The organism is Ancylobacter sp. (genome assembly GCF_965249975.1).
Taxonomy (GTDB): Bacteria; Pseudomonadota; Alphaproteobacteria; order Rhizobiales; family Xanthobacteraceae; genus Ancylobacter.
Genome location: NZ_CBDFNE010000018.1, coordinates 571,338 through 627,664, shown reverse-complemented (window position 1 = coordinate 627,664; position 56,327 = coordinate 571,338). Strand labels below are relative to the sequence as shown.

Here is a 56,327-nt window from a genome sequence, read left to right as displayed (position 1 = left end):
TGCAGAACATCGAATATCACGGGCAGAAGGTGCAGGTGGCGCTGGCCGCGCCTGGCGTATCGGAATTCTCGGTTCAGGTGCCGGAAACCGCCTTCTTCGCCGCCCCGCTCAGCATCGGCGATGCCGTGCCGCTCGGCTGGACGCCGCAGGACGTTCACATCCTTCAGCCCTCGCCTTCCGCCTGACACCAGACACATCGGCGGCTCACCCCGCCGCACAACGCTCGGGAGACTGCAATGAGAAAGAAGACCACTGATCGCACCGGAACCGCCGCCAAGGGCGTCAGCCGCCGCGGTCTGCTGAAGGGCGCGGCGGCGCTGGGTGGCCTCGCCGTCGGCGGGCAGGCGGTCACCGGCTTCCCCACCATCTGGGCGCAGAACCCGATCACGCTGCGCCAGTTCGGCACCGGCGTGTCGAACCTCAACGCCATCGCCGAGAAGTGCAAGGCGGATCTCGGCATCACCCTGCAGATGACGGCGCTCGATTCCGACGCGGTGTCGCAGCGCGTGGTGACGCAGGCCAACTCCTTCGACATTGCCGATATCGAATACTGGATCTGCAAGAAGGTGTTCGCCGCCGGCACGCTGCAGCCGATGGATGTGAACAAGATCAAATATTACGACCAGATCGTGCCGATCTTCACCACCGGCAAGCTCACCCCGGAATCGAAGATCGCGCAGGGCACGGCGCCCAACACGGTCGGCTTCGTCGAAGGACCGGATTCCAAGAAGTTCGCCGCCGCGCCGACCCAGTGGATGACGCTGATCCCGACCATCTACAACGCCGACACGCTGGGCATCCGTCCCGACCTTGTCGGCCGGCCGATCAAGAACTGGAAGGACATTCTCGACCCCGCCTTCAAGGGCAAGACCTCGATCATCAACATTCCGTCCATCGGCATCATGGACGCGGCGATGATCTGCGAGAGCGCCGGCATCATCAAATATGGCGACAAGGGCAACATGACCAAGGCGGAGATCGACACCACGATCGATTTCCTGATCAAGACCAAGAAAGCCGGGCAGTTCCGCGCCTTCTGGAAGACCTTCGACGAGAGCGTGAACCTCATGGCCTCCGGTGAGGTGGTGATCCAGTCCATGTGGTCGCCAGCGGTGGCGGCCGTGCGCTCCAAGGGCGTTGCCTGCGTCTACCAGCCGCTGGAAGAAGGCTATCGCGCCTGGGGCGGCGGCCTCGGCATCGCCAAGCACCTGAAGGGCGCGCAGCTCGACGCCGCCTATGAGTACATCAACTGGTATCTCTCCGGCTGGGTCGGCGCCTATCTCAACCGGCAGGGCTATTACTCCGCCGTGCTCTCCACCGCCGAGAAGAACATGACGCCGGACGAATGGGCGTTCTGGATGCTCGGCCAGCCGGCCAAGGCCGACATCCTCTCGCCGGAGGGCAAGGTGATGTACACCGCCGGCGCGGTGCGCGACGGCGGCTCCTTCCAGGAACGCATGGGCGCAGTGGCGTGCTGGAACTCGGTGATGGACGAGGACCGCTACATGGTTCGCCGCTGGAACGAGTTCATCGCCGCGTGAGGATGCGGCGCCGTCATGGCCGGGCTTGACCCGGCCATCCCAGCCTTTGTCGGGGCGGGCCTGCGTGCCTTAACGCTCGCTTCGCTCGCTCCTCAGCATGACGAAGGGAAGATGCCCGCCAGCTTCCCCTCGCAGACGTCATCCTGAGGTGCCGGGCGAAGCCCGCCTCGAGGATGTTCGCGAATGCCGACCTTGACCGGAAACCCCGCATGACCCTCTCCCGGATCGCGCCCTATCTGCAGGCCACGCCGCTGACGCTGATCCTCGCGGCGTTCCTGGTGTTGCCGATCGCCACCATCGTGATGGTGAGCTTCTGGGACTATGATTCGATCCAGATCTTCCCGGCTTTCGTCTTCACCAATTACGAGGAGACGATCACCTCGCCGGTGACCTGGAGCACTTATCTCAACACGCTGAAATACACCGTCATCGTCTGGGCGGTGACGCTCCTTGTCGGCTTCTGGGTCGCCTATTACCTCGCCTTCCACATCCGCTCGGCGACCATGCAGATGGTGCTGTTCCTCATCTGCACCATCCCGTTCCTGACCTCGAACATCATCCGCATGATCTCGTGGATTCCCTTCCTCGGCCGCAACGGGCTCCTCAACCAGTCGCTGATGTCGATGGGCGTGATCGACCAGCCGCTGGAATTCCTGCTGTTCTCGGATTTCGCCGTCGTGCTGGCCATGGTGCATCTCTACACGCTGTTCATGGTCACCCCGATCTTCAACACGCTGATGCGCATCGACCGGGCGCTGATCGAGGCGGCGCGGGATGCCGGGGCCAGCGCCTTCCAGATCCTCACCAATGTGATCATCCCGCTCGCCAAGCCCGGCATCGCCATCGGCTCGATCTTCGTGGTGACGCTGGTCATGGGCGATTTCATCACCGTGCGCTTCATGTCCGGCGGCCAGTCGGCCTCGGTGGGGCTGATGATGGCGAACCAGATCGCGCTGCTGCAATACCCGGCGGCGGCGGCGAATGCGGTGATCCTCTTGGTGCTTGTGCTGCTGCTGGTCGCCGCCATCCTGCGCATCGTCAACATCCGCAAGGAGCTGTGAGCGATGAACTCGGACAAGCGCGGCCCCGGCTTCTACGTGCTCACCGCTTTCTTCATCCTGTTCGTGCTGTTCCTGTACGGGCCGCTCTCCACCATCTTCATCCTCTCCTTTCAGGGGCCGAATGGCGGGCTCACCTTCCCGATGAACGGGGTGTCGCTGCGCTGGTTCGAGAATCTGTTGTTCGAGCAGCAGGCGGTGGGCGATTTCGGCGGCGCCTTCTCGCGCTCGCTCCTTCTCGGCCTGATGACCATGCTGACCACGGTGGTGGTCTCGCTGCTGGCCGGCCTCGCCTTCCGCCGCCGCTTCCTCGGCAGCGGGCCGCTGTTCTACCTCACCATCGCCAGCCTGATCGTGCCCTCGATCCTCATCTCGCTCGGCATTGGCCTTGCCTTCAACGTGTTCGGGCTGGAGCCGGCCTGGTACTCCTCCGGCTTCGGCGCGCATCTCACCTGGACGCTGCCCTTCGGCCTGCTGATCATGTTCGCGGTGTTCAACCGCTTCAACCCGGCCTATGAGGAAGCGGCGCGCGACCTTGGCGCCAGCCCGTGGCAGACCTTCGCCCATGTGGTGCTGCCGATCATCCTGCCGAGCCTCATCGGCGTCGGCCTGTTCGGCTTTACCCTCTCCTATGACGAATTCGCCCGCACGCTTATGACCTCCGGCAGCTTCAACACGCTGCCGCTGGAGATCTACGGCATGACCACCAATGTCACGACCCCGGTGCTCTATGCGCTGGGCACGGTGACGACGGTGTTCTCGCTGGCGGTGATCCTCCTTGCGCTGGTGACCATCGCCGTTCTGCGCAAGCGCCGCGCCCGCCGGCTGGCGGGGTGACGCCGGGTCTCACGCAATCTCGCGCGAGCGTGTGCGCAGGGCGGCGGACGCGGTTTCCAGATGATGCGCCGAGGCGGCGATGGCATCCATGCTGCGGGTGATCGTTCCCACGCTCTTTGCCGCTTCCTGCATGCTCAGCGACATATCCCGGGCCACCGCCGACTGTTCCTCCACCGCGCCGGCGATGCCGGTGGAGATCGCATCGATGTCACCGATGCGCCGGCCGATGGCGGCGAGCGCCTGCGCGGTCTGCCGCGTGCAGTCCTGAATGGCGGCGATCTGCGCCGTGATCTGGCCGGTGGCGTCCGCTGTCTGGCCAGCGAGTTCCTTCACTTCCGTCGCCACCACCGAGAAGCCGCGCCCGGCCTCGCCCGCCCGTGCGGCCTCGATGGTGGCGTTGAGGGCGAGCAGATTGGTCTGGCCGGCGATCTTGGTGATCAGATCGATGACGAGGCCGATGCGCTGGGCGGTATCGGTGAGGGCGGAGACGACCTCATGCGCGCGCGTGTTCTCCGCCACAGCGCCGCGTGAGTTGTCCAGCGCCACCGCGACCTGCCGGCTGATCTCGCTGATCGAGGCGGAGAGTTCTTCGGCGCCGGAGGCCACGGCATTGATGCCGACCGAGGTCTGTTCGGTCGCCTGCGAGGCGGTGGCGGCCTGATGGCTGGTGTCGCCGATCTCGCGTGTGATGCGCTCAATGTCCGCGCCGATCAGGCTCTGCAACGCTTCACGATGCTGCCGCCGCACCACGTCGGCGGTCGTGTCGGTGGCGAATTTCACCACCTTGGTCATGGTTCCGCTGGCATCGAACACCGGATTGTAGCTGGCCTGGATCCACACATCCCGCCCATCCTTGGCGATGCGGTGGAACTCGCCGGCCTGGAACGTTCCCCGCCTCAGCTCGGCCCAGAAGCTGCGATAAGCGGGCGTGTCGCGCTCCTGCGCCGGTACGAAGAGTGAGTGGTGCCGGCCACGGATCTCGTCGAGCGTGTAGCCGAGCGCGTTGAGGAAGTTCGCGTTGGCGTCCAGCACATGGCCGTCCGGCGTAAAATAGATGAGGGCCTGCGAGGTGTTGGCGGCGCGTATCAGGCTCTCATACTCAGCCTCGCGCGCCTTCTGCGCCGAGACATCGGAGGCGAACTTGATGACCTTGACCACTTTGCCGCGGACGACGATGGGGTTGTAGGTCGCCTGAATGAAGACAGAGCGGCCGTCTTTGGTCACGCGGTGGAATTCGGCCGATTTGAACACGCCACGGCGCAGATCGTCCCAGAACGCGGCATAGGCCTCGCTCGCGCGCTCGTCCGGACGAACGAACAGCGTGTGCGGCTTCCCCGCGATCTCCGCCAACTCATAGCCCATGAGCGTCAGAAAATTGGTATTGGCGGTGATAACCCGCCCATCCGGGGTGAATTCGACGACGGCGAGCGCGCGGTCGAGGGCTTCCAGGGTCGCAAGGGCATGGCGGTTCGACAGCAGGTGCATTCAGCGCTCTCCACATCCCCGCCCGCGTGCGGCGATACGTTTCGCTAAAAGGCGAGGCTTGCTTCAGGATTGCGCGCGGTGGCCCTCACGCGACTTTGCCTATCCCTCAATGGCCGATTTGCTAGGATGACGCTGCGGCTCCCAAGAGCCGTTCGCCGGGCCTATGGGTGCGCGGCGATGTGCTTTCGGGAGCCCCCAATGCGAAGCGTTCTCTTTCTCTCTGCCGCGCTCGTTCTCGGCATTGCCTCGGCGCAGGCGCAGGAAAACCCGCGCTCGACCACGATGAGCTGCGCGCAGGTGAACGCGCTGGTGCAGCAGCGCGGCCAGGTGGTGTTCGACACGGGCGGCGGCAATCTCAGCCGCGTCGTCTCCAATCCGAGCCTGTGCATGGCCTCCGACGATGGCGCGCCGAGCTGGATTCCCTCGCAGGACCAGAGCCAGTGTCTTGCCGGTTATCATTGCCAGGAGCGCGAGGGCCACGGCAACTGAGGCCGCGCGTCAGCGCGCGTGCCGGGTGAGCGCGCGCTGCGCCTCGCCCAGCGCGAGGTCGACGGTGACGGCGAACAGCGCCACCAGCACCGTGCCCTGCAGCACATAGGCGGGGTTGCCGCCTGACAGTCCGTCAATGATCGGCGAGCCCAGCGTCAGCGCGCCGACGGTCGAGCCGATGGTGGCGGTGCCGATGCCGATGGTCACCGAGGTGCGGATGCCGGCGAACAGGATCGGCGCGGCCAGCGGCAGCTCGATCCGCCACAGCCGCCCGGCGGGGGAGAAGCCGCTGCCATCGGCCGCCTCCAGCACCGGCGCCGGCACGCTGCGCAGCCCCGCCATCCCCGCCCCCATCACCGGCAGCACGCCATAGAGCACCAGCGCGAAGGCGGTGGGCAGCGCGCCATAGCCGAGGCTCGGCACGGCAAGTGCCAGCACGGCGACGGGCGGAAAGGTTTGGGCGAGCGCGCCCAGCCGGTCCAGCGTCCCCGCATAGGCCTGGCCCAGCGGCCGGGTGGCGAAAAGAGCGGCGGCGATGCCGAGTGTGATGGCGACAAGGCTCGCCGCGCCGGTCAGCAGCGCATGCGCGGCGACAAGCTCGGGGAAGCTGGCGCGGCGGTAGACGAGACGCGTGCCCGGCGGAAACAGAAAGCCGAGATGCGGCGCCAGCGCGTCCATGCCAAAGGTGAGGGCAAGGAACGCCGCCCCGACCCACAGCACCGGCCGGCGGGCGACCTGCGCCGCCACCCCCGTCGCGCGTCGAAGCTTCATGGCCGGACCAGATCGGCAAGGGCGAGCACGCCCATGCGCCCGTCCGCCGCGCGCCGCACCGGCAGCTGCGTGCGGCCTTCCGCCACCATGCGGGCCAATGCCTCCTCCAGCGTCGCCTCGGCGGCGACCGGCGCGCCGTCGAGGGGTGGCGGGGGGGCGGCGAAATCCGCGCGATCGGCGACGCGCAGCGCTTTCAACCGGTTCAGCCCCAGCAGCGGCCCGCCGAAGAAGCGCGCCACCTCCTCGCTTGCGGGGTGGGCCAGCACCTGCGCCGGCGTGCCGGTTTGCAGCAGGCGCCCCTGGTGCAGCACGGCGAGCGTGCCGCCGAGGCGGATCGCTTCTTCCACGTCATGGGTGACGAGCAGGATGGTGGTTCCGGTGCGCCGCTGGATGTCGCGCAGGCTGTCCTGGAGACCGCGCCGGGTCGGCGGGTCGACGGCGCCGAACGGCTCGTCCATCAGCAGCACCTCAGGATCGCCGGCCAGCGCCCGGGCGACGCCGACGCGCTGCTGCTGCCCACCGGACAGTTCGTCCGGGTAGCGTTGGGCATGGTGCTCGTGAGGCAGGCCGACGAGAGCGAGCAACTCGGCCACCCTGTCGCGGATCCGTGCTGCCGGCCAGCCGAGCAGCGTCGGCACGGTGGCGACGTTGCGCGCCACGGTCCAATGCGGGAAAAGTCCAACGGACTGAATGACATAGCCCATGCGCCGGCGCAGCGCGACCGGGGGGAGGGTGGCGATGTCGGTGCCGTCGACGAGGATGCGCCCGGCATCGGCCTCCAGCAGCCGGTTGGCGAGGCGCAGCAGGGTCGACTTGCCGGAACCGGACGTGCCGACCAGCGCGCAGAGCGTGCCGCGCGGCACGTTCAGCGTCACCTCGTCCAGGGCGGCCACCGCGCCGAAGTGCTTGGAAACGCTCTCGAATCGGATCATCGCTGCGGCCTCCGCACGAGGAAAAGTGCGAGGCCGCGCAAGGCGGTATCGGCGATCAGCGCGAGGGCGATGGCCGAGAGCGCGCCGAGCAGCACGAGGTCGGCCGCCGTCTGCCCCAGCCCCTGGAAGATGAAGGTGCCGAGCCCGCCGGCGCCGATCAGCGCCGCCAGCACGGCGAGGCCGATGAGCTGCACCAACGTCAGCCGCAGCGTCTGCAGCAGCGTCGGCAAAGCGAGCGGAATCAAGGTGTTACGCACGATCTGCCCCTGCGTCATGCCCATGCCGCGCGCCGCATTCACCACATCGGGCGGCACACTGGAAAGCGCGGCGTGGGTGCCGCGCGCGACTGGGAGCAGGCCATACAGCCCCAGCGCGAGGATGGCCGGGGTCGCCCCGATGCCGGAAATGCCGAGCTGGCGCAGGCCCGGCACGAGTTCGATGAGGAGGACGATGGGACCGATGAGGAGGGCGAAGAGTGCGAGTGAGGGAATGGTCTGGACGATGTTGAGCACGGCGAACACCGGCGCGGCCCGACCCGGCCGGCGATAGGCCATCAGCCCGATGGCCCCGCCGGCGAGGAGGGCGAGCGCCAGACCCGCCCCGGTGAGCTGGAGATGGCGCAGCACTTCGTCGAGATAAGCCTGCTGGCGCACCGCATATTCGCGCGCGAGCGAGAGCGGGGAGAGGGTGCCGCCGGCGAGCAGCGCGGCGAGGCCGGCCAGGGTGGCGAGGGGCGGCGCGGCTTTGCCGGCGCGGCCCGGCGCCCGCTCGGTGCTGTCGGCGAGCAGCAGCAGCCCCGCCGTGAACACAACCCAGAAGCCGGTGCCGAGCGACACGCGGGTGAGCGGCCCGGCGGCGACGGCCTGTTCCCCCGCCGCGCGCCCCGCCAGCGCCAGCGCCGTCAGCATCAGCGCGCCGGCACACAGGCCGAGCAGGGCCGGCTGGGCGGGGAGGGCGGGGCGCAGCGCCAGCGCGGCGATCCCTGCGAGCAGCGCCAGCACGGCAAGGCTCGGTCCGAGCCCGGCCGCCTGCCACAGCGGCAGCGGGGTTCCCGACAGCAGCCGGTTGGGCGCCACCACGACGAAGCCGCACGCGAGCAGCGCCACCAGCGCGACGGCGGCGAGCAGCAGGGGCAGGGCCTCGATCCCGGCCGCCGGGCGCGACAGGGACGCCGGCGCGCGGCCGGCGAGGCGTCTCACCCGAGCAGCCCCTGCGCCTTCAGATAGGCTTCGGCGACGGCACGGGCGTCGCGCCCTTCGAGCTGCACCTGCGCGTTCAGCTGCTGCAGCGTCGGCAGGTCGAGGCCGGCAAAGGCCGGCGCGAGCTTGGCGGCGATCTCCGGATGGGCGTCGAGCACGCCTTTGCGGATCACCGGCGCCGGCTGATAGACCGGCTGCACCTGCTTGGTGTCGGCCATCACCTTGAGATTGAGCGCGGCGATGGCGCCGTCCGTGCCATAGACCATGGCGGCATTGACCCCGGAGGTGCCTTCCGCCGCCGCCTTGATGGTGGCGGCGGTGTCGCCGCCCGAGAGCACCAGCAGCTGGTTGCCCGACAGCTTGAAGCCATAAGCCTGCTGGAAGGCGGGCAGCGCCGCCGCGCTTTCTGCGAATTCGGCCGAGGCGGCGAGCTTCACCTTGCCGTCCTTGGTCCAGCGGGCGAAATCCTCCAGCGTCGCCAGCTTCTCGCGCGTCGCAACATCGCCGCGCACGGCGATGCCCCAGGTGTTGTCCGCCGGCGCCGGGGCGAGCCAGATGAGGCCGTTGGCGGCGTCGAGATCGCGGGCCTTCTCATAGGCGGCGGTGGCGTTCTTCCACACCGGATCGTCCGCCATGGCGAAGAAGAAGCCGGCATTGCCGGTATATTCGGGATAGAGGTCGATCTCCCCCGCCAGCAGCGCGGTGCGCACGATCTTGGTGGGGCCGAGCTGAAGCCGCCGCGTCACCGGAATGCCGGCATGTTCGAGCACCAGCGCGATGATGTTGCCGAGCACCGCGCCTTCCGTGTCGATCTTGGACGCGACCACGACCGGCGCGGCGGCGCGGGCGGCGGTGCCCGGCAGGAGTGACGCCGCCGCGAGGGTGGCCAGAAGGCCGCGCCGGCTGATGGATGTGACCATGAAATCCCCCGCTGTGACTGGTGTCGAGATGCTGCCGACAAAAGCCGGCGCGGGCACGATAGTTCCACCCCTGCGGCGAGGGCGGCGCTGAAAAGCGCTCAGCTCTTCATCTTCTGCAGCGCCTGGGCGCAGCCGACCGACATTTCCTTGCTGTGCGCCTTCAGGCACTGCATCACCCGGCCGCCACCCGGCTGCACGGTGGGGCACAGCCGCTTGATGTCGGCCTGGCAGTATTTGGCGAGATCGTTCTGCTGCGCCTGCGCGGCGGTGCCGGCGGCAAGGGCGGTGAACAGCGACATTGTGAGAATGACGGCGCGCATGGGGTTCCCTTCCCTGGCTGATCGTCTTGCGCGATCCCCCTCACTGTAGAGCGGAAGCGCGCCGCATTGAATGGCGAAATTGGGCGGAGCGCCGGCCGCGCGGGCGGCGCGGCACCGCGGGAGGAAACACTTGGCCGGCTGAGGCGTTCTCCTCCACCCCGTGCGCAACGCCGCGCCCCCTCCCGCCCTTTCGGATCGGCTCCATGACCACCGCGCCCGACGCCCGCCTTCGCATCGGCTACCACGCCTCGCATGAGCAGTTTGCGCCCAGCGAGCTGCTGGGTTGCGTGCGCGCCGCCGAACAGGCCGGTTTCGAGGCCGCCATGTGCTCGGATCATTTCGCGCCGTGGAGCGCGCGCCAGCCGCATTCCGGCTTCGCCTGGAGCTGGCTCGGCGCGGCGTTGGCCACCACCTCGCTGTCCTTCGGCGTGGTGACGACGCCGATCGGCCGCCGCTACCACCCCGCGCTCACCGCCCAGGCGGCGGCGACGCTGGCGGAGATGTTCCCCGAGCGGTTCTGGATGGCGCTCGGCTCCGGCGAGGCGCTGAACGAGCGCGTGACCGGCCAGCGCTGGCCGGCCAAGGCGGAGCGCGACGCGCGGCTGCGCGAGTCGGTGGAGATCATGCGCGCTTTGTTCGCCGGCGAAACGGTGAGCCGGCGCGGCGGGCTGATCGATGTCGAGGAGGCCCGGCTCTACACGCGGCCGAAGCTGCCGCCGGCCTTCATCGCCGCCGCGCTGACGCCGGAAACCGCACGCCGCGCGGGAGCTTGGGCGGATGGGCTCGTGACCATCAACCAGCCCATGGAGCGGCTGCGCGTCCTCCTCGACGCTTTCCGCGAGGGCGGCGGCGAGGGCCGCCGGCTGGTGCTGCAGGTGCACGTCTCCTACGCGCCGACGCGGGAGGAGGCGCGCGCCAACGCCCATGACCAGTGGCGCTTCAACACGCTGTCTTCCGCTGTCGCGGCGGAACTGAAGCTGCCGGAACAGTTCGACGCCGCCACGCGGCTGGTGCGGCCGGAGGACCTCGACGAGAGCATCCTCATTTCCGACGATCCCGGCTGGCACGCGGCACGGCTGGCGGAATTCGCCGAACTCGGCTTCCACGACATCTACCTTCACAATGTCGGGCTAAACCAGTCGGCGTTCATCGAGACGTTTGGCGCCCGCGTGCTGCCGCAGGTGCGGCGCGGGGCCTGACCAAACCTGACCAAGCCCAAGGGAGGCGCGGATGGCGCAGACACGCTGGTGGCAGCGCGGGATTTTCTATCAGGTCTATCCCCGCTCGTTTCAGGACAGCAATGCCGACGGCATTGGCGACCTCGACGGCATCCGCGCCCGGCTCGACCATCTCGTGGCGCTGGGCGTGGACGCGGTGTGGATCTCGCCCATCTTCCCCTCGCCCATGGCCGATTTCGGCTATGACGTGGCCGATTATTGCGGCATCGACCCGATGTTCGGCGATCTCGACGCCTTCGACCGGCTGGTGGCGGAGGTGCATGGGCGCGGGCTGAAGATCGTGCTCGACTTCGTGCCCAACCACACGTCCGACCAGCATCCCTGGTTCGCCGAGAGCCGGGCCTCGCGCGACAGCCCGAAGCGCGACTGGTACATCTGGCGCGACCCCGCGCCCGATGGCGGACCACCCAATAATTGGATGAGCAATTTCGGCGGGCCGGCCTGGACGCTCGATCCCGCCAGCGGCCAGTATTACTACCACGCCTTCCTCACCCAGCAGCCGGACCTCAACTGGCGCAACCCGGCCGTGCGGGCGGCGATGCACGACGTGCTGCGCTTCTGGATGGCGCGCGGGGTCGATGGCTTCCGCGTCGACGTGATCTGGCACCTGATGAAGGACGCGGAATTCCGCGACAACCCGCCCAACCCCGAATACGCGCCCGGCGACGGCGACATCCGCCGCTTCCTTCAGACGCGCTCCACCGACCAGCCGGACGTGCACGCCATCATCGCCGAACTGCGCGCGGTGATCGACGAGTTCGAGGACCGGGTGCTGATTGGCGAAATCTACCTGCCGATCGACCGGCTGGTGGCCTATTACGGCGAAAATCTCGAAGGCGCGCATCTGCCGTTCAACTTCCAGCTCATCCATGCCAGCTGGACCGCCCCGCAGCTCGCCGCGCTGATCGCCGAATATGACGCGGCGGTGCCGGAGGGCGGCTGGCCGAACTGGGTGCTGGGCAATCACGACCAGCCGCGCATCGCCTCGCGCATCGGCGCGGCGCGCACACGGGTGGCGGCGATGCTGCTCTTGACCCTGCGCGGCACGCCGACGCTGTATTATGGCGACGAGATCGGCATGGAGAATGTGCCGATCCCGACCGATGAGGCGCAGGACCCGTGGGAGAAGAACGAGCCGGGCCTCGGCCTCGGCCGCGACCCCGAGCGCACGCCGATGCAGTGGGACGCCTCGCCCCATGCCGGCTTCACCAATGGCCGCCCCTGGTTGCCGCTGGCGGCCGACTTCGCCACCCGCAATGTCGCGGTGCAGATGCAGCAGCCCACCTCGCTGCTGAACCTCTACCGCGACCTCATCGCGCTGCGCCGCGCCCATCCGGTGCTGCATGCCGGCACTTACCGCAAGATCACCGCGCTGGGGGATGTGCTGGTGTTCCTGCGCGAGAGCGCGGCGGAATGCGTGCTGGTGGCGCTCAACCTCGCCGGCAATGCGCAGGAGGACATTCCGCTGCCGCCCGGCACGCAGGGGCGGGTGCTGCTCTCCACCGAGCCGGGCCGGGCGGAGCGGGTGGAGGGCCGCCTCTCCCTGCGGCCCTATGAGGGCGTCATCGTCGGGCTGGACGCGCGGGTCTAGGTCACATACCCATAAACGGGATTCCCTGCGGGCTGGTGTTCTGATTCACTTATCTCAGCCTTGGAGGTTGAGATGGCCCGCTTTGATCTGACGGATTTCGAGTGGTCGGTGATCGAGCCGCTTCTGCCGACGAAGGTGCGTGGGGTCGCGCGGGTAGATGACCGGCGCGTTCTGAATGGCATTTTCTGGCGCCTGCGCACTGGGGCGCCTTGGGCCGATATCCCGGCGCGCTATGGCCCGCATACGACGTGCGTCAACCGCTTCAACCGATGGCGCAAGGCGGGCCATTGGGCGCGCATTCTGCAAGCCGTCTCAGCCGCTTACGATGGCGATATCCAGATGATCGACGCCTCGTCGATCCGCGTTCACCAGCATGCCGCCAACGGCCAAAAAAAGATGGGCGATCCCGTTGCATGGGTCGCTCGCGTGGCGGCCTGACCACCAAGATCCACGCCCTTGTCGATGCTGAAGGCCGACCGATCCGCCTCAAGCTGACCGAAGGCCAGGCTCACGACGGGCGCTCGGCCGCCGACATGCTGGGCACGCTCGAGCCGGGAAACATCCTTCTCGCCGATAGGGCTTACGACAGCGACGCCTTGCGCAAAGAGATGAACCGGCGCGGAGCATGGGCCAATGTCCGCGCCATGCCCAACAGGGTCAAAACCTTCGCCTTCAGCGCCTGGGTCTACCGCCAACGCAACGCCGTCGAGCGGTTCTTCAACAAACTCAAACATTTCAGGGCCGTCGCCACCCGCTACGACAAGCGAGATGACAACTTTCTCGCGTCAGTCCAACTCGCTTCAATCCGCATATGGCTGCGAAGTTATGAGTCGGTCACCTAGAGCACGCGCCGATCAGCTGGCATCGCAAGCTGATCGGATAACGCGTTCTCTATCTTAGAGTTAGAGGGCGATTTACCGATCAGATTGTTTCAATCTGATCGGATCGCACTCTAGAGCTCCGTGCGCCGGTAGGCATAGTCGAGCCCGCCCATGCGGAACCAGCGATAGCCATAGGGCTCCAGCGTCAGTTCGTAGCGGCCCTTGGCGTCGCCCTGGGAGTGATCCTCGGACAGCAGGTTGACGAGCCGGTTCGGCTCGCCTTCCGGCGCCGCCAGGGTGAAGCGGACGCTGACCCCCTCGGGGTGGAAATTGTGCAGGAACACGGCGACGTTGTTGCGCCACTCATAGCGCAGGCACAGCACGGCGTCGTGGCCGACATCGACCACCTCGAACGCGCCCCAGCCGATTTCCTGCGTCTCCTGCCGGGTGCGGATCATCCGCTCCATCCAGTTGAGGAAGGAGTCCGGGTCGCGCCGCTGGTCGGCGACATTGACCTTTTCCCAGCCATAGGCCCCCTCGGAAATGACAGGCAGATAGGTCTTTTCCGCCGAGCTGAAGCCGCCCTGCTTCTCGTTCGACCATTGCATGGGCGTGCGGGCGCAGTAGCGTTCGGGAAGGCTGAGGTCGTCGCCCATGCCGATCTCGTCGCCATAGCGCAGCACCGGCGTGCCGGGCAGCGAGAGCATGAGGCTGTAGGCGAGCTCCATCATCCGGCGATCGCCCTTCAGCATCGGCGCCAGCCGGCGGCGGATGCCGCGGTCATAGAGCTGCATCGACTTGTCCGGCCCGAAGGCGGCGAACACCTCTTCGCGCTGCGCCTTGGTCAGCCGGCCGAGATCGAGCTCGTCATGGTTGCGCAGGAACAGGCCCCATTGCGCTGTCGCATAGTCTGGCCGCGTGGCGTTGAGCGCTTTGACCAGCGGCTTCATGTCGGCGCTGGCGAGCGCGTAGAACAGCGACTGGTTGACCTGGAAATTGAACATCATGTGCATGCGGTCGCCGTCCTCGCCGAAGTACTTCTTGTCGTCTTCGGGAAGGATGTTGGCCTCTGCGAGAATGATGGCGTCGCCGCGCCGCCACTGCAGGAATTCGCGGAAGGTGCGCAGCATGTTGAAATGCTCGACCGGCGTGCCGCCGACCTCCGCCCCCTTCTCCGCGATGACGAACGGCACCGCGTCCATGCGGAAGCCGGAGACGCCGAGCTGCAGCCAGAAGCCCATGATGCGCAGGATTTCCGCTTGCACGTCGGGATTGGCGGTGTTGAGGTCGGGCTGGAAATCGTAGAAGCGGTGGAAATAATATTCCTTAGCCACCTTGTCATAGGTCCAGGTGGTCTTCTGCACGCCGGGAAAGACCATGCCCTCATTGGCGTTTTTCGGCTTCTTCTTCGACCACACATACCAGTCGCGATAGGGCGAGTTCGGGTCCGAGCGGGCGGATTTGAACCAGGGGTGCTGGTTGGAGGTGTGGTTGACCACGAGGTCGATCAGCACCCGCATGCCGCGCTGCTTGGCGGCGTGGGTGAACTCGACGAAATCGCCCAGCGTGCCGTAGCGGGGATCGATGCCGTAATAATCGGCGACATCATAGCCATCGTCGCCGCCGGGCGAGACCTGGAACGGCATCAGCCAGATGGCGGTGACGCCGAGGCCGTGAAGATAATCCAGCCGCCGCATCAGGCCGCGGAAATCGCCGACGCCATCGCCGTTCGAATCCATGAAGCCTTCGACGGAGAGACAATAGACGATGGCGTTCTTGTACCAGAGGTCGGTGATCACGCGCGGCGCTCCCGGTGAGAAAGTCCCGGGGCGCAACGCTTCACGCGGTGCAAGCGTTCCTCGCCGTGTTACCGCGCCGGCCTCTCCCCGGAGGCCGGCGCGCCGTCAGGGCATCATGCGCATGTGCTGGTCGTAGAGAATCCAGATCGTGCCGGACACCATGATGAGCAGGATCAGCACCGTGAACAGGATGAGCAGGAGGTCGTCGCGGTGCGAGCGCTGAAGGTCGATGTGCAGAAAATAGCGCAGATGCACCACCGCCTGCACCACGGCGAGCAGCCCCAAAGCGGCGAGCGCGGCGGCGCCGCTGAACAGATCGAACCACACCACCGCGAAGGCGCCGGTGGTCAGCACCAGCGCCAGCACGAGGCCGATCACATAGGAGCGGCGCTCATGGCCTTCGTCCTCGATGTCGCTGGCGGGCCTATTGGCGGGCGAATCGGCGGGAAAGCGGTTGCTCATGACACCACCCCGTAGAGGTAGACGAAGGTGAAGATGCCGATCCAGACCACGTCGAGCATGTGCCAGAACAGCGCGAGACGCATCAGCCGCAGCTTCACCGGGGAGTTCAGGCCGAACACCACCACCTGCACCGCCATGACCGCCATCCACACCAGCCCGGAGGAGACATGCAGCGCATGGGTGCCGGTGAGCAGGTAATAGGCCGAGAGGAAGCCGCTGGCCTGCGGCGTGGCGCCGTGGGCGGTGATCATCACATAGTAGTCGTGCAGTTCCATGCCGACGAAGCCGGCGCCGAGCAGGCCGGTGACGAGCAGCCAGCCGAGCATGCCGCGCCGGTTTTCGCGGTACTTCATCTCCAGCATGGCGAAGCCGAAGGCGAAGCTCGAGAACAGCAGCAGCAGCGTCTCCAGGAAGGCGGCGGTGAGGTCGAACACCTCGGCGGGCCGGGGGCCTTCGGCGATGCCCTGCACGCTCATCGCGGCATAGGTGGCGAACAGCACTGCGAACAGCACCAGATCGCTCATCAGGAAGATCCAGAAGCCGAACAGCACCTCTTCGGCGGCTTCGTGGCTTTCGGGATCGGTTCCGGCGAGGTTGATGCCGGGATGGAGGCGTTCGGAAAGGCTCATCGCGTCACCTCCACGGCCGCACGGGCGGCAAAGGCGCCGGTGCTTGCTTCCAGGCTTTCCGGGATGGCGCGGCCCCGGTTCGCCGCCGTCATTTCCTGATCGCGGGTCACGCCCGGCGTGGCGCGCACGGCGGCGAGGAAGGCCTCGTTCGCCGCCTTCACCGCCGCCGCCGGCACGATCTCTTCCGTGTGCGTGGCGAAGGAGCGGGCGATCACCACCGCCCAGAGGAGCACGAAGGAGACGATCACCAGCCACCAGATGTGCCAGACGAGGCCGAAGGCCCAGGCGCAGGCGAACAGGCCGATGAGCGGCGCCGTCGCGGTGTTGCGCGGCAGCTCAATGTCCTCATAGGCCGCCGGCGAGCGATAGGCGGTGCCGTCCTTCTTGGCTTCATAGAAGGCGTCGCGCGCCGTCACTTGAGGCAACACGGCGAAGTTCCAGGCCGGGGGCGGGGAAGGGATCGACCATTCCAGCGCCCGCCCGTCCCAGGGGTCGCCCAGCGGCGCCGCGAGCTCGGCCCGCCGGCGCACCGATACGACGATCTGCGCCACCATGAAGGCGAAGCCGGCGAGGATCAGCGCCGCGCCAAGCATGGCGAGGGCGAACCAGGGCAGATAGTCCGGGTTCGACCAGGTGAAGGTGCGCCGCGTCGCGCCCATCATCCCGAGCCAGTAGAGCGGGAAGAAGGCCAGCAGGAAGCCGGGGGCGAAGCACCAGAACGAGGCGCGGCCCAGCCCTTCATGCAGCCGGAAGCCGAACGCCTTGGGGAACCAGAACTGCACCGCCGCGAACATGCCGAACAGCACGCCGGGGATGATCATGTTGTGGAAATGCGCCACCAGGAACAGCGTGTTGTGGACCTGGAAGTCGATGCCGGGATTGGCCAGCAGCACCCCGGTCATGCCGCCGAGGATGAAGGTGAGCAGGAAGTTGATGTGGAACAGCATGGCGGTGGTGAGGCGGATGCGCCCGCCCACCATGGTGAGCAGCCAGTCATAGACCTTCACCCCCGTCGGCACGCCGATGATCATCGTGGCGATGCCGAAAATGGCGTTCACATTGGCGCTCTGGCCCATGGTGAAGAAGTGATGCAGCCACACCGCGAAGGACAGCACGGCGATGCACATGGTGGCGTAGACCAGCGAGGTGTAGCCATAGATGCGCTTGCTGGAATAGGTGGCCACCACTTCCGACCACACGCCGAAGGCCGGCAGGATGAGGATGTAGACCTCGGGGTGGCCGAACAGCCAGAACAGATTGGCGTAGTTCATCATGTTGCCGCCGTCGCCATTGGTGAAGAAATGGAAGCCGGCATAGCGGTCGAGGGCGAGCATGATGGTGGCGGCGGTCAGCGGCGCCATGGCGAAGATCATCAGGATCGACGTGCACAACGTCGTCCAGGTGAACAGCGGCATGCGGAACAGCGACATGCCGGGGCAGCGCTTCTTGTAGATGGTGACGGCGAAGTTGAGACCCGTGAGCGTCGAGCCGATGGAGCCGAGCGACACCGCCCAGATCCAGTAATCCACCCCCTCGCCGGGGCTGAAGTCGATGCCGGTGAAGGGCGGATAGGCGCTCCAGCCGCCGGTGGAGAACTGGCCCACCACCAGCGAGACCATGATCAGGATCGCGCCCGCCATGGTCAGCATCAGCGAGATGGCGTTGAGCAGCGGGAAGGACACGTCGCGCGCGCCGATCTGCAGCGGCATGACATAGTTCATCAGCCCGGTGATGAACGGCATGGCGACGAAGAAGATCATGATCGTGCCATGGGTGCTGAACAGCTGGCCGAAATGATCCGCCGAGAGGAAGCCGCCGCCATCGGTGGCGGCGAGCTGCTGGGCGCGCATCAGCGCCGCCTCGATCACCGCGCGGGCGAACATCACCAGAGCGAGGACGATGTACATGATGCCGACCTTCTTATGGTCGACGCTGGTGAGCCAGTCGCGCCACAGCGGCACCCACCAGCCCTTCACGGTGAGCAGGACGACGCACGCCACCGCACCCAGCACGGCGATGGACCCGGCGCCCGAGGCGATGGCCTCGCTGAGCGAGGGATGCTCGATCATCCCGGCGAAGACGAAGGAGGTCCACTTGATCTGGCCGAATATGAGCTCCCAGTTCATTGCGCGGCCTCCGGCGTGTGTGCGTCATGCTGATGGGCGGCGGCCGGAGCGGCGAAGGCGGCGGGCGTGCCCGTTCCCGCCGGCGCTCCGTGGCCCTGATGGCCTCCGGCCATGCCGGGGGCGAAGCTGGCGATGATCTGGTCGAACAGGCCCGGCGTGAACCGGCCATAAATGACGGGTTCGTTCACCACGGAAGGCGGCAGCAGCTTGGCATAGGCGGCGGCATCGAGACCGGCCGGCTGCGCCTTGGCGCTTGTCACCCAGGCGGCGAAGTCCTCCGCGCTCACCACGCGGGTGGTGAAGGACTGGGTGGCGAAGCCGAGGCCGTTATACTGGGTGTTGCGCCCGGTGAAGTCGCCGGTCGTGTCGGCGATGAGGTTGAGCTGGGTCTGCATGCCGGCCATGGCGTAGATCTGGCCGGCGAGGCGCGGAACGATGAAGGACTGCATCACCGTGCCGCTGGTCAGCTTCAGCGTCACCGGCCGGCCCTGCGGCAGCACCAGCAAATCGAGCGTCGCCACGCCCTGTTCGGGGTAAAGGAACAGGAACTTCCAGTCGAGCGCGACCACCTCCACCACCAGCGGCGACGGCCCCAGCGGGCGATAGGGATCGTTCTTCAGCGTGTGATTCCACAGCGCCGTGCCGAGCGCGGCCACAAGCGCGACCGGAATGCCCCAGATGAGCAGTTCCAGCCCCCAGTTGAACTCCCAGTCCGGTCGGTAGGTGCCCTTGCCGCCGCGCCGGTAGCGCAGCAGTACGAGCGGCAGGGCGACGAACATCGGCACGATGACGATGAGCATCAGCGCGCTGATCGTGCCGAAATGCGAGAGCTGCGCCGCCGCCACCGGCCCGGCGGGTTCGAGAAAGCCCGCGGCGGAGGCCGCGCATGGCATGGCCAGGGCCGGCAGCCCGGCCATCAATCCCCTCAACCTCAACACTGCCCCCTTGCGACTAGTCGCGCGCCTCTCATGTGAAGACATCGACCCGTTCCCCGCTTGCAGGAAAGCACGAAAGCCGACGGAATTCACCGTCCCGCGCTGTGCAGATTGCGGAAAACGCGTGACCGCTGCATGGCGGCAGCGTGGCCGAGGGGTAGCTTGCTCCCTCTGGCGGGAGGAGAGGAAGGCTGTTCATTCAGGGCAGGATGGCTATAATCGCGCGACGCAGCGTCACGTTGAAGGCAGGTTCTAGGTGCGACTTAGTCACTCTTTGCCGCGTGACAATAGACCCGGATTTCTACTGAATCCGAACTGGCGCACTCTTCTTTTCTCTTCGCGCCTTGCGGTGGCGGCCATCGTCGCGCTCGCCCTTGCTTACTGGCTTGAGCTTCAGGAGCCGCAATGGGCGATCCTGACGGTCTATCTGCTCACCCAGTCCTCGACCGGGGCGGCGCTGGCCAAAGGCGCGTTCCGCTTTCTCGGTACGATCCTCGCCGCGCTGTATGGCCTCACGGCCGTCAAGCTGTTCTCGCAGGACCCGTTGCTCCTCGTCGGCAGCGCGATGGGCTGGACCTTCCTGTGCTATTACGGCGCGGCGCGGGCGCGCAATTTCACCGCCTATGGCTTCATGCTGGCGGGCTTCACCGGGCTGCTGGTGACCTTTCAGGGCGCGGCCGCGCCCGATTCGGCCTGGCTGGTAGCGCTGGACCGGGTGAGCGAGATCAGCATCGGCATTGCCTGCGCAACGCTCGCCGGCGCGCTGGTGATGCCGGACCATGCCGGCACGCAGCTGCGCGGGCTGATGGCCACATCGCGCCGCGCCCTTGCCGCCCATTGCGCCCTCGTCCTGCGCGGGGCGAGCCCCGGCGCGCGGGTGATCGACGACCGCAACGCCCTGCTGCCGCTGCTGGTGAAGTTCGACGCGCTCCGCTCCTATAGCCGGTTCGAGGCGGCGGAGATGCGCGCCGACCCTGCCCGCATGGACGCGGTCACGGTGCGCTTTCTCGACGTGCTGGCGCAGGCGCGCCTGCTGCATCTGCAACTCGCCGCGGGCGGCCTGGGCGACACGCCGGAACTTGCCCCGGTGCGGGCGGCGCTGGAGCGGGCGGCGGCGGTGCTGGCGCGCGGCGCGGCGGAGCCTGCCCTGCCGGAGAGCCGCGCGCGCTGCGCCGAACTGTCCCGGCTGCGCCGCGACCTCGCCGCCCTCGCCCGCCGGTTCGCGCAGACGGAACACGATCTGCCCCTCGAGGCGCGGGCGCAGGCCGTGCTGATCTGCCGGCAGGCGGCGGAGATGATCCGCGGCCTCGCGCTGCTGTTCGCGGCCGAGCGCGCGGTGTTCCGGCCGCACCCCGCCCGCCCCGCGCCGCGAGGGGAGGCGCATCACGCCGCCCACGCCTCCGCCCTGTTGCAGGGGGCAAGGGCCGCCCTGGCGTTGCTGGTGTTCTGCGCCATCTGGTACGCGACGCAATGGGATCAGGGCCTTGCCGGCATCACCGGGCTCGCGCTGATGAATTATCAATGCGTGAACAATGACGATCCGGTGAAGCTCGGCTGGCCCTATTTGCGGGCGGTGGCGGCCGCGTGCCTCGCCGCCTATGCCACGATGGGCTTCATCTATCCCTGGCTCGAAGGCTTCGAGGCGCTGGCGCTGTTCCTGCTGGCGGTGCTGGTGCCGGCGGGGCTCCTCATCGGCACCCCGCGCTATGCCCGCGCGGCGGGCACTTTCACCATCTTCTATGTCGCGGCGGCGGCGACGGGGAACGTCTTCACCCCCGATCCGCTGGCCTTGGCCAATTTCTGCTTCGCCCTCGCCTTCGGCATGTTCGTCTGCCTCATGGTGGCGCGCCTCGTGCCGGTGACGGCGGAGGGCGCCCGCCACCGCGTGGTGGCGCGCACGCGGGCTGTGCTGCTGCCCGAGGTGGCGCGCGGCCTGCGGCCCGCCGCGCCGGCGTCGCGCGAGATGCTGGAATCGCTCGGCGCGCTGCTGCCGCAGATGTCGCTGGCGCGTCCCACCCATGACGTGCTGGCGCGGGGCCTGCTGGCCTGTGCCGCCAGTGCGCGGGAACTCGGCAGGTTCAAGCGGATCGCCCACAGCCCGGCTCTGCCGGTGCGGCTGCGCGGGACACTGCGCGACGGGCTTGCCAGTTTCGCCACCGCTGCCGGCGGGCCGCCCCGGGCGGCTGAGGAGGCTCTGGCGCGAATAAGGTCCGGGCTGGCGGGGGAGATGCGGCCGGAAGGCCCGGCGTCGCCGCTGCTGGTGGAGGCGGCGGCTGGCCTGCGCTTTCTGGAGGACCGGTTGAGCCGCGACCACGCCTTCCGCGCCTTGGTCTTTGGCGAGGAACGCGCATGACGTGGAATCCGCTGTTTCACACTCTCGATCTCTTCGGCTTCTACCTGCCGCCGGTGCTGCTCTGGGCGCTGGTGGCCCTGCTGCCCTTCTTCGCCCTGAGCCGGCTGGCGCAGGCATGCGGGCTCTACGCCTTCGTCTGGCATCGTCCGCTGTTCGATGCCGCACTCTATGTAATCGTTCTGGTGGCCCTCACCCTCGGGCTGCCGCTTCTGACAGGAGGGCCGGCATGAGCGGGCGCAGCGTGATCCGTGTCGCGGTAACGGTCGCCACCGTCGCCGTCGCCGCCTTCGCGGGGTGGCAGTTCTGGACCTACTACCTGCTCTCGCCCTGGACCCGCGACGCGCGGGTGCTGGCCGATGTGCTGCGCGTGGCGCCCGATGTGTCGGGCCTCATCAGCACCATCCATGTGCGCGATAACCAGACCGTGCAGAAGGGCGACCTTCTGTTCGAGATCGACCCGGAGAGGTTTCAGGCCGCGCTGAATCTCGCCCGCGCCGATGTGGCGATGAAGGCGGAGGCGGCGGCGCTGGCGCAGGAAAATGCCCGCCGCTTCCAGACCCTGCAGCGCGAGGACAGCCCCGGCTTTTCCATCGAGGCCGGCGAGAGCATGCAGACCCGTGCGGCCGAAGCGGCGGCGGCGCTGCGGGTGGCGCAGGCTGAACTCACCATCGCGGAGATCAATATGCGCCGCAGCCGCGTGCATGCGGCGGTGGGCGGCTATGTCACCAATCTGACCGCCGTCGCTGGCGACTTCGCCACGGCGGGGCAGGGTGTGCTGGCGATCGTCGATTCCAGCTCCTTCTATGTCTATGGCTACTTCATGGAAACCAAGGTGCCGCAGATCCGGGTGGGTGCCCCGGCCAAGGTGGAACTGATGGCGGGAAATATGGTGCTCGACGGCGTGGTGGAAGGCATGGCGCGCGCCATCGCCAATCCCGACGACGCGGCCGGCCTGCTGGCGCGGGTCGATCCGCAGTTCAGCTGGATTCGCCTTGCCCAGCGCCTTCCGGTGCGGATCAAGCTGGAAACGCTGCCGCCCGATGTGCGCCTCGCCGCCGGCATGTCGGCGACCGTGGTGATAAAGCCGGCGGGGGAGGCGCCGTAGCCTCTCGAACGGTATGTTGAGCAGGACACGTCCGGGCGGCCCGGCACTGACCGCCGCGCCGTGACGTTGCTGCGGCGGCAGCGCGGCGGCCCCGCGTTGAACAACCGTGCATCGCTTGTCGCATTTCCGGTGGAGTGTTACCGTACTAACGAAGCGATTGTGGGCGCTTCAGCTCGGTGGGCTTGGGACTGGGATGCGGCATCGCCCGCGCCATCGACGTCGTCGGCCCTGCGCCTCCGGCGTCGATGACGTTCCCCTGGCTCGTCCGTGGTTTCCAGTGTATCCGTGGTCGGGCAGGGGCGATGGGCAGCAGTTCCTGGGATTTCGTTACGTTCGTCAGGCAATATCTGAGATATGATCTTCGCCGGGAGCTCATCGCCTGGTGGAAGATCGCGAAATTCTACCTGCCCATCGGGCTTGTCGTCGCGGTCCTTGCGCTGGCGGTGCTGGTCTATATCGAGCCCTTTCCGAGAAGCGCCACGGTTCTGGCTATCGGCCAGCGCGGCACGCTCAGCCGCGATCTCGGCGACGCCTTCCAGTCCTATTTCGAGCGCCATGGGCTGACCCTCGACATCCGCAGCCGAGCCGGTCTCGACGCCGTTGAAAAGGACATTCACGACCCCGGCTCGGACATCAATGCCAGCTTCGTCGTATCCGGGGCGGGGTCGGCGGCGGACTATCCCGACCTCGTCTCGCTCGGCAATGTGGCGATCGCGCCGGCCTGGCTGTTCTATCGCGGCGACACGGTGAAGGTCGACGATCCCTTCCAGTATTACCGCGACAAGCCGATCGCCGTCGGCGCGCCGGGCACGGTGAGCGCGCGGCTGTTCGCCACCCTGATGGACCTCAACAATCCCGGCACGGGGGACCTGCCGAACTTCCTCAAGTTGCCGAACCAGGAGGCGGTCGCGCAGCTGCGCGCCGGCACCATCGACGCGCTGTTCATCGTCGATGGCTTCGCCTCGCCGGTGATCCAGCAATTGCTGCGCGATCCCGCCATCAAGCTGATGAACTTTCCGCTTGTCGATGCCTATGTCCGGCGCCTGCCTTTCCTGCGCAAGGTGACGGTGCCGCGGGGCGCCATCGACATTGGAGATGTGCGGCCGGAGAGCGACATTGCCCTGCTCGCCTCCTCGGTGAATCTGCTGGTGGAGAAGGACACCCACCCCGCGGTGCAGTGGGCCTTTCTCCTCGCGACGCGCGAAATCGCCCTGAAGTCGGATAATTTCTTCCCGGTCGCCGATAACCTTCCGCAATATCGCGACCGGTCCTTTCCGCTGAGCCCGATCGCCACCCGCTTCTATACCAGCGGCGTCCCTGGAATCTTCAGCTATCTCCCGCTCTGGCTCGCGGCGCTTCTGGAGAATGTCTGGATCGTCTTGCTCGCCTTGCTGCTGCTCGGGTTGCCGCTCTTCAACAAGATCATCGGCTATCGCGGCTTCGCCTCGCAGAAACTGCTCTGGCTGCATTTCTGGGAGCTGCGCTACCTCGAGGACGAGCTTGTGGCGGCGCGGACCGTGGGCGAGGTGGGCGCGGTGATGGAACGCCTCACCCAGCTCGACACCAAGACGACCGAGACCTGGGTGCAGGACGACCAGATGCGGCACTATTTCACGCTCCGCCGCAACATCAGCAGCATGCTTCAGGACGCGCAGAAAAAGATCAATCTCTTGCAGAAATCCTGAACGCGACGACCAGCCGGGGGGCGTTGATCCATGTATCTTTCCGTTCTTCAATACATGACGGACACGCAGCTGCTGGTGCTGATGCCGGCGCTTTCCTGTCTCGCCTTGCTGCTTGTCGCCCTTGGCGTGCGCTATATCAACGCGAAGTGGGGCTGGCTCGACTATGACAGCGACATCGTCGATACCGCGACCCAGAACACCATGTCGGGCGCCTATGTGGTGCTCGGCTTCGTCCTCGCGCTGGTCATGACCACGGCGTCCGGTCTCGACGACAAGGTCTCGCAGGAGGCGCAGGCCATCAAGAGCCTGAACGGGCTGCTCATCCTCGATGGCAGCCCGCCGGCGCTGGAGGCGCGCGCGGCGCTGCTGGCCTATACGAAATCCATCGTCACCGACGAATGGACCGTGCTGCGGGACGGCCATGGCAGCCCCGCGACCTCGAAGGCGCTGACCGACCTGTTCCGGCAGATCGACCGCATCGAGCCGCAATCGCCGAAGAGCGTCGTCATCTTCTCCAAGACGCTGGAGGCGGCCGATCGCATCGCGCAGATCCGCAATGATCGCATATTGAGCGTGACCAGCGCCTTGCCCGACATCTTCTATACGGTGAGCCTGCTCAGCATTCTCGGCGTGATCATCATCTGCGGCCTCCGGTTGATCGAGGCGACGCCGGTCCGGGCGATCACGCTGGTGGTCCAGCTGGTCATGCTGACGCTGATGCTGGGCGCCATCGCCATCATCGACCTGCCCTATCTCGGCGATACCGCGACCTCGGCCGAGAACCTGCAGGATGTCTATCACGCGCTGGAACGGCAGGATCCCGGTCTGCTGGGGAAACCCTGACCATGGCGGCGAAGGCGCTGGAACACCTTCCCGAGGCCATCACCGGCACGCAGCGTCTGGTGGCGGGCGTCACCTATGTCGTGACGACGGATGTGCGGGTGCGGGACGGCGCTAAACTGATCGTCGAGGACGGGGTGACGATCCTCATCCGCAACGGCCTCGTGCCGGCGAGCCCCATCGGCCATGCGGCGCTGATCTTCGAACAGGGCTCGGCGCTCGACGCCCAAAGGATCTCCATTCGCGCCTGCAATGCGCGCTTGCGTCCGGTGAAGACCGCCGACAATGGCGGCGTCTGGTTCTTCGGCGGCTACCGCAGCGCGGAGAAGGACGGGCTGGCGGTCGCGGTCGCCCGGCCGCACGCGGCGTCTTCCTTCGAGGCCGCCGTGATCGCGGCCTATTATCTCGGCCATGGCGACCCCGTTGCGCCGAGCGACGACCCGATGCTGGACGACCGGGACGGCTTTTCGCTCATGGGGGTGGGGCCGCAGGAATGGCGGGTGGCCGAGGTCCGCAGCTTCCATTCCGGCGATGACGGGCTCGATCTCACCAATTCGCAGATCCGGCTGGAGCGGCTCCGCGTGGTGGCGCCGGCCGAAGATGGGATCAATCTCAGCAGCAGCCGGCTGGAGGTGGCGCGCAGCCTGTTCGTCGACGTGGCGATGACGGAGACTGCCGACCGCGACATCTTCGATTTCGAGGTGGATGATGGCCCGAGTTCTGTCGAGATCGCCCAGCACTGCCATGTCGATATCAGCGGCGTGTTCGGCGACCAGCTGCATCTCATCAGCCCGGACATGCCCGTTGCCACCGAGGCGGAGGATGTGCCCTACCGCTTCAAGGGCTTCCTGCGCCAATCCCCCGCGCTGGTCTATTCACTGAACGAGGATTGACATGCGCGTCGGTGGCAGCGGTGAGCGCCTGCGCTACCTGCGTCTCCTGCTCGGGCTGACCCTCACGCTCGCCGCCGGGACAGGCGCGGTGGCGGAGCCGAGGGTTCAGGCCTGCCCGTCCAATCCGTCCGCGACGACGGGCCAGGTGCAGTGGACCTCGCCGCCTGAGGCCAACCAGCACGACAAGGCCCCAAAGCCCTGCGCGCCCTGCACCGACCCTGCCAACCGCGCTACCAAGACCTGCGCCGTGTTCCGCTTTCTCACCTCCGAGGCCTGCGCCAGCGGTCGCTGCGCGGATGCGGAAGGGGAGTTCGTGCGCCGCAGCCATGGCGGAGACGCGTTCTTCCTGCAATACGACACCCGCCACCGTGACCCTGCGCGGCACCCGCGCGCCCGCGCCGAGAATTGCCGCTTCGTGCTGTGGGCCGTCGCGCCGGTCATCGGCATCGAGGACGTGGCCGGCTATGCCGGGCGGAACTATTGGCAGGACGCCTATGTCGCCTCGCAGACCATGGTCGAGCCGCCTTTTGCGAGGAATGATCTCGCCTTCGCCATTCAGCCCCCTACGGTGCGGGGCCAGCACCAGTTTCACATCCACATCGGCACGCTGGCGCCGGTCTATAGTGCGGCGCTGGCCGGCCTGGCGCGCACGGCCGCGCGGGTCCGCATCAACAGCCTCGATTTCCACGCCCGGTTCATCGCCGTCCCGGCCGGGAGCGATCCCTTTGCCGGCCTCGATGTCTCGGGTCTCGTACAGGCCATGCTGCCGGGGGGCGCGGCGGATCTTCCGTTCTATGGCGTGATGGCGGTGGTGACGGATGACGGGCGGGGGCTCTGGATCCTCGCCGCGAAAGGATTCGAGCGGGCCGAGCTGAATTTCATCGGCCCCACGGCGTGCCGCCTGCGCTGAGCGCGGGACGGGGCCGTCGTGACCCGCGCCTCTGTCGGCGGCGATGGCGCCTGCGTTTGGGCTCGGACGATCCACGGGCGGCGGGTCAGCGTGCCCGAATGTACACCAGCGTGCCGGCCCGGCGCGTCGGCTTGCCGGTGTCGCTGGTGTGATTGATGCCGTCCATGACCGGCACCTCGGGGAAATCGAAGGGGCTGACGCCGTCGAGGCAGGCGACGTTGACCGCGTAAAGGCTCTGGTCGGAGCGGCGCTGGTGGTGGGTGTAGATCCCGCAGCGGGAACAGAAGAAGTGCTGCGCGGCGCCGCTGTGGAATCGGTAGCTGGTCAGCAGCTCCTGCCCCTCGAGGATCGCGATCCCGCCCATTTCGGCCATGGCAACCACGGCGCCGCGCATGCGGCAATAGGAGCAGGTGCAGCGGCGGATGGAGTTGAAGCCGTCGCTGAGCGTCACCGCAAAGCGCACCGCCCCGCAATGGCACTGGCCCGATCGCGTGGTCGTATCGCCTGTCATGTCGTTGCCTGTCGATGCCTTCCTCGGCATGGGTGTGTGCCGCCCGACCATCGCCGCTCACCGTCGGGCCAATCGCGGCCCCAGGGCAAGGGCGAGCGGCAGATTGACGAGGGCGGCGATGGCGGTTCCGAGCGTCGCGATGACGGGGCCGGCCTGGTCGCCCACCGCGCCGAACAGCAGCGGCGCCAGCGCCCCCGAACCGATCACCCCGGTGTAGAAGATGGCGAAGGCCCGTTCCGTGCGGTCGGCCGGCGCCAGTTCCGGCACCGTGCCATAGAGCACCGAGGAGGTGCCGTTCAGCGTGAGGCCGAGCAGAGGCAGGACCACCAGCAGCGGCGCCAGGGGAAGCAAGACGGCGAGCGCGATCATCAGCGCCGTCAGCGCTTCGGTGCCGAGGGTGACCCCGACGATGCCCCAGCGCTGGGCGAGCCAGCCGCAGACGAGCTTGCCCGCCGCGCCGCCAAGGAAGACCAGCGCCAGCGCCGTGCCGATCAACGGCTGCGAGGCGCCCTTCAGCTGCAGCAGGAAGGGCAGGAAGGTGAGGAAGCCCATGCGCACGCCGGTATCGATCACGCCGATGGCCAGCAGCAGCGGGAAGCCGTTGCCGCCGCGCGATGACCCGGAACGCGTGGCGGGGGAGGGCGGCGCGGGCGCGATCTTCGGCATGGACAGGGCGATCAGGCCGGCGACCGCGATCCCCGCTAGCGCCAGCAGCCAGAGCGAGGGCCGCCACGGCGCGAAGGACAGCCCGAAGGACAGCGCCGCCGGAAGAGCCGCCTTGCCGAGGTCGCCGCTGAAATTATAGGTGCCGAGCGGCCCGCGCGCGGCCGTTCCATACGCGCGGGACACGGCGCTGGAGGCGATGGGATGCTGGACGCTGGAGCCGGCGCCGGCGAGGAACAGCGCCGCGCAGAGCCCCAGCGCGCCGCCGCTGAACCCGGCCAGCCCATAGCCCGCAGCGGCGATCAGCGTGCCGAGGATCAGCACCGCGCGCCCACCCATGTGGTCGGCGAGCCAGCTTGCCGGCACCTGCAGCGCGGCCATGGCGCCGGCATAGAGCCCGCGCAGCAGGGCGAGGGCGACATAGTCGAGCCCGAACTCGGCCCGCCAGACGGGCAGCAGCACATAGATCGCGTCGGTGTAGCCGTCATGCAGCGCATGGGCGAGGCCGGAGAGCACCAGCGTGCGCCGGCGGGTGTCCGGCGGGGAAGACAGCACCGGCGACGCGGCGGAAGGGGTCAGGCTTGATGTTTTTGTCACCTCACCGGTATGCGCTCGCTGGACGGCCGGCCGCAAACGACTAATTTCACCCGATGATGTCAGATAAACTCACATGACGGCGCCCTCGAAAGATCGTCCATTGCCGCCGCTCAACGCCGTGCGGGCCTTCGAGGCGGCCGCGCGTCGGTCGAGTTTCAAGGACGCCGCGGCGGAACTCGGCGTCACCCATGGCGCGGTCAGCCGGCAGATAAGGCTGCTGGAGGAATGGCTCGGCCCGCCGGCGCTGTTCCGGCGGCTGAGCCACGGCGTGGCCCTCACCGCCGAGGGGCGGGCGCTGCTGGCCGAGATTCAGCCCGCGCTGGAGCGCATCGCGCGGGCGGCGGCGGGGCATGGCAGCACGCCTAGCGGCGCGGTGGTGCTGAAGGTCCATGCGCTCGCCACCTTCAGCCTGCGCTGGCTGGTGCCGAAGCTCGGCCAGCTGCGCGCGGCGCATCCCGACATCGAGATCGAGCTGACGACCGGCAGCGAGCCGGTGGACGGGCTGGCCGGTGAGTACGACCTGATTATCCGTGGCGGGCCGGACGCCTTTGACGGCTTCGAGGCCCGCCTGCTGCTCCCGGAGCGACGGCTGCCCGCCTGCAGCCCGGCGCTGTTGCAACGCCAACCGCTGGACGCGGTGGGCGACCTCGCGGGGCACACGCTTTTGCAGGTCGCCAGCATGCCTCGGCTGTGGCGCGACTGGCTGGCGAAGGCCGGGCATGGCGCGCTGCAACCGGCGGCGACGCTGATGCTCGACCATTTCTATCTGTCGATCCAGGCGGCTATTGACGGGCTGGGCGTCGCGATGGCGCCGTCCACCTTGATCGCGGACGATGTGCGCGCCGGCCGGCTGGTGACGCCCTTTCCGCACATCTTTCTGCCCTCGCGCAGCTATTACGCCTACATCCCCATCGGCTCGCCGCTGCGCGCCGCCAGCGCGCGGGTCTGCGCCTGGATCGAGGCGGTCGACGGCGCATCCGCCACGCAGAGCGCCGAGCGGTAGCTATACCGCCACCTCAGCGAGCTGCTGTCGTTCCGTTCAGGAACACACGGATGCACTCCCGGACATAGGCCCGCCGGCGTTCACTTCCGTCCCAGGCGATCCGCCCGTCGGGACCGCGCGTGACGGAACCCGCCACCATGTCCATCAGCATGCACGCCGCGTCTTTCGGATCGGGGACATGGAGGCGCCCGCGACGGCATTCGTGAGCGATCCAGTCGCCGAGCAACTGCAAGACGACGCCTTTGCCGTGCGTCGCCGATATGTGATCGAACTCGGGGTGCTGAACCGCTTCGACGAATATCAGCTGCAGCAAGGCAAAGCGCTCGCGGTCGGCCTCCTCATCGATATCGTTGCCGAAGATCAGGTCCAGCGCGCGCTCGAGCGGGACATCATCGTAATCCGCCGGCAGCCGGATCATGCGCGCGCGATGCTGGTCGATGATCGCCGTCAACAGCGCCGCTTTGCTGGGAAACAGCTGATAGAGCGTGCGCTTCGAGATACGGCAACGGGCCGCCACCGCGTCTGTGGTCAGCCGCGCATAACCCGCCTCCTGAAACATCTGGGTTGCCACGGCAACGATTTCGTCACGACGGGCGGCCGGGGGCACCAGCCTCGGGCGTCCCCGAGAGCGGGGGGCAGTGGCGGGCTTCGTTTCTTCGCAGGGCACAGCAACGCTTCCAGCAGGCGACAATCGGTGTGGCAGACCTAACACAATTGACAATCCGGCCGCTTGAGAAATATGGGTACTGATACGTACCATAAATCAGATCGGCTCCGATGTCACTTCTCAACGGCCGTTTGGCTCAAATCGCAGTGCTTGTTCTCGTCGCGGTGGCGCTGGCGGCGTGCGACGGGAAGGACAAGGCGGGCGGGCCCGTTCCGGGCGCGCAGGGGCGCCCGCAGGTTGGCGTCGTCACCGTGCATCCGCAGTCGGTGGCGATCACCGCCGAGTTGCCGGGGCGCACCTCGGCCTCGCTGGTGGCCGAAGTCCGGCCGCAGGTCGGCGGGCTTATCAAGGAGCGGCTTTTCCAGGAGGGTGGTGAGGTCAAGGCCGGCGACCCGCTCTACCAGATCGAGCCGGCGAGCTATCAGGCCGCCTATGACAGCGCCGTCGCCAGCCTGCAGAAGGCCGAGGCGGCGGTGCCGAGCGCCGAGGCCAAGGTCGAGCGCTATGCCGGGCTGATCAAGCAGAATGCGGTAAGCAAGCAGGACAATGACGACGCCGTCGCCTCGCTGGCGCAGGCCAAGGCCGAGGTCGCGGCCGCGCGCGCCAGCGTCGACACCGCGCGGATCAATCTCGACTACACCCGCATCACCGCGCCGATCGGCGGACGGATCGACAAGTCGGCGCTCACCCCCGGCGCGCTGGTGACCGCGAGCCAGGATACGGCGCTCACCACCATCCGCACGCTCGATCCGATCAATGTCGACGTGACCCAGTCGAGCACCAACCTGCTCAATCTGCGGCAGGCGATCCGCGAGGGGCGCATCAAGATCAGCGGCGACAGGGTGCAGGTGCGGCTGAAGCTGGATAACGGCCAGTTCTACCCGCTGCCGGGTACGCTGGAATTCACCTCCGCCTATGTCGACACCACCACCGGCACCTATGGCGTGCGCGCGCAGTTCCCCAACCCGGACCGGCTGCTGCTGCCCGGCATGTATGTGCGCGCCATCATCGAGGAAGGCGTTGCCCCAAACAGCTATCTCGTTCCCCAGCGCGGCGTGACCCGCAACACCAAGGGCGAGCCGGTGGCGCTGGTCGTCAACGCCGACAACAAGGTCGAGCAGCGCGTGCTCAGCCTCGAACGCAGCGTCGGCAATAGCTGGCTGGTCGAGGCTGGCGTCAAGGACGGCGACCGCGTCATCGTCGAGGGTAGCCAGTTCACCCGCCCCGGCCAGGACGTGACCCCGGTCGACGTGGTGGTGGACGAGACCACCGGCGAGGTGCGCGAGCGCGGCCAGCAGAGCACAGCCCCGGCGGCGAGCGCGGCCGTTGCCCAAGGCGCGGCCCACGTGGACGCCGCCGGCATCTCCACGGCGAACTGAAGGCGCGTTCCATGTCCCGCTACTTCATCGACCGCCCGGTCTTCGCCTGGGTCATCGCGCTGCTGATCATGCTCGGTGGCGTCCTGGCGCTGAACACCCTGCCGATCGCGCAATATCCCCAGATCGCCCCGACAACGGTGAGCGTCAGCGCCTCCTATCCCGGCGCCGACGCGCAGACGGTCGAGAATTCGGTGACCAAGATCATCGAGCAGGGCATGACCGGCATCGACAATCTCGACTACATGTCGGCCACCTCGACCTCGACCGGCCAGGCGACGATCACCCTCACCTTCACCACCGCGGCCGACCCCGACATCGCCCAGATGCAGGTGCAGAACAAGCTGCAGCTCGTCCAGGCGCAGCTGCCGAGCGTGGTGCAGACCAATGGCATCTCGGTCGAAAAGGCCTCGGACGGCTTCCTGCTGGTCATCGGCTTCGTCTCGACCGATGGGCGCCTGTCGTCCACCGACGTGTCAGACTATGTCGACTCGACCCTCAACGACACGCTGAAGCGCATCGAGGGCGTGGGTTCCACCACGCTGTTCGGCTCCTCCTACGCCATGCGCATCTGGCTCGACCCGGAGAAGCTGTCCAAGTACCAGCTCATGCCGAGCGACGTGACGAGTGCGATCGGGGCGCAGAACACGCAGGTTTCCGCCGGCCAGCTTGGCGGCCTGCCGGCCCGCACCGGCCAGCAACTCAACGCCACGGTCACCGCGCGCTCGCGCCTGCAGACGCCCGAGCAGTTCCGAAACATCATCCTCAAGAGCACCACGGATGGCTCGTTGGTGCGCATCAACGATGTCGCCACCGTCGAGCTGGCGGCGGAGAGCTTCACCACCGCCTCGCGCTACAACGGCAAGCCGGCGGGTGGCCTCGCCATCAATCTCGGCACGGGCGCGAACGCCATCGCGACCGCCGAACGCGTCAAGGCGGCGCTGGAGCGGATGAAGCCGACCTTTCCGGAAGGGGTCGAGGTTGTCTATCCCTACGACACCACGCCCTTCGTCGTGCTCTCCATCGAGGAGGTGGTGCGCACGCTGGCCGAGGCCATCGTCCTCGTCTTCATCGTGATGTTCGTCTTCCTGCAGAGCTTCCGGGCGACGCTCATTCCCTCGCTGGCCGTGCCGGTGGTCCTGCTCGGCACCTTCGGCGTGCTCGCGCTGTTCGGCTACTCCGTCAACACGCTCACCATGTTCGCCATGGTGCTGGCCATCGGCCTCCTGGTCGACGACGCCATCGTCGTGGTGGAAAATGTCGAGCGCGTGATGGAGGAGGAAGGGCTCTCCCCCAAGGAGGCCACCCGCAAGTCGATGGGGGAGATCACCGGCGCGCTGATCGGCATCGCCACCGTGCTCTCTGCCGTGTTCATCCCGATGGCCTTTTTCGGCGGGTCGGTGGGCGTGATCTACCGCCAGTTCTCCGTCACCATCGTCTCGGCGATGATCCTGTCGGTGCTGGTGGCGCTGATCCTCACCCCGGCGCTCTGCGCCACGCTGCTGCGCCCGGTGCGGCACGGGGCCAAGCAGGCCGGCTGGGCCGGTTGGTTCAACCGCAATTTCGAGCGCGGCACGCGGGCCTACCGTACTGGCACGGCCGGTGTTCTGGCGCGCAGCGGGCGCTTCCTCGCCATCTTCCTCGCCATCGCCGTGGCGTTGGGCTGGATGTTCGTGCGCCTGCCCTCCTCCTTCCTGCCGGAAGAGGACCAGGGCATCCTCATCACCATGGTGCAGCTCCCCGCGGGCGCCACATCGGACCGCACCGAGGCCGTGCTGGACAACGTCCGCCGCCACTTCCTCGAAGATGAAAAGGAGGCGGTCGAAGGCGTGTTCAGTGTCAACGGCTTTGGCTTCAGCGGCCAGGGTCAGAATCTCGGCATTGCCTTCGTTCGGCTGAAGCCGTTCGACGAGCGCAAGTCTCCTGCCTTGTCCTCGCAGGCGGTGGCCGGCCGCGCCATGGCGAAGCTGCATGTGCGCGACGCCATGGTGTTCACCCTCATGCCGCCGGCCATTCAGGGCATGGGCAATAGCGGCGGCTTCAGCGTCTATCTCCAGGACATCAGCGGGGCCGGCCATGAGAAGCTGATGGCCGCGCGCAACCAGGTGCTGGGCATGGCCGCGCAGGACCCCCGCCTCGTCGCCACCCGCCCGAACGGGCTGGAGGACGAGCCGCAATTCGTCGTCGACATCGACCAGGAAAAAGCGAGCGCGCTCGGCGTCTCGCTGGCCGACATCAACGACACGCTCTCCACGGCCTGGGGCAGCAGCTATGTGAACGACTTCCTCGACCGCGGGCGCGTGAAGAAGGTCTATCTCCAGTCGGCGGCCGATTTCCGCATGCAGCCGGAAGACCTCGCCAAGTGGGAGGTGCGCAACTCCGCTGGAACTATGGTGCCGTTCTCCTCCTTCGCGTCGACCCACTGGACCTATGGCTCGCCGCGGCTGGAGCGCTTCAATGGCTCCTCGGCGTTGGAGATCCAGGGCCAGGCCGCGCCGGGCGTCTCATCTGGCGACGCCATGACGGCGATGGACGAGATCATCGGCAGGCTGCCGGCGGGCTATGGCCATGAGTGGACCGGCCTGTCGCATCAGGAGCGGCTCTCCGCCAATCAGGCGACGGCGCTTTACGTCATCTCGCTGCTGGTCGTGTTCCTCTGCCTCGCCGCGCTCTACGAGAGCTGGTCGATCCCCTTCGCGGTGCTGCTGTCGGTGCCGATCGGCGTGTTCGGCGCGCTGCTCGCCGCCACGATGTTCGGCCAGAGCAACGACGTCTATTTCAAGGTCGGCCTCCTCACCACGATCGGCCTCGCGGCGAAGAACGCCATCCTCATCGTCGAGTTCGCCATCGAGCGGCAGGCGCACGGCATGGGGCTCGTTGAGGCGACGCTGGATGCGGCACGCCAGCGGCTGCGCCCTATCCTGATGACCTCGCTCGCCTTCATTCTCGGCGTAACGCCTCTCGCCATCGCCACCGGGGCCGGCTCGGGCGCGCAGAACGCCATCGGCATCGGCGTGATGGGCGGCATGATCGCGGCCACCGTGCTCGGCGTGTTTTTCATACCGCTGCTTTTCGTAACGGTGCGGCGGGTGTTCGCAGGCCATGCCACGCCGCGCGGCGCTTCGGAACCTGCCGTTCAGGTGGAGAGCGCCGATGCCCGCTAACCGCTTCTCCGGGGCTGCCCGGCATTCTGACGCGACCGGTGAACTCATGCCCCCCTCCCAGCTGCGGCCGCTCTGGCACGTCTCGCTTGTCCTCATCGCCGGCCTTGTGAGCGGTTGCGCCGTCGGCCCTGACTACACCGCCCCCGGCATGCAGATCCCCACCGCCTGGGGCAGCGGCAAAACGGCCAGCCTCACGGCGGACGATGCCACCCGTCTGCCGCCGGACCTTGCCCGTTGGTGGGAGCAGCTCGACGACCAGACGCTGAACCGCCTTGTCGAGCAGGCGGTCGCGGGCAATCTCGATGTCGCGACGGCCAAGGCACGGGTGCGCCAGGCGCGGGCCACGCGACGCCAGGCACTGGCCGCGCTCGCCCCGACCCTGACCGGCTCCGGCAGCTACACCCGTGCCGACAATGGCAGCAATGTCTCTGACAGCGGGGATGTGACGGTGTCCGGTCCGTTCGACACCTTCAACCTCGGCGCCAATGCGAGTTGGGAGCTCGACCTGTTCGGCGAGAACCGCCGCGCCGCCGAAGCCGCGAAATATGGGCTCGACGCTTCCGAGGAGAGCCTGCGCAACACGCTGCTGGTGCTCATCGGCGATGTGACCACAAGCTATGTCGAGGCGCGCGGCTATCAGGCCCGCATCGCGCTGGCACGCCGCACGGCAACCTCGCAGCGCGAGACGGCGGCGCTGACGCGCACCAAGCTGGAGGCGGGCTCTGCCTCCGCCGTCGACGCGGCCAATGCCGAAGGGCAGGCGGCCAGCACGGAAGCCGATATTCCGCAGCTTGAATCTTCTTATCAGCAGTCGGTGCACCAGATCGCCATCCTGCTGGGCCAACCGCCCTCCGCGCTGAACGACGCCATGAAGCGCAGCGCTCCCATTCCCGCGCCGGGCCGCCCCGTGCCGGAGGGCGTGCCGGCCGATGTGCTGCTGTCACGCCCGGATGTGCGGCTCGCCGAACGCCAGCTCGCGCAATACACCGCGCAGATCGGTCAGGCCGAGGCCGCGCGCTATCCCGATGTCAGCCTGGCCGGCGAGGTGTCGACCTCGGCGACCAAGCTTGGCGGTCTTGGAAAGAGTTCATCTATCAGCTGGAGTTTTGGCCCGAGCGTGAGCGTGCCGCTGTTCAATGCCGGGCAATTGGAAGCCGCGGTCGAGTACGCTCAGGCCGAGCGCGACGTGTATTTCGTCGCCTATCGCACGGCCGTGCTGACGGCGCTGCAGGATGTCGAGAATGCCAGCGTGGCGCTGAGGCAGGAGCAGCGGCGCATCCGGAGCCTCGACGCGTCCGTGCGGTCCTACCGGCAGGCGGCCTCGTTGGCGCGCACGCTGTATCAAAGCGGCAGCAGCAGCTTCCTCGATGTGCTCGATGCGGAACGCTCGCTCTATTCAGCGGAAGACGCCCAATTGCAGAGCCGCGTGGCGATCACGACGGACTACATCGCACTGAACAAGGCGCTGGGCGGCGGCTGGTCGGGCGTCGTCGACACGCGCACACCGGAAGTGACCGACCAGATGGCCCCCCGCTTTGTTCGCACGGACTGGGCGCAGAAATTCGCGATGTCTGAACGCAACTGAACGGGTTGCTATCGGGGGCGTGCGTTCCGGCGCTCCTGGCGCGGGGCTGAGGGTCAGCAGGTGGCTGATCCTGATGCGGAACCATTCCTGGATCGCCGGAAGCTGGAGCTTCCGGCCTGCGTCACGGCGGTGGCTCGGTCTGCGGCCTTCACGGGCCGTTTCTGCCGCCCCCCTGTGGACCATGGCGATGAGGAAAGCCTGCCGCGCACGAGCCGCGCGGCTTGCCCTGCCGCCGGGCCGTGCGCTCACTGTCCTGCCGGGGCCGTCGGGGCCGTCACCGCTTGCAGAAGGCGCACAGGCTGGGCACAAGGCGCCGCCTCAGCCGAGATGATGAATCCATAAGGCTGCAATCAGCAAGCAGATGATCGATGTCGGGACACCTGCGCGGGCGAATTCGACGAAGCCGAGCGCGATGCCGCGCTTGCGGCATTCCTCGGCGACGATGATCCCGACGAGGCTGCCGAAGACCACCGCACTCGACGAGAAGCCGGTGCCAAGGACGATGGCGGCACCCAGTGCCTCCGGTTCGTGGCTGCCGGAGATGAAGGGGGCCACCAGCATGACCGCCGGGTTGTTGCCGACAATGTTGCTCAGAACCGCCATGATGAGCAGCATGGACGGCGGATCATGGAGATCGAGCCCGCTGTCGCGCAACCTCGCCAGCATCTGTTCCGGCAGACCGGTGGCGGTGAACGCCGCATTGACCACGAACAGACCGAACAGCAGCAGCAGCAGATCGGCATTGACGTGGTGCAGGAGGTTGCTCGACGCAATTCGCCGGCTGACGAGGAGCACGCTGGCGCCCATCAACGCGATCAGCATATGGGGAACGTCGGTAAAAATGAACGCCGCGACGACGGCGAGGGCAACCACGCCGGCCTTGATCGTCTCGCCCCGGCTGAACGTCACCTGCGCATCGGGGGCGATCGCGGCCACGCTTCCACCCGCCGGCCGGGCCGCATCGGGCAGTGACCAGCGGCCGCGATAGCACATTACGATCACGACCCAGATCAGCGGCAGGCTAAGTGCGGCCGGCGGTGCCGCCGCCTCCATGAAGCCGACGAACGATAGGTTCAACGTCTCGGCGACAATCATGTTTTGGGGACTGCCGAGAAGGGTCGCCGTCGAACCGAAATTGGCTGCGAAGCAGAAGCCGAGCAGGAAGGGGAGGGGATTGAGCTGCCGCCCCAGGCAGATGGAGCACAAGATCGGCGCCATCGCGACGGCCACGACATCCTTGTTCAGGAGGGCGGACATGAGGCCGGAAACGGCGATGAGGATAGCCAACAGGCCCTTGGGGCCGACAAGGAGGTGACCGATCTTGTTGGCGATCCAGTCATAGAAGCCGGCGACCATGAAGGCCGCCGACACCGTCATCAGGCCGAAGAGAAGGCCGATGACTCGGTAGTCAACCGCGGCCCAGGCGGCGGCGGGTGAGATCTCTCCCGACGCTATAAGCAGCATCGCCCCGACGGTGGCAGCCCCGGTCCTGTCGAGGCGAAAGCCCGGCAAATGGCCAACGCCCATGGCGACGTAAACCAGTACGAAGATCGTGAGCGTCAGGTCCATGTCACCCACTCTTCCCCGCTGAACCGGATACGCGGCGGGCATTCCCAGGCAAGGGCGACGGCCGGGCGTTCGTCATGAGCGGACGGAGAGCGGCAGTCGGCCGCTCCCCTTGCCGGCGATTACTTCGGATTACCGCGGTCCATGTTCCAGAGATTATAGGCGCTCTCGCCATAGAGCGGCCGGTCGAGCCCCTCTACCTGGATGACATCCGGCACGCGCAGTACACCCATCGCATCAAGCACTTTGAGAAGGACATAGGTGACGATGCCGGCATAGGCGGCGACGACGGCGACCGCGAGTAGCTGGACACCGAGCTGGTGCATACCGGCCGCCACTTGATTGATGTGCGAGCTTGCCAGCACGCCGATCAGGAGAGCACCTGTCATGCCGCCGACGCCGTGCGCCCGCCACACCTCCAGGGAGTCGTCAATCTTCAGCCAGGCCTGCACATGCTTGGCGTGGTAGCAGGCGGTAGCGCCGATGGCACCGATAAGCAGTGCCGACATGGGTTCGACGTAGCCTGAGGCCGGCGTGATGGTCGCAAGCCCTGCGACCGCCCCGACCAGCACGCCGGAGAACGAAGGCCGGCCGGTCTTGAGCCATTCCCAGAACATCCACACGAGCATGGCGATGGAGCCGGCGAGCATGGTGTTGGTGAAGGCATAGGCGGCGAGCGCATCGGCGGCGTAGGCACCGCCCGCATTGAAGCCGAACCACCCGAACCACAGCAGGCCCGCACCGAGGGCCACCAGCGGCAGGCTTGCGGGTTCGGATTCGCTCTCGCCGGGGGCGAGCTTGCGCTTGCCGAGATAGGCCGCCGTCACCAGCGCGGAAAAACCCGCCGACGTATGGATGACGATGCCGCCCGCGAAATCGACGACGCCAAGCTTAGCCAGGAAGCCGCCGCCCCAGATCCAGTGGGCTGCCGGCAAATAGACCAGGATGGTCCAAAAGGCGATGAAGAAGAGATAGGCGCCGAAACGGAGCCGCCCGACAAACGCGCCTGTCATCAGCGCCGGCGTGATGATGGCGAACATCATCTGATAGGCGAACACCATGATGAACGGGATGTTCGGCCCATAGGTCGGATTGGGCGCGATGCCGACATGGTACATGCCGAAATAGGGAACGATGCTACCGATAACGCCGCCTATATCGGGACCGAAGACGAGGCTGAAGCCACCGAATACCCAGATCAGCCCGACGACGCCCATGCAGACGAAGTTCTGGATCATGATCGAGAGCATGTCGCGCTGCTTGACGAGCCCGCCATAGAAGAGCGCCAGGGCGGGGGTCATCATGCACACCAAGGCGGTGCACAGGAGAATGAAGGCGGTATCGCCCGCATTTATTGCTTGCATCCCATTTCCCCTTCTTCAAGGCGCCCGTCGGGCCCAATGGCCGACCGCGCGAAACCGGAAATTCAGTGGGTTAGCAGCCGCCTTGGCGTGTGAGGCGTGCCCAGAGGCCGTACTGTCCGCGTCATCACATCGCCCTCGTGGATGGGGGCGCCTCGCCGTGCTCACGGCCGATCATATGGTCGGCCACAGGCCGGTGCGGATGCGGAGCAAGAAGTTTCTTCGGCGCAATGAAGAGATACATCGTCAAGACGTAGGGGGCCGTGAACGAGGGAATGCCGGCCGGCGCGACGATCACGTCGAGCGCTCCCTGCACGAAAACGGTCGTCACGGTCGCCAGCAGCGCATAGGCGGCCACTTTGGGCGACGTCTGCAGGAAGATGACGCCGACAGCGAGTGCGGTGAGCACAGGGCTGAAGCCGTATAGCCCCTGGCTGACGACCGCCGGATCGGCGCCCATGCCGATAGCGACCGCCAGCGCCACCAGCGAGCCGGCAGCGGCGGCGATACCAGCCGGCACCGAGGCGATGAAGATGCCGACCAGGATGAGCGCGCCGGAGATTTCACTGCCGAGCAGGAAGACCTGGCCGATGTTACGGAAGAAGATCTGAACCAGCTCCAGCGGCTGGGGAAGGGGCGCCAGCCCTTGCACATAGTCCGTGGCAAGCTTCGGGGCGTCGCCGATGACCTGAAGGCCGCCAAAGGAGTGGGCGCCGGCAACCATCAGCCAGCCGGTCAGCACAAAAGGTCCGGTCGAGCCGGGGATGCCCCACTTGGCCGTGAGGGTTGCGCTGAAGGCCGCGGTAACCACGGTGCTCGTGGCGGCACCGATCACCACATAGGCCCAAAGCTGCGGCGTGACGGCGATGAAGGTCGGCAGCGCCGCGCCGACAAGGACACCGTTGAAGCCGAAAAGGCCCGAGGCAACCGATTTTTCGTCGCAATCCAGCAGCCGGGCCGTCAGCGTCGCAACCACAACGCCGATCAGCGCTCCGATCGTGGTCGCCCAGACACCGGATACGTAGGACGCATAAGCTATAGCGACCCAAAAGAAGATTCCTGTCAGCGCATTCTCCAGAAAGAAAACCTGGCTAGTCCCCTTGAGAAGATCGGCTCCGATATTTCTGTTCTGGCTGTCCATGAGGCGGTCTTTCTTTCAGCGCCAAAGAAATTCCTGCGGAAGTGTCCGGCCGCGCGCCTCCTCGCGAACGATTTGCCAGAACCGGCGCACCTCGTTTCGAACGTCATAGGTCTCCATGCCCACCGCACGCAGCATGATCCCGGCCTCGTTGGGCAGGCGGCAGACACCGGAAATGCTGCGCGGCGCCCCGGCGGGAAAATGGGTCTCGAACCGCTCCTTGATGCGGGTCGCCACGGGCGGCGGGGTGAGGCACATAATGTTGGCGAAGGCGTCGAAGCCCCCCATCACCGCGGGATAGTCGACGGTGGGTTCGTCCTTCTCGATCAGGATCTTCTCGGCGAAGATCTTGCGGCCGTCCGGCCGACGCACTGCGACGGCGAGGGACAGGAGATCAAGTCCGAACCGCTCGTCGACATGGTGGTGCTTGCGGCCAGCGAGGACCATCTCGCCATGCAGCAGCGTCGCGTCTTCCGCGACGACGATGTCGGTCTGGTTGATGAAGCGAGAGCCGCGATAGGGGATGGTGAAATCGGGCAGATACTCCAGATAGGCACCGCTCTCGAGCGTCACGGCCTGATGCTGAGAGGCGTAGTTCGCATCCATCTGGTGCACGCGATTGGCGCTCTGCGTCGTCACATGGGCGCACGCGCCCTCGCCGACGGAGATGTCGATCCTGTACCGGTCGCCCTGAAGGATTCCGCCTCCGATCGCGATGATCGAGCAGATCGGCAATTCCGGCATCGCCTCGTCCCAGTAAAGCGCCTGCTGCACGAGCAGCGGCGTCACACGGTAGAGGTCGTGCAGGATCGAGCGCCCCTCACGTAGCGAAAAGCCCAGGCGCAGTTCGCCGACCTTGCCCGGGGCAGCGGCGCGCATCTGGGCGGGCTCGGTCTGGAAGCCGACCAGTTCGCGCGCCGTGTCGAGTTGCCCCAGTCTCGCATTGAGTCCCATGTGTCAGGCATCCACCGGAACGGGCGACGTCACCTTCACATCGAACAGCGCCATATCGAGGATGAGGCGAATGAGATCGTCGATGCCTTCGCCTGTCTTGCAATTGGTGAACAGGAACGGTTTCGTGCCGCGCATCAGCCGGGAGTCGCGGTCCATCACATCCAGGCTCGCCCCGACATAGGGAGCGAGGTCCTTTTTGTTGATCACGAGAATGTCCGACTGGCAGACACCCGCGCCGTTCTTGCGCGGGATCTTGTCGCCCGCAGCGACGTCGATCACATAGATGTAGAAGTCGGCCAGAGCCGGGCTGAAGGTCAGGGTGAGATTGTCACCCCCGGACTCGATAAGGATCACGTCGCTATCGGGGTATTGCTCCTCGAGTTCCTCCACCGCAGCGATGTTCATCGAGGGGTCTTCGCGCACGGCGGTGTGCGGGCAGGCTCCCGTCTCGACCCCGACGATCTTCTCCTCGATGAGAATGCCCCTCAGCGTGCGGCGCACCTGCTTGGCATCTTCGGTCGTCACCACGTCGTTGGTGATGATCAACGGCTTGATGCCAAGATCGATCAGCCGCGGGGTAATCGCCTCGATGACCGCGGTCTTGCCCGATCCAACCGGGCCGCCAATGCCGATACGGGTGATTTTCTTCATGAGCCGCTCCTTTGCCGATGGCGCGTCAGTTCATGAACAGACGGACATGGGTGGTCGTGTGATGCGCGACGAGGACGTCGAAGACCGGCGCGAAGGAGGCCATCTCGTCGAGCGAGAGCTCACGCACGGCCTGGTAATCGCCTTCGACGCGCCCTTGCGCCGCGAACAGAATGCGCTGGGTTTCGATGTGATCGATGCGCATCAGCCGCAGCGCCGCGCTGAGGATCATGGAGGCGATACCGTATTGATGCATGACGAAGGCTTCGCCCTCATCAACCCCCATATTGGCAAGCGCAATCGCCTGGCCGATGGGAAGGCAACCCGGCGCTTCGTTGGCGCGGATGGCGTCGAGCCAGCGTTGAAGCAACGGGGAAGGCATGATCTTGAGCACCAGTTCCCCGAATTTCTTGCCGACGCGGGTCAGCATCAATTGCTGCTCTTCGCCGACACGCCGGCAGAACAACTCGCGATCCGCGAGCAGCACTTCCCCATAATCGTCCGCTAGCGCGGCGCGGTGCACGTGCAGCAGCGCGATGCCATCCATGCGCGCCGTCTGCCGCAGAACGAGGTCGACATAGCGCAGCAGACTGTCGGGATCGGAGACGACGCCGGTCTGCAGCGCCGATTCAAGCCCGTTGGAAAAGGCGAAGGACCCGATCGGCAGCGTGGAATCCGAGAACTGCAGCAGGCGCGCCAGATGCGCCATACCGGAGGAACAGCCGCTCTTGGGAGACACTGCGTCCATCGTCAGGTCACCGGTGTGTGCGAATGGTCGTGGCCATGGTGATGGCCGTCGCTGTGACGATGGCCATGCGAATGACGGTGAGGCTGCGTCTCGGCGGAAACATCGTGATGATGATGGGGCGTCGCGTCGGCTCCGGCGAAGAGCAGGCGCACTTCCCGTGCATCCAGCTTGGCGGCGATCTCCTCACCGGGCGCGAAATACGTCTTCACATGATCGAAGGCATGGGTGCGCATGACCGATGCCATGACTTTCTGATCGACGGATAGCGGGACATAGACCGTGGAATCCTTGATCACGGCCGGCCAGTGCTGGTTGCCGAGGCCATGGCCCAACTCGAAGCAGGTGCGCAGGATTTCGCCGGGCGACAGCTTCTCGAGCCCTTCGAGTTCGATGACCAGAACGTCCTTGAGGGCGATCCGCGCCGCGACGATCAACTTCGCTTCCGCGTCATAGTGGAGGATGTCGCCATCGTGCAGGTGCTCGGAGCGCGGCAGCGAAATGGCGATCTCCACTCCGCTCCCTGTCGTCTTGCGCAGTCGGCTCTTCGGCGCCTCCCACTGCTCCAGCACCAGAAGATCAACGGCCGCGCTGCGGGCGCGTTGCTGCCAGAGGGTGTCGCGGAGATTACCGAGCGTGCTCTCGACGAGAATCATGCGTGTCTCCATGGAAACCCGGCGTCAGGCGGGACGCGACGCGAAGGCCGAGCCACGTCACGCTGTAGCCGACGACGAGACTGGCGATGATGTAGAGAAGTGAGAGGCCGAGTTGGCCGGGGGACGTCATCTCCGAGTAGGCTCCGAAGATGAATGTCGAAAACGTGGACATTCCCCCACAGAAGCCGGTCGACATCAGGAGCGTGACATTCTTCGACATCCTACCGGCCCGACTAAGTCCAAAGATAAAACCGAGCAGGAAGGACGCGAGGACATTGGCGACGAAAACATCGAACGGAAAGGCCGTGCTGTAGCGTCCCAGCGTGAGCATGGAGAACTCGCGGGCGATCGCCCCCAGCCCCCCGCCCACGAACACATTGAAAACTGGCCACCACATCGTCGCGCCCTATGCTTTCGCCAGCGCCACGCCGATGGCGGCGGCAAGCAGGCCCGTTGCCACGGAAGTGACGAGATAAATCAGCGCGAGCCCATGCCGCCGCGCCTCTGCCATCTGAACGGCATCGAGTTGCATCGTGCTGAAGGTGGTGTAGCCGCCGAGCGCCCCTGTCAGCACAAGCGACGAGATGACGTCGCCATAACGATGATCCCATGTCACCGCCAGCAATGTCGCGAGATAGGCGATGACGAAGGCGCCGGTGACATTGATGACGAAGGTGCCCACCTTGAACGGGTGGCTGACGTGTCCGTCGATGAGGCGGCCAATCTGCCAGCGCAGCAGAGAGCCGATCCCGCCTCCCAACCCCACCCACACGATGTCGATTGCGTGCATCGGCTGTCTGCCATCGAGTTGAGGCGGAGGGGCGATGCCCCTCCATCGTCCGGTGCAGGGGTCAGCTGAAGAAGTAGAGCTGACTCAAGGGAAGGCGCGTTGCCGGCTCGATCGTGGCGTGCGTGCCGTCGACTGTTACCGCAAAGGTCTCGGGATTGACCTCGATCACCGGCAGGGCGGTGTTCCGCACCATGGAGTTCTTCGTGATCGTGCGCGTGCCGTAGACCGGAACCACCTGCGACTTCAGCTCGTAGCGATCCACTATGCCGGCCTCATAGGCCGCGTGCGAGGTGAAGGTCACCCGGGTCTTGGGCAGTGCCGAGCCCATCGCGCCGAACATGGGCCGATACATCACCGGCTGGGGGGTGGGCAGCGAGGCGTTCGGATCGCCCATCAGCGCCCAGGAGATCATGCCACCCTTGATGACCATTTTCGGCTTGGCACCGAAAAAGGCGGGCTCCCAGAGTACAAGGTCGGCCATCTTGCCGATCTCGACAGAACCGATGACGTGGGAAACCCCCTGTGCAATGGCCGGGTTGATCGTGACCTTGGCGACGAAGCGCAGGACCCGCTCATTGTCGTTGCCGGACGTGTCCCCCTTGTAGGCGCCCATGCGCTGCTTCAGGAGATCGGCGGTCTGCAGAGTGCGCACCCAGTTTTCCCCGACCCGTCCCATGGCCTGGCTGTCGCTGGACAGGATCGAGATGGCGCCGAGATCGTGCAGCACATTCTCGGCGGCGATGGTCTCGGCGCGGACGCGGCTTTCGGCGAAGGCGACATCGGTCGGAATCTTCGGGCTGAGATTGTGACAGATCATGGTCATGTCGAACAATTCGGCCTGGGAGTTGATCCCGTAGGGAAGGGTGGGGTTGGTCGAGCTGGGGATGACATTCGACAGGCCGGCGACCCGAATGATATCCGGCGCATGGCCGCCGCCGGCACCTTCCGTATGGTAGGTGTGAATGGTGCGCCCCTCGAAGGCAGCGATCGTGCTCTCAACGAAGCCGGCTTCGTTGAGCGTGTCGGTGTGAATACACACCTGAATATCGTAATTGTCCGCAACGGTCAGAGCATTGCGGATCGCCGCCGGTGTACTGCCCCAGTCCTCGTGGATTTTCAGGCCCATCGCGCCGGCACGGATCTGCTCCTCGATCGGAAGCGGGGCCGAGCCATTGCCTTTGCCGAGCACGCCCGCATTCACCGGCCAGGCATCGAACGACCGGAGCACCATTTCGATGTTCCACGTGCCCGGCGTGATGGTCGTGCCGTTGGTCCCGTCGCTCGGCCCGATGCCACCCCCGAACAAGGTCGTGACACCGTTGGAGAGCGCGGCTTGGGCCTGCTGCGGAGAGATGAAGTGGACGTGTGCGTCGATGCCGCCCGCCGTCAGGATGAGGTGCTCGCCCGAAATCGCGTCCGTGCCTGGCCCGAGCGCAAGGCCCGGCGTGACACCCGACATGATGGAAGGGTTTCCGGCCTTGCCGATGCCGCAGATGAGGCCGTTCTTGATCCCGACATCGGCTTTGATCACCCCCAGCACGGCATCGACGATGGTGACATTCGTGATGACGAGGTCGGGCGCCCCGGCGGCGCTGGTCAGCTCATTGTCATAGCCCATGCCATCGCGAAGCGTCTTGCCGCCGCCATAGACGGCTTCTTCGCCATAGACACGCAGATCCTTCTCGATCTCGATGTAGAGGTCGGTATCCCCAAGCCGGACCTTGTCACCTGTCGTGGGGCCATAAAGGTCCGAATATTGCTGCCTCGAGATCTTCGCCATCTCAGAGCTCCATTGCGTGCCTGTGTCGGCTTGTCACGATCTGCTTTTGAACCCGTAGCGCTGCGCACGCTCCAGAGCATCGGTCAGACGCGGGCGATAATCGTCGTAGTTCTCGTCGCCGACCCAGCCATTGACGAGACCGTTGAAACCCAGAACGCGCTGCTTGCCCTGAAAAGGCACGAGCACGACCTCTTTCTCATCGCCCGGCTCGAAGCGCAGAGCGGTCGTCGCGGGAATGTTGAGCCGCTTACCAAAGGCCTGTTCGCGGTCAAACTCCAGGAAGGCGTTGACCTCAAAGAAATGAAAGTGTGACCCAACCTGAACCGGTCGATCCCCGGTGTTGCGGACCTTCAGAGACGTGGTTGGATAGCCGGCATTGATCTCGATATCTCCCTTGCCGAAAACAAGTCCGCCGACTGGCGCCTTCTTCTGATCATTGCCCATGATGCCAATCCTCGCCCCTCTACTTGATGGGATTGTGGACGGTGACGAGCCGACTGCCATCTGTGAAGACCGCTTCGACCTGAACGTAGGGGATCATCTCCGCGACGCCGTCCATGACGTCCGCGCGGGTGATTGCTTTGCCGGCGAGTTCCATCACCTCTTCGACAGTCTTGCCGGCACGCGCACCGTTCAGGGCCGCGATGGATATAAGTGACACTGTCTCGGGATGATTGAGCTTCAGGCCCTGATCCTTACGCTGCTGTGCAACGTTAGCGAGCGTGTAAATCAGCAGCTTATCGATTTCCCTAGGCGTGAAATGCATGACTGACGTCCTCGACGATCATGGCCCACGAATTTTATGCGGCGACCTGAGACCAATCTGGTCAATGTCTGACATCTCCCGCCGGGACGGGAAATAATCGTAGCGTAAAGCGAAAAGTTCCCGCTCCCGGAACTGATTTCGCCTCTCGTTTTCCTAAGTGCTACACCCCTTCCTCGGCGTGGGCACCATAAGAAGCAAAGAAGTCCTGCCGTCGATATCGCGAACAGGCGAAACGGATAACTGACTTCATTCAAACCCAAATTTTCGCATGTGTCACCAAGATAATTGTCAAAATCCCTCTCGAATCATGCTTTGAGAACTCGTCTCAGTTTGGCAGTTCTCCGATAGGGCTTACATTCAGTCGGGATTGTCTTATGCTCAAAAATATGGAAATTATGGCACCCTAATACCATTTCTAAACTAAGCCGCTGGAAGCTGAACTTTATACGTTATGCCAGACGACGAATAATCGGCCTTGATGCACTCAAAAGAGTGATGCGCTTGCTGCGGCGAGGAGGGGACGTCATCACCTCTGAAGGGTGGCGGTCCACGTAAGTTGGAGCCACGGCAAGGCGGGCTCGTGCCCAGCCAGTCGGCCACAAGATTTGTCGCCTGGCCAAACTTGCTTTGATCAGTCAGACGCTTGAGAGGAGCGGCCCGATGACGTGGATAACGGGAGCAAAAGGCTGTGCGACGGTCGCCTTCTTGCTGGCCAATCCGCTGACAGAACGCGCAATGGCGGAATCCAATCTCTTGCCAAGCCGGGAGATCTGCCCCTCCGAGGGCTCGAAACAGGTCTGGATTGAGGGCCTGAGGACCTGTGTCGAGGCTGGTGGCTACCTGTGGGCGGAGGGCTATTACAATACCTATTCAAACTATCCCGCGAAGGACAAGGAATTCTACAGCATTGGAACGGTTGCCATCACGGCGAACACGACGACGGAGATGCCTTTCCTGGGGCCTCTGCGGGGCGTCGCGGATGTCCGCTTCCAGTATCGCACCTCAGATCCCTGGTCAGATGGGCCGTCAGAGTTCCAGATCAAACCGCAGACCTTGTATCTCGAATGGGCGGGCATAACGTTCGGCGTGCGGAATTCGTTCTTCGATTTTTACGAGAATGAAGACGTACTCGGTACTGACCCCGGTATTGTGGGGGATGACACCAAGCTACCCGTCCTGGGCTACACCCTCGCTTTGGCGCGGGACATCTCACTCACGCTCGCCCTCGAGCAAGGCAGGTATCGCGATAGCGGCATCAAGCCGGCGGACGCGGCTTCCGCGGTGATGCTCGCCCAAAACGACAAGGCACCGGATTTTGTCGTCGCGCTCGGCCAGACGACGGCTTGGGGGTCGTATCAGTTTTCGGGCGCGCTGCACCGCATCGCGCTGGAAGGGGACCTGCCGCAAACCGCTTCATCCCCAACCTCCTGGGGCTATGCCTTTCAGGCGGGCGTGATGGTCAATTTGCCGATGCTGGCGAAGGGCGATTCCCTCTACCTGCAGACGGCCTATGTCGATGGAGCGACGAGTTATCTCGGCTTGATCGATCCGAGCGGCGATTTCTCACCACCCGATGCCTATTGGGACATGAACGACGGCTTCTCGCGCGTGACCGGCTGGAACATAACGGCGCAGTATCTGCACAACTGGTCTCCGGTCCTAAATTCAGCGTTCTACGCGGCGTATGGCCGCTTCGACCTCAACGATGCCAATGCCGTCTTGAGCTACGGCGCCTCTGGCGGCCAGAATTTCAACGCGGGGGGGAACCTCGTCTGGTCCGCGACTGAAAATCTCTCCTTTGTCGCGCAATACGTCTTCAATTATTATGCGGCGCGCGACTATGTAAAAACGTCTTACGGACTTTCTCAGAGCTCACAGAGCGCCCATCAGATTTTGCTGATGGCGCGCTATGATTTTTAGGTCGACCCGGAGTTGCGCTGGTCGTCGTTCGCGCAACCTTTCTCCGGCGGCCGTTGAGGCGCGGCTCAACCACCCTGTGAACCGGCTTTCGTTCGGTGCTGCGACGCTGCGCCTACCTCTGAAGCGACAAGTGACGGGTCTCATGCCCGTCGGGACGAAACTTCGGGTGCGCCCATGACCCTACTGCGCTCTGTTGTCCGGCGATTTGCGGCTCTGGCCCACGCAATCAGCGCCGGGATCGCGACGGTGTCGCTGCTTTCGGCACCGTCCGCCGCGCAAACGGCTCCTCTTTCAGCGCAACAGTCTGATCCTGAAATCATGGGCTGGATGAAGGGGTTTCCGCCTCCCCGCGCCCGGATCATCACGCAGCCTGACTCGGTTTATTTCAGTTTTCCAAAGCTGCGCTGGTCGGTCTGCCATTTGCGCGAGTTGCTGCCGACGGAGGAGATCAGTCGCGGGCTCGGCGCGCCCCGTCCTCTCGAATATCCACCGCCTTATCAGTTTGCCAACGATCGGCAGGCGATCGACGCGCTGACGTTCACGCCGATCGGCAGCGACAAGATGATGACGTGGGAGGAGTCCCTCTCCGCCAACTATACAGATGGCCTGCTGATAATTCACAAGGGCCGCGTCGTCTATGAACGCTATTTCGGCTGCTTGAACCCGGGCGGTAAACACGCCGCCATGTCGATGACAAAATCTCTGACAGGACTTCTCGCTTCGATCTTGGTCGCCGAAGGCAAGTTGAACGAGTCCGCGCCCGTATCTGACATCATCCCCGAGGTCAAAGGAAAGGCATATGGATCGGCAACGGTCCGTCAGGTGATGGACATGACGACTGGGCTCGAATTCTCAGAAGACTATTCCGATCCCAACGCGGACATTTGGCGGTATTCCGCAGCGGTAAACCCGCTGTCGAAACCAGAGCCCGGTCAAATGCCTTCGGGGTACTTTGACTATCTACCAACCGTGGAGGCGCAGGGCGAACATGGCGCCGCGTTCCATTACAAGACGATCGACGCCGACATGCTGGGTTGGATCGTGTCGCGCGTCTCGGGAAAGTCCGTAACCGAATTGGCATCTGAGCGACTGTGGCAGCCGATGGGGGCCGAACAGGACGCCTATATGACGGTCGACGGCACAGGCGTGCCATTCGCAGGGGGCGGGCTCAGTGCGGGTCTGCGTGACCTGGGGCGCCTCGGGCTGCTCATGGTCAACGAAGGTGTGATCGGGGGCGAACGGCTGTTTCCGGCTGAGGCCGTCCGGAGCATCCGCGAAGGCGGCGACGCGAGCAAGTTTGGCAGCAACTATCCGGCGCTGCTGGGTGGCCGCTACAGCAGCATGTGGTGGATGTACCCCGGCCATGAGGGCGTTTTCGCGGCCAGAGGCGTCCATGGGCAGACAATCTACGTGGACCCTTCGGCCGACATGGTGCTTGTGCGTTATGCATCCTACCCGCGGGCGGAAAATCCTCTCATCGATCCGACCTCGCTGCCCGCGTTTCGCGCCGTGGCCGCGTATTTGAAATCGCACCAGAACTGACTGAACGTCTCCAACGGAGCTTTTCAATGCCAGGTCAAGGGCTTTTCCGATTGGATGGCGAAGTCGCACTGGTCACCGGCGCGGCCGCTGGGATCGGACGTTCTATCGCGCTGACCTTCGCGGCCGCCGGCGCGGCGGTAGCGGTGAGCGACATTGACGGCGGCGGGGCCGGGGGCGTTGCTTCGGAAATCATCAAGGCAGGGGGGCGTGCGACCGCCATCGCGTGCGACGTCACCGACGATGACAATCTGAAGGCCGCCGTGCAGGCAGCGGTAAGCTCGTTCGGCAGCTTAACAGTGTTGGTCAATAATGCGGGCGGCGGGGGACCGAAGCCCTTTGACATGCCGATGGACGATTTCCGGCGAGCCTTCGCGCTTAATGTTTTCTCGCTGTTCCGGCTGTCACAGCTGGCCGCACCGCATATGACCGAGGCCGGCCACGGCGCTATCTTGAATATTTCCTCGATGGCGGGAGAGAACAGGAACGCGCGAATGACCTCGTACGGCTCGTCGAAAGCTGCGGTGAATCATTTGACGAGGAACATGGCCTTCGACCTTGGCCCCCGAGGAATTCGCGTCAACGCTATTGCGCCCGGCGCTGTGAGAACGGAGGCGCTGGCGAAAGTCCTCACCCCAGAGATAGAGATGGCGATGCTGCGACACACGCCACTCGGGCGCTTAGGCCAGCCCGAAGATATCGCCAATGCCGCGCTCTTCCTCTGCGCCCCCGCATCGAACTGGATCAGCGGTCAAGTGCTCACCGTATCGGGCGGCGGCGTTCAGGAGTTGGAATGAGTGAGGGGTGAGAAAAGCGTCCTAAGATACGCGTAACGTGACCTCCGGATACCCGCGCGAACACGAGCTACCGTTGTTTCCCATCGAAGCGGTAGGCCAGCCGTCAGAGCTTGCCACTCGTACGAGTGACGAGAAGATGGGGGGGGCGCCTCCATCCGACAGTTTGAACGGCTTCTCCGTGGCCGCAACTGGCGGTTAGCGATGTCTGTCAATGGTATCGGAGGCGCCCTTTGTTAGCATCGCGATTTTTGGCATCCGCGAATGCCAACGAGCCCCGGAGAGCCGCTGCGACCTCGAATTCAGCTAAGCTGAGGAAATTTCCCGCTTTTTGAGCTTTCCAGAGCCACCTAAAGCGGGGAAATGGTGCCAGGGACGGAATGCAAGTAACAGAATAACTATTTGAAATAAATAACATATGTAAAATTATTTTTACAACGAAGTCAAAAATAATTTCAACTCTCATATGCCGCACCGGATGCGATTTCCATCTCTTTTATAAGCTTCAACTCGCCACGTCAATTTTACTACTATTCTTCCGTAACCACGTTGTTCATTTCAGCCCGAATGAAGGCGAGCTAATCCTACCGCCTGTCGTAGCGGGTTTAGCGCGGCGCTGGCGTCGTCATGGCAAGCCTAGCAAGGAGGACGAGCGACGTTACCGCTCATAATCGGCCTTCCGCGATGGTCAGCCCTGCCGGTCCGCCGTGGCTGGGTCAAGGCCGGAGCCGCACGAGCGGTGGCGCGAAGCGCCAGCCTTGACGCGGTCGCGGCGGACCGGCCTACTGGTTCTTCGCGGCAGCTCCTTTCCTGTGAATTGGGACGGTCGTCCAACCGCCCACCATCCCAATCTGGAGACCCCGCCAACGCGTGCCAGCCCGACCTAAAGCCCCAGGCCCCGGTTGCGGCCGAGGCTCCACTCGACGCCGCCGTCGTCGCGGGAGACACCGGAGATGTGCCGGCCGATCTGTTTCTCCAGCACGGGCTGCCAGGGCACGAGCTGGAAGCCGAGACCGTCGTCGATCATGGCGAAACGCCCGCTGACGAGATTGACCGAGCCCGTGAGCCGGCCTGAAACATACTCGCCCGGCTGGCTCGGGGTGTAGGCAAGCCCGCGCTCTGCCGCCATAGCGCGTCCGACCCGCTCCACCTCGACGGCCTCGAGGCGGGCAAGGATGTCGCGCGGCGCACGGACATTGCCGTTTTCCAGTCGAACAGCATGGCCGTGGTCGACAAGGCTCTGGCGGCGCCGCTCCATAGCGTCGCTCACCTCACGGCCAAAGCCGACGTCGGATAGCTCCGTGCGCTGGCGGGAGGCCAGTTCCCGATCAAGCCAGGTGGCGCCATCACTGGCGACCTGCTGGTCGAGATCGAAGGTGGAGAGCGTGCGGACCGCGAAGTCCTTCCGCTCGGTTCGCGCATCATGTGCGATGCCGCGCTCGGCAAGATCGTCCGGGATCTTCCAATGGTCGGCGTCGATGCGCTCGACATGGCCGGCGCGGCGTAGCGATTCCAGCCGGCGCACATGAGCTCGGATGAAGGCATCCGGATCGCCGCGCTGCTGCTCGATCGCCGGGCGCGCCACTTCCAGATGCTCGCTGGGCCGGTAGGTGCCACTGTTCGCCTCGGCCATGGTGGCGATGTTCAGGTCGGCCGGACGTGGATCGGACTTTGTCGGTAGCGGGTCTAGCGCGACGATGTGGCCGCGCTTGATGTCTTCCAGCCGGGAGGCGTTGCTGGTCTCGACATGATGGGTGCGCCCGTCCACGCCATCGATGACCAGATAGAACCGCTCGCCCATCTCATCCCCCGCCAATCCCTTGTCGAGCACGCGTCCGACGAGGGCATGAGAAATGCGGTTGCCATGGGTGACGTATTGCGCGGCGCCGCGCTCCTCCGCGAGCCCGTGATCGGCCAGCGCGCGGTGCATGGTGCGCAGGATGTCCTCGCGCTCGCCCATCGCCCGGAGCGTGCTCTCGGCGCGCTCGGCTATGCTCCAGCGCCCCGGCTCTATCTCCTCGGCAACACCAAAGCTCTCCAGCCGCTTCACCCGGTCGATCAGAACATGCCGGTTGGTCCTCACGAGGTAGCTTTCGCCAGCGTCCGGCCGCAGATCGAGGACACCATGTTCGCGCTGCTCGGCGATCATCATCCGGTCGAGCCGGGTGAGGCGATCCGCGTCCACCTCGTGGCGCAGCTTGTTCTGCAGATCGACCTCGGTCTGCGGGCCGAGCTCCAGCGTCATCAGCTCGCTCGCCCGATGACGAATGCCATGGGCGATGTAGTCACCGGCGATGTTGAGGATGCGTCCATCATCCAGCACGCCACGTATGAGGATGTGGCTGTGCGGGTGGCCGGTGTTGTGATGATCGACGGCGATCCAGTCGAGCTTCGTCCCGAGGTCACTCTCCATGTGCCGCATCAGGTCACGGGTGAAGCGCTTCAGGTCACCGAGCTCGACGGCATCCTCCGGCGCGACGATGAAGCGGAACTGGTGGCGATCCCCGCCGCTGCGCTCGACAAAGGCTCTGGCGTCGACCTCGTCACCGAGGGCTGAGTAGGCGCGCCCCTTTTCACCGTCGCGGGTGACGCCGTCACGTTCGAGGTTGATCCGAGACCATTTTCTGGACCGCCGGAAGCTGGAGTTTCCGGCCTGCTTCACGGCGGTGGGCTGGCTACGCCGCCGGGGTTCTGCAACGCGATCGGGGGCTTGTGGCCGATGGCCCCGTGCGGCCGATCCTCGTTGTAGTATCTGAGCCAAGTCTCCATCTTTTCGGCCGCGTCCGCAAGCGTCAGGAACCAGTGCGTGTTCAGGCACTCGCTTCGGAAGCGGCCGTTGAATGCCTCGATGAAGGCGTTGTCGGTGGGCTTTCCCGGCCGGGAGAAGTCCAGCGTCACCCCCTTCGCATAGGCCCACAGATCGAGGTCGCGGGAGATGAACTCCGAGCCCTGGTCGACACGGATCGTGCGTGGATAGCCCACCTTGGCGCAGACCCTTTCGAGGGTCGCGACCACGTGCTCGGCCCGATAGCTGAAGCGCGGATCGACCACCGGCGAGAAGCGCGAGAAGGTGTCGACGACCGTCAGCACGCGGATCTTGCGGCCGGTGGCGAGCTGGTCATGGACAAAGTCCATGGCCCAGACATCGTTCGGCCGGGTGGCCGGTGCCCGGTCCTCTCTCAGCTTCGCCTTGACCCGATGCTTGGGCGTCTTGTTGCGCAGCTTTAGGCCTAACTCATTATAGATCCTACGGGTTCGCTTCTGGTTGATCATCCAGCCCTCCCGGCGCAGCAGCACCTGCACGCGCCGATAGCCATAGCGGACACGGGTTTCGCAGATCGTCTTGATGCGGGCCGCCAACGGGGCCTGGTCGGGCCGGCAGGATCTATAGTGGTAGGTGGACGTGTCGAACTCCAGGGCCGCACAGGCCCGGCGGATCGACACCTGCCACTCGCCACACATCATGCCGACGAGCTCGCGCTTGCGACCAGGCCTCAGATTTTTCGGCGGACGATATCCTGCAACATCTCCCGGTCGAGCGAGAGGTCGGCGACGAGCTTGCGCAGCTTCGTGTTCTCATCCTCGAGCTGCTTCAGCCGCCTCATCTCGAGCGGGGCGAGCCCCTCGTATTTTTTCTTCCAGTTGAAGTAGGTCGCCTGGCTGATCCCGGCCCGCCGGCAGATATCCGCCACCGGCACGCCGTCTGCTCCCTGCTTCAGGATGAACGCCTTCTGCGCGTCCGAAAACTTCGATGCCTTCATCGTCTTCCGCTCCTCCCAGCCAGGGGATTTTGACGCGGAAAACTCCACCTTCAAACGGTCCAGTTTTCGGGGATCAGATCAAGGTAGCGCAGATGCGCGCCCACCGCACCAGCCGCGACTGCGCCGCGCATCTTCGGGCCGCGCGCGCTTTTCCCCTTCCCGGCAAGCTTCACCACCCGCGCCTTGACCACGACGCGGCGGGAACGGAACCGGCCTGACGAACCCGACTGCCAGCCGCCGCTGTCGCGCGGCAGCGACGCCATCACCTTCGCGCCACGTCCCCGCGCATTGAACCGACCGCTGCCACCTCCTTCTCGGGCGAAGCCACCACCGATCTCCGCGCCACCGCCGGCATGGCGCGAGGCGATCAGAGCCTGCTGGACGAAGGGCAGTTCGTGCGTCTTCAGCCGCGTGCCCCGGCTTCGCGGACGGCCTGGCTTGATGCGGAAATCGTTCTCGTCGCGGCGTGTCATGACCGCAGGTTTGGCCGTGCCAATGGCTCCCGCAAGTCGAAAATCACTAGATCAAAGTATAGCGTGCAAACGTCGGCTTTGGCGCAGGCGCGGCTGGGTGCACATTGCGCATGCACACGAAAACTAACAATATATCAATTTATTAAACGATCGCCACGCAGATCCGCACCTTCCGCGAGGCCACTTAGATCCGTTTTCCGGAATGGAAAACAACGTTCAGACAAACTTCTGCGGGCGTGGCCCGCGCGGATTGAAAATCCGCTTTATCTTGCCCTCAATTTCATCTGCTTCACTGTCTATCATCTAATTCTGGCAACACCCGCCGAATATACTATCAGGTAATGACCGAAAAGGCCACATTCTGGCCAGCGGGAGCCGCTGACACGCTGCCGGCGCCGAGGCTACCACGACCGCCGCAGGACGCGAGATCAGCGACGCGGTGGATTAGCGGTCAAATGCCGTCCAAGCAGCAGCCCAACCAGCGTCGAGTCTGCACTGGTGATGTCAATGGATGTCCATCGCCGTTCAGAAACCTTGCAGCGAAACTGCCGCCGATCTGCACAGAGGCCGCAGTTTCTGTGCACATGAGCAGCAATGCACGGAAGCTGGACGTGCTAGCGGTTGATCGTAGAAGTCGCCGATCTCGGTATCATTTGCCGCGCTTAGGCTGGGCGACCTCTTCCGATGTTTTGGCGACGGAGATGCCGCGACGCTCGGCGTATTCGAGCAAGGCAACTTCAATCAAAGCCGTAATAGATCGCCGCTCGGCGTCAGCGAGCTGGCGCGCCAGCGCGAGTACGTCAGCATCAATGCGGGTAGTGAAGGGCTGTTTCGTCATCGGCCTTATTGCTTGCGATCCAGCGTAGTTCGAGGCAGAGTCATGCACGTGCATTGCACGTACAGCGGCCGGGGTGAGTGCGCGAACACCCAA

Annotated in this window: 51 protein-coding genes and 1 pseudogene (1 of these 52 only partly in view); 22 read left to right on the top strand and 30 right to left on the bottom strand. The window is 65.5% G+C overall.

Going from position 1 to position 56,327, the window contains the following annotated elements; genetic code table 11:
- The 4 genes from ACP2AH_RS15845 to ACP2AH_RS15830 form a co-directional block, all read left to right on the top strand.
- Positions 1–185, top strand: the 3' end of a protein-coding gene (locus ACP2AH_RS15845) for an ABC transporter ATP-binding protein (RefSeq protein ID WP_425106683.1). 910 nt of this gene lie to the left of the window's left edge; only the last 185 of its 1,095 coding nucleotides appear in the window; the start codon falls outside the window, past its left edge; its stop codon occupies positions 183–185.
- 51 nt (positions 186–236) lie between these two features.
- The gene (locus ACP2AH_RS15840; protein ID WP_425106682.1) at positions 237–1,541 is read left to right on the top strand and encodes an ABC transporter substrate-binding protein; all 1,305 of its coding nucleotides are present in this window, start codon (positions 237–239) and stop codon (positions 1,539–1,541) included.
- Between the two features lie 209 nt (positions 1,542–1,750).
- Positions 1,751–2,602, top strand: coding sequence for an ABC transporter permease (locus tag ACP2AH_RS15835; RefSeq protein ID WP_244378893.1), 852 nt, complete (start codon positions 1,751–1,753; stop codon positions 2,600–2,602).
- A gap of 3 nt (positions 2,603–2,605) precedes the next feature.
- Positions 2,606–3,436 carry an ABC transporter permease gene (locus tag ACP2AH_RS15830; protein WP_425106681.1) on the top strand — a complete coding sequence of 277 codons (831 nt, stop codon included), beginning with the start codon at positions 2,606–2,608 and terminating at the stop codon, positions 3,434–3,436.
- Positions 3,437–3,445: 9 nt separating this feature from the next.
- Here ACP2AH_RS15830 and ACP2AH_RS15825 read toward each other — a convergent pair whose 3' ends face one another.
- Positions 3,446–4,921: a methyl-accepting chemotaxis protein gene (locus tag ACP2AH_RS15825; protein ID WP_425106680.1), complete on the bottom strand. Its 1,476-nt coding sequence runs from the start codon at positions 4,919–4,921 to the stop codon at positions 3,446–3,448.
- Positions 4,922–5,119: 198 nt separating this feature from the next.
- Between ACP2AH_RS15825 and ACP2AH_RS15820 the strand changes: the two genes are divergently transcribed.
- Complete coding sequence (locus tag ACP2AH_RS15820; RefSeq protein ID WP_307019126.1) at positions 5,120–5,410, top strand: hypothetical protein; 291 nt, start codon at positions 5,120–5,122, stop codon at positions 5,408–5,410.
- 9 nt (positions 5,411–5,419) lie between these two features.
- On the opposite strand, the gene ACP2AH_RS15815 is transcribed toward ACP2AH_RS15820, so the two are convergent.
- The 5 genes from ACP2AH_RS15815 to ACP2AH_RS15795 all read right to left on the bottom strand — a co-directional run bounded on the left by ACP2AH_RS15815 (position 5,420) and on the right by ACP2AH_RS15795 (position 9,552).
- Complete coding sequence (locus tag ACP2AH_RS15815; protein WP_425106679.1) at positions 5,420–6,181, bottom strand: ABC transporter permease; 762 nt, start codon at positions 6,179–6,181, stop codon at positions 5,420–5,422.
- The gene (locus tag ACP2AH_RS15810) at positions 6,178–7,113 is read right to left on the bottom strand and encodes an ABC transporter ATP-binding protein (RefSeq protein ID WP_425106678.1); all 936 of its coding nucleotides are present in this window, start codon (positions 7,111–7,113) and stop codon (positions 6,178–6,180) included. The genes ACP2AH_RS15815 and ACP2AH_RS15810 overlap by 4 nt, the downstream gene beginning before the upstream one ends.
- On the bottom strand, positions 7,110–8,312 hold the full coding sequence (locus ACP2AH_RS15805; protein WP_425106677.1) for an ABC transporter permease: 1,203 nt from the start codon (positions 8,310–8,312) through the stop codon (positions 7,110–7,112). The genes ACP2AH_RS15810 and ACP2AH_RS15805 overlap by 4 nt, the downstream gene beginning before the upstream one ends.
- Entirely contained in the window at positions 8,309–9,232 is a 924-nt protein-coding gene (osmF, locus tag ACP2AH_RS15800) for a glycine betaine ABC transporter substrate-binding protein OsmF (protein ID WP_425106676.1), read from the bottom strand. Before osmF ends, ACP2AH_RS15805 begins: the two co-directional genes overlap by 4 nt.
- 98 nt (positions 9,233–9,330) lie before the next feature.
- Positions 9,331–9,552: a cysteine rich repeat-containing protein gene (locus ACP2AH_RS15795; protein ID WP_425106675.1), complete on the bottom strand. Its 222-nt coding sequence runs from the start codon at positions 9,550–9,552 to the stop codon at positions 9,331–9,333.
- Positions 9,553–9,755: 203 nt separating this feature from the next.
- Between ACP2AH_RS15795 and ACP2AH_RS15790 the strand changes: the two genes are divergently transcribed.
- The 3 genes and pseudogenes from ACP2AH_RS15790 to ACP2AH_RS15780 form a co-directional block, all read left to right on the top strand.
- Entirely contained in the window at positions 9,756–10,751 is a 996-nt protein-coding gene (locus ACP2AH_RS15790; RefSeq protein ID WP_425106674.1) for a TIGR03885 family FMN-dependent LLM class oxidoreductase, read from the top strand.
- A 31-nt stretch (positions 10,752–10,782) separates the two neighbouring features.
- Complete coding sequence (locus ACP2AH_RS15785; RefSeq protein ID WP_425106673.1) at positions 10,783–12,381, top strand: alpha-amylase family glycosyl hydrolase; 1,599 nt, start codon at positions 10,783–10,785, stop codon at positions 12,379–12,381.
- 72 nt (positions 12,382–12,453) lie between these two features.
- A pseudogene (locus ACP2AH_RS15780) lies at positions 12,454–13,142 on the top strand (IS5 family transposase); the annotation flags it as partial.
- A gap of 191 nt (positions 13,143–13,333) precedes the next feature.
- Here ACP2AH_RS15780 and ACP2AH_RS15775 read toward each other — a convergent pair.
- The 5 genes from ACP2AH_RS15775 to ACP2AH_RS15755 all read right to left on the bottom strand — a co-directional run bounded on the left by ACP2AH_RS15775 (position 13,334) and on the right by ACP2AH_RS15755 (position 19,135).
- On the bottom strand, positions 13,334–15,001 hold the full coding sequence (locus ACP2AH_RS15775) for an alpha-amylase family protein (RefSeq protein ID WP_425106672.1): 1,668 nt from the start codon (positions 14,999–15,001) through the stop codon (positions 13,334–13,336).
- Between the two features lie 105 nt (positions 15,002–15,106).
- Positions 15,107–15,463, bottom strand: coding sequence for a cytochrome o ubiquinol oxidase subunit IV (gene cyoD / locus ACP2AH_RS15770; RefSeq protein ID WP_425106671.1), 357 nt, complete (start codon positions 15,461–15,463; stop codon positions 15,107–15,109).
- Entirely contained in the window at positions 15,460–16,092 is a 633-nt protein-coding gene (locus ACP2AH_RS15765; RefSeq protein ID WP_425106670.1) for a cytochrome c oxidase subunit 3, read from the bottom strand. The genes cyoD and ACP2AH_RS15765 overlap by 4 nt, the downstream gene beginning before the upstream one ends.
- Positions 16,089–18,218: a cbb3-type cytochrome c oxidase subunit I gene (locus ACP2AH_RS15760; RefSeq protein WP_425106669.1), complete on the bottom strand. Its 2,130-nt coding sequence runs from the start codon at positions 18,216–18,218 to the stop codon at positions 16,089–16,091. The genes ACP2AH_RS15765 and ACP2AH_RS15760 overlap by 4 nt, the downstream gene beginning before the upstream one ends.
- On the bottom strand, positions 18,215–19,135 hold the full coding sequence (locus ACP2AH_RS15755) for a ubiquinol oxidase subunit II (RefSeq protein WP_425106668.1): 921 nt from the start codon (positions 19,133–19,135) through the stop codon (positions 18,215–18,217). The genes ACP2AH_RS15760 and ACP2AH_RS15755 overlap by 4 nt, the downstream gene beginning before the upstream one ends.
- A 274-nt stretch (positions 19,136–19,409) precedes the next feature.
- On the opposite strand from ACP2AH_RS15755, the gene ACP2AH_RS15750 reads away from it, so the two are divergent.
- The 7 genes from ACP2AH_RS15750 (at position 19,410) to ACP2AH_RS15720 (ending at position 26,939) form a co-directional block, all read left to right on the top strand.
- Positions 19,410–21,506 (top strand): FUSC family protein, encoded by a 2,097-nt coding sequence (locus ACP2AH_RS15750; RefSeq protein ID WP_425106667.1) that lies wholly within the window; start codon positions 19,410–19,412, stop codon positions 21,504–21,506.
- Positions 21,503–21,736 carry a DUF1656 domain-containing protein gene (locus tag ACP2AH_RS15745; RefSeq protein WP_244378850.1) on the top strand — a complete coding sequence of 78 codons (234 nt, stop codon included), beginning with the start codon at positions 21,503–21,505 and terminating at the stop codon, positions 21,734–21,736. Before ACP2AH_RS15750 ends, ACP2AH_RS15745 begins: the two co-directional genes overlap by 4 nt.
- Positions 21,733–22,611, top strand: a complete 879-nt coding sequence (locus ACP2AH_RS15740; RefSeq protein ID WP_425106666.1) for an efflux RND transporter periplasmic adaptor subunit — start codon at positions 21,733–21,735, stop codon at positions 22,609–22,611. The genes ACP2AH_RS15745 and ACP2AH_RS15740 overlap by 4 nt, the downstream gene beginning before the upstream one ends.
- Before the next feature lie 302 nt (positions 22,612–22,913).
- Positions 22,914–24,296 (top strand): hypothetical protein, encoded by a 1,383-nt coding sequence (locus tag ACP2AH_RS15735; protein ID WP_425106665.1) that lies wholly within the window; start codon positions 22,914–22,916, stop codon positions 24,294–24,296.
- 30 nt (positions 24,297–24,326) lie between these two features.
- Complete coding sequence (locus ACP2AH_RS15730; protein WP_425106664.1) at positions 24,327–25,139, top strand: DUF4239 domain-containing protein; 813 nt, start codon at positions 24,327–24,329, stop codon at positions 25,137–25,139.
- Between the two features lie 2 nt (positions 25,140–25,141).
- Complete coding sequence (locus ACP2AH_RS15725) at positions 25,142–26,029, top strand: hypothetical protein (protein WP_425106663.1); 888 nt, start codon at positions 25,142–25,144, stop codon at positions 26,027–26,029.
- A 1-nt stretch (position 26,030) separates the two neighbouring features.
- Positions 26,031–26,939, top strand: a complete 909-nt coding sequence (locus ACP2AH_RS15720; protein ID WP_425106662.1) for a CDP-diacylglycerol diphosphatase — start codon at positions 26,031–26,033, stop codon at positions 26,937–26,939.
- An 85-nt stretch (positions 26,940–27,024) separates the two neighbouring features.
- Here the strand turns inward: ACP2AH_RS15720 and ACP2AH_RS15715 are convergent, their stop codons facing one another.
- Positions 27,025–27,450, bottom strand: a complete 426-nt coding sequence (locus ACP2AH_RS15715) for a GFA family protein (RefSeq protein ID WP_425106661.1) — start codon at positions 27,448–27,450, stop codon at positions 27,025–27,027.
- Positions 27,451–27,507: 57 nt separating this feature from the next.
- Positions 27,508–28,710: an MFS transporter gene (locus tag ACP2AH_RS15710; RefSeq protein WP_425106660.1), complete on the bottom strand. Its 1,203-nt coding sequence runs from the start codon at positions 28,708–28,710 to the stop codon at positions 27,508–27,510.
- A 100-nt stretch (positions 28,711–28,810) separates the two neighbouring features.
- On the opposite strand from ACP2AH_RS15710, the gene ACP2AH_RS15705 reads away from it, so the two are divergent.
- Positions 28,811–29,713 carry a LysR substrate-binding domain-containing protein gene (locus ACP2AH_RS15705; protein ID WP_425106659.1) on the top strand — a complete coding sequence of 301 codons (903 nt, stop codon included), beginning with the start codon at positions 28,811–28,813 and terminating at the stop codon, positions 29,711–29,713.
- 13 nt (positions 29,714–29,726) lie between these two features.
- On the opposite strand, the gene ACP2AH_RS15700 is transcribed toward ACP2AH_RS15705, so the two are convergent.
- A complete protein-coding gene (locus ACP2AH_RS15700; RefSeq protein WP_425106658.1) occupies positions 29,727–30,284 on the bottom strand; it encodes a TetR/AcrR family transcriptional regulator in 558 nt (185 codons plus the stop codon).
- 206 nt (positions 30,285–30,490) lie between these two features.
- Between ACP2AH_RS15700 and ACP2AH_RS15695 the strand changes: the two genes are divergently transcribed.
- From ACP2AH_RS15695 to ACP2AH_RS15685, 3 genes are read left to right on the top strand one after another with little or no spacing between them, the layout of a single operon-like run.
- Positions 30,491–31,759 (top strand): efflux RND transporter periplasmic adaptor subunit, encoded by a 1,269-nt coding sequence (locus ACP2AH_RS15695; RefSeq protein WP_425106657.1) that lies wholly within the window; start codon positions 30,491–30,493, stop codon positions 31,757–31,759.
- Between the two features lie 11 nt (positions 31,760–31,770).
- Positions 31,771–34,920: an efflux RND transporter permease subunit gene (locus ACP2AH_RS15690; protein ID WP_425106656.1), complete on the top strand. Its 3,150-nt coding sequence runs from the start codon at positions 31,771–31,773 to the stop codon at positions 34,918–34,920.
- A 46-nt stretch (positions 34,921–34,966) separates the two neighbouring features.
- The gene (locus ACP2AH_RS15685; RefSeq protein WP_425106655.1) at positions 34,967–36,505 is read left to right on the top strand and encodes an efflux transporter outer membrane subunit; all 1,539 of its coding nucleotides are present in this window, start codon (positions 34,967–34,969) and stop codon (positions 36,503–36,505) included.
- A gap of 318 nt (positions 36,506–36,823) precedes the next feature.
- On the opposite strand, the gene ACP2AH_RS15680 is transcribed toward ACP2AH_RS15685, so the two are convergent.
- From ACP2AH_RS15680 to ACP2AH_RS15625, 12 genes are all read right to left on the bottom strand, one after another.
- A complete protein-coding gene (locus tag ACP2AH_RS15680; protein ID WP_425106654.1) occupies positions 36,824–38,074 on the bottom strand; it encodes an SLC13 family permease in 1,251 nt (416 codons plus the stop codon).
- Positions 38,075–38,193: 119 nt separating this feature from the next.
- Positions 38,194–39,435, bottom strand: a complete 1,242-nt coding sequence (locus ACP2AH_RS15675) for an ammonium transporter (protein ID WP_425106653.1) — start codon at positions 39,433–39,435, stop codon at positions 38,194–38,196.
- A gap of 124 nt (positions 39,436–39,559) precedes the next feature.
- On the bottom strand, positions 39,560–40,573 hold the full coding sequence (gene yut / locus ACP2AH_RS15670; RefSeq protein ID WP_425106652.1) for an urea transporter: 1,014 nt from the start codon (positions 40,571–40,573) through the stop codon (positions 39,560–39,562).
- Positions 40,574–40,588: 15 nt separating this feature from the next.
- On the bottom strand, positions 40,589–41,524 hold the full coding sequence (locus ACP2AH_RS15665; RefSeq protein ID WP_425106651.1) for an urease accessory protein UreD: 936 nt from the start codon (positions 41,522–41,524) through the stop codon (positions 40,589–40,591).
- 3 nt (positions 41,525–41,527) lie between these two features.
- Positions 41,528–42,175 carry an urease accessory protein UreG gene (gene ureG, locus ACP2AH_RS15660; protein ID WP_425106650.1) on the bottom strand — a complete coding sequence of 216 codons (648 nt, stop codon included), beginning with the start codon at positions 42,173–42,175 and terminating at the stop codon, positions 41,528–41,530.
- 25 nt (positions 42,176–42,200) lie between these two features.
- Positions 42,201–42,881 carry an urease accessory protein UreF gene (locus ACP2AH_RS15655; RefSeq protein ID WP_425107050.1) on the bottom strand — a complete coding sequence of 227 codons (681 nt, stop codon included), beginning with the start codon at positions 42,879–42,881 and terminating at the stop codon, positions 42,201–42,203.
- 41 nt (positions 42,882–42,922) lie between these two features.
- Positions 42,923–43,573, bottom strand: a complete 651-nt coding sequence (gene ureE, locus ACP2AH_RS15650) for an urease accessory protein UreE (protein WP_425106649.1) — start codon at positions 43,571–43,573, stop codon at positions 42,923–42,925.
- Entirely contained in the window at positions 43,545–43,970 is a 426-nt protein-coding gene (locus tag ACP2AH_RS15645) for a CrcB family protein (protein ID WP_425106648.1), read from the bottom strand. Before ACP2AH_RS15645 ends, ureE begins: the two co-directional genes overlap by 29 nt.
- 9 nt (positions 43,971–43,979) lie before the next feature.
- Positions 43,980–44,363: a fluoride efflux transporter FluC gene (locus ACP2AH_RS15640; protein ID WP_425106647.1), complete on the bottom strand. Its 384-nt coding sequence runs from the start codon at positions 44,361–44,363 to the stop codon at positions 43,980–43,982.
- Between the two features lie 61 nt (positions 44,364–44,424).
- Positions 44,425–46,143, bottom strand: a complete 1,719-nt coding sequence (locus tag ACP2AH_RS15635) for an urease subunit alpha (protein WP_425106646.1) — start codon at positions 46,141–46,143, stop codon at positions 44,425–44,427.
- 33 nt (positions 46,144–46,176) lie between these two features.
- A complete protein-coding gene (locus ACP2AH_RS15630; RefSeq protein ID WP_421698412.1) occupies positions 46,177–46,587 on the bottom strand; it encodes an urease subunit beta in 411 nt (136 codons plus the stop codon).
- Positions 46,588–46,606: 19 nt separating this feature from the next.
- A complete protein-coding gene (locus ACP2AH_RS15625) occupies positions 46,607–46,909 on the bottom strand; it encodes an urease subunit gamma (RefSeq protein ID WP_421698411.1) in 303 nt (100 codons plus the stop codon).
- A gap of 660 nt (positions 46,910–47,569) precedes the next feature.
- Between ACP2AH_RS15625 and ACP2AH_RS15620 the strand changes: the two genes are divergently transcribed.
- The 3 genes from ACP2AH_RS15620 (at position 47,570) to hdhA (ending at position 51,165) form a co-directional block, all read left to right on the top strand.
- A complete protein-coding gene (locus tag ACP2AH_RS15620; protein ID WP_425106645.1) occupies positions 47,570–48,829 on the top strand; it encodes a porin in 1,260 nt (419 codons plus the stop codon).
- A 174-nt stretch (positions 48,830–49,003) separates the two neighbouring features.
- Entirely contained in the window at positions 49,004–50,371 is a 1,368-nt protein-coding gene (locus ACP2AH_RS15615) for a serine hydrolase domain-containing protein (protein ID WP_425106644.1), read from the top strand.
- A 26-nt stretch (positions 50,372–50,397) separates the two neighbouring features.
- Entirely contained in the window at positions 50,398–51,165 is a 768-nt protein-coding gene (hdhA, locus tag ACP2AH_RS15610; RefSeq protein ID WP_425106643.1) for a 7-alpha-hydroxysteroid dehydrogenase, read from the top strand.
- An 880-nt stretch (positions 51,166–52,045) separates the two neighbouring features.
- Here the strand turns inward: hdhA and ACP2AH_RS15605 are convergent.
- From ACP2AH_RS15605 to ACP2AH_RS15590, 4 genes are all read right to left on the bottom strand, one after another.
- A complete protein-coding gene (locus tag ACP2AH_RS15605; RefSeq protein ID WP_425106642.1) occupies positions 52,046–53,824 on the bottom strand; it encodes a DUF3363 domain-containing protein in 1,779 nt (592 codons plus the stop codon).
- Positions 53,821–54,923, bottom strand: a protein-coding gene (locus ACP2AH_RS15600; RefSeq protein WP_425104891.1) for an IS3 family transposase whose coding sequence is annotated in 2 segments (ribosomal slippage) — positions 53,821–54,662 and positions 54,662–54,923 — 1,104 coding nt in all. Because the reading frame shifts where the segments join, the coding sequence is not laid out codon by codon here. Before ACP2AH_RS15600 ends, ACP2AH_RS15605 begins: the two co-directional genes overlap by 4 nt.
- A 50-nt stretch (positions 54,924–54,973) precedes the next feature.
- Positions 54,974–55,396 carry a hypothetical protein gene (locus tag ACP2AH_RS15595; protein WP_425106641.1) on the bottom strand — a complete coding sequence of 141 codons (423 nt, stop codon included), beginning with the start codon at positions 55,394–55,396 and terminating at the stop codon, positions 54,974–54,976.
- Positions 55,397–56,045: 649 nt separating this feature from the next.
- Positions 56,046–56,234 (bottom strand): ribbon-helix-helix protein, CopG family, encoded by a 189-nt coding sequence (locus ACP2AH_RS15590; RefSeq protein WP_029356749.1) that lies wholly within the window; start codon positions 56,232–56,234, stop codon positions 56,046–56,048.
- Positions 56,235–56,327: the final 93 nt, after the last annotated feature.

What these genes read in the sequence shown, in the direction of transcription:
- ACP2AH_RS15840 (WP_425106682.1), top strand. Translation starts at nt 237, where the DNA reads ATGAGAAAGAAGACCACTGATCGCACCGGAACCGCCGCCAAGGGCGTC.
- ACP2AH_RS15835 (WP_244378893.1), top strand. Translation starts at nt 1,751, where the DNA reads ATGACCCTCTCCCGGATCGCGCCCTATCTGCAGGCCACGCCGCTGACG.
- ACP2AH_RS15830 (WP_425106681.1), top strand. Translation starts at nt 2,606, where the DNA reads ATGAACTCGGACAAGCGCGGCCCCGGCTTCTACGTGCTCACCGCTTTC.
- ACP2AH_RS15825 (WP_425106680.1), bottom strand. Translation starts at nt 4,921, where the DNA reads ATGCACCTGCTGTCGAACCGCCATGCCCTTGCGACCCTGGAAGCCCTC.
- ACP2AH_RS15820 (WP_307019126.1), top strand. Translation starts at nt 5,120, where the DNA reads ATGCGAAGCGTTCTCTTTCTCTCTGCCGCGCTCGTTCTCGGCATTGCC.
- ACP2AH_RS15815 (WP_425106679.1), bottom strand. Translation starts at nt 6,181, where the DNA reads ATGAAGCTTCGACGCGCGACGGGGGTGGCGGCGCAGGTCGCCCGCCGG.
- ACP2AH_RS15810 (WP_425106678.1), bottom strand. Translation starts at nt 7,113, where the DNA reads ATGATCCGATTCGAGAGCGTTTCCAAGCACTTCGGCGCGGTGGCCGCC.
- osmF (WP_425106676.1), bottom strand. Translation starts at nt 9,232, where the DNA reads ATGGTCACATCCATCAGCCGGCGCGGCCTTCTGGCCACCCTCGCGGCG.
- ACP2AH_RS15795 (WP_425106675.1), bottom strand. Translation starts at nt 9,552, where the DNA reads ATGCGCGCCGTCATTCTCACAATGTCGCTGTTCACCGCCCTTGCCGCC.
- ACP2AH_RS15790 (WP_425106674.1), top strand. Translation starts at nt 9,756, where the DNA reads ATGACCACCGCGCCCGACGCCCGCCTTCGCATCGGCTACCACGCCTCG.
- ACP2AH_RS15785 (WP_425106673.1), top strand. Translation starts at nt 10,783, where the DNA reads ATGGCGCAGACACGCTGGTGGCAGCGCGGGATTTTCTATCAGGTCTAT.
- cyoD (WP_425106671.1), bottom strand. Translation starts at nt 15,463, where the DNA reads ATGAGCAACCGCTTTCCCGCCGATTCGCCCGCCAATAGGCCCGCCAGC.
- ACP2AH_RS15765 (WP_425106670.1), bottom strand. Translation starts at nt 16,092, where the DNA reads ATGAGCCTTTCCGAACGCCTCCATCCCGGCATCAACCTCGCCGGAACC.
- ACP2AH_RS15760 (WP_425106669.1), bottom strand. Translation starts at nt 18,218, where the DNA reads ATGAACTGGGAGCTCATATTCGGCCAGATCAAGTGGACCTCCTTCGTC.
- ACP2AH_RS15755 (WP_425106668.1), bottom strand. Translation starts at nt 19,135, where the DNA reads ATGGCCGGGCTGCCGGCCCTGGCCATGCCATGCGCGGCCTCCGCCGCG.
- ACP2AH_RS15745 (WP_244378850.1), top strand. Translation starts at nt 21,503, where the DNA reads ATGACGTGGAATCCGCTGTTTCACACTCTCGATCTCTTCGGCTTCTAC.
- ACP2AH_RS15740 (WP_425106666.1), top strand. Translation starts at nt 21,733, where the DNA reads ATGAGCGGGCGCAGCGTGATCCGTGTCGCGGTAACGGTCGCCACCGTC.
- ACP2AH_RS15735 (WP_425106665.1), top strand. Translation starts at nt 22,914, where the DNA reads ATGGGCAGCAGTTCCTGGGATTTCGTTACGTTCGTCAGGCAATATCTG.
- ACP2AH_RS15730 (WP_425106664.1), top strand. Translation starts at nt 24,327, where the DNA reads ATGTATCTTTCCGTTCTTCAATACATGACGGACACGCAGCTGCTGGTG.
- ACP2AH_RS15725 (WP_425106663.1), top strand. Translation starts at nt 25,142, where the DNA reads ATGGCGGCGAAGGCGCTGGAACACCTTCCCGAGGCCATCACCGGCACG.
- ACP2AH_RS15720 (WP_425106662.1), top strand. Translation starts at nt 26,031, where the DNA reads ATGCGCGTCGGTGGCAGCGGTGAGCGCCTGCGCTACCTGCGTCTCCTG.
- ACP2AH_RS15715 (WP_425106661.1), bottom strand. Translation starts at nt 27,450, where the DNA reads ATGACAGGCGATACGACCACGCGATCGGGCCAGTGCCATTGCGGGGCG.
- ACP2AH_RS15695 (WP_425106657.1), top strand. Translation starts at nt 30,491, where the DNA reads ATGTCACTTCTCAACGGCCGTTTGGCTCAAATCGCAGTGCTTGTTCTC.
- ACP2AH_RS15690 (WP_425106656.1), top strand. Translation starts at nt 31,771, where the DNA reads ATGTCCCGCTACTTCATCGACCGCCCGGTCTTCGCCTGGGTCATCGCG.
- ACP2AH_RS15685 (WP_425106655.1), top strand. Translation starts at nt 34,967, where the DNA reads ATGCCCCCCTCCCAGCTGCGGCCGCTCTGGCACGTCTCGCTTGTCCTC.
- ACP2AH_RS15680 (WP_425106654.1), bottom strand. Translation starts at nt 38,074, where the DNA reads ATGGACCTGACGCTCACGATCTTCGTACTGGTTTACGTCGCCATGGGC.
- ACP2AH_RS15675 (WP_425106653.1), bottom strand. Translation starts at nt 39,435, where the DNA reads ATGCAAGCAATAAATGCGGGCGATACCGCCTTCATTCTCCTGTGCACC.
- yut (WP_425106652.1), bottom strand. Translation starts at nt 40,573, where the DNA reads ATGGACAGCCAGAACAGAAATATCGGAGCCGATCTTCTCAAGGGGACT.
- ACP2AH_RS15665 (WP_425106651.1), bottom strand. Translation starts at nt 41,524, where the DNA reads ATGGGACTCAATGCGAGACTGGGGCAACTCGACACGGCGCGCGAACTG.
- ureG (WP_425106650.1), bottom strand. Translation starts at nt 42,175, where the DNA reads ATGAAGAAAATCACCCGTATCGGCATTGGCGGCCCGGTTGGATCGGGC.
- ACP2AH_RS15655 (WP_425107050.1), bottom strand. Translation starts at nt 42,881, where the DNA reads ATGGCGCATCTGGCGCGCCTGCTGCAGTTCTCGGATTCCACGCTGCCG.
- ureE (WP_425106649.1), bottom strand. Translation starts at nt 43,573, where the DNA reads ATGATTCTCGTCGAGAGCACGCTCGGTAATCTCCGCGACACCCTCTGG.
- ACP2AH_RS15645 (WP_425106648.1), bottom strand. Translation starts at nt 43,970, where the DNA reads ATGTGGTGGCCAGTTTTCAATGTGTTCGTGGGCGGGGGGCTGGGGGCG.
- ACP2AH_RS15640 (WP_425106647.1), bottom strand. Translation starts at nt 44,363, where the DNA reads ATGCACGCAATCGACATCGTGTGGGTGGGGTTGGGAGGCGGGATCGGC.
- ACP2AH_RS15635 (WP_425106646.1), bottom strand. Translation starts at nt 46,143, where the DNA reads ATGGCGAAGATCTCGAGGCAGCAATATTCGGACCTTTATGGCCCCACG.
- ACP2AH_RS15630 (WP_421698412.1), bottom strand. Translation starts at nt 46,587, where the DNA reads ATGGGCAATGATCAGAAGAAGGCGCCAGTCGGCGGACTTGTTTTCGGC.
- ACP2AH_RS15625 (WP_421698411.1), bottom strand. Translation starts at nt 46,909, where the DNA reads ATGCATTTCACGCCTAGGGAAATCGATAAGCTGCTGATTTACACGCTC.
- ACP2AH_RS15620 (WP_425106645.1), top strand. Translation starts at nt 47,570, where the DNA reads ATGACGTGGATAACGGGAGCAAAAGGCTGTGCGACGGTCGCCTTCTTG.
- ACP2AH_RS15615 (WP_425106644.1), top strand. Translation starts at nt 49,004, where the DNA reads ATGACCCTACTGCGCTCTGTTGTCCGGCGATTTGCGGCTCTGGCCCAC.
- hdhA (WP_425106643.1), top strand. Translation starts at nt 50,398, where the DNA reads ATGCCAGGTCAAGGGCTTTTCCGATTGGATGGCGAAGTCGCACTGGTC.
- ACP2AH_RS15595 (WP_425106641.1), bottom strand. Translation starts at nt 55,396, where the DNA reads ATGACACGCCGCGACGAGAACGATTTCCGCATCAAGCCAGGCCGTCCG.
- ACP2AH_RS15590 (WP_029356749.1), bottom strand. Translation starts at nt 56,234, where the DNA reads ATGACGAAACAGCCCTTCACTACCCGCATTGATGCTGACGTACTCGCG.